Consider the following 57,464-nt stretch of genomic DNA (forward strand, 5'->3'; position numbering starts at 1 on the left):
GCACCTCCGTATTTCTATGCTACCACGCCTTGGAATAGGACATTTCTATTTTGCATATTTAGGACATTATCACTTTGCGGTTACAATTTATCCAATAAACTTTTATCCCATATCCCATAAATTAAAACCATTCAAACCAACTACCGCGGGCTAAAGACCCGCGTCTACCAAACCTGCCAAACCTGCCAAACCTGCCAAACCTGCCGAGCTGCCGAGCTGCCGAGCTGCCGAGCTGCCATCAGTACCCAGTGCTTATAGAAAAATAAAATTTCCATATATCATCTGTTTTGTCTATCCTCTTTGCCACTTCAAACTTCATCGGCATAAACTGGCGCTGCAGCACAAAAGTATCAATGGTAACCCCTACGCCTGCACCGCTTAAAATTTCTTTTTCATTTATGGCTTCCAGAACCCCTGTTTTCACCAATCCGGAATCAATAAATGCCTGTGTTTTAATATTTTTAACCATCCACCACTCTAACGGCCAAAGCTTAAAATTAAGGTTTTTAGCTACAGTCTGGCGGAGTTCCGCGGACACAAACCCTATCTTATCACCTGTAAATTCGCCATAGCCGGCGCCGCGCAGGGTGTTTATGCCTCCAAAGACAAAATACGGTTTATCATCGCCGTCTGTCATCCCGGCTACGGCACGCGCCGCAAACACGGTGTTCATACCGCTTATGAAATTAAGGTCAAAATACTTCCTGAATTCCGCCTGATACACACCGTAACTTCTTGTCCCGCCAAACATTTTTTCAGCGGCCTGTACATATAAAGAGAAATAATTGCCCGAAACCGGCCACATATCGCGCCACGATACCGTATCGTGTTCATAATACAGCGCCGCCACATTTATAATATCAAACCTGTCGCCGTCAAATTCATAGCCGCTGCTGTAATTTATTTCGGTATATCTGTCAGAGACCCGCTGTGATGAAAAATTTATTCCCACGCTGTCATATAAGGTAAGCGGGTATTTCATGTCAACAGTCGCGCCCGCCTGCGTACTGTCAAGGCGCGAGAAAAAATCACCTGTTTCAAAATCGTATAATTTATACGTGTTCTGATTGTAAAAGAAATAAAACGACAAATCAAACGGCAGCGCCATGTAAAGGTACTGCGTTTCAAACTGCGTGTAATACCCGGGCACTGCGTTTAACAGGACAGCAATATTGTGGTCGCCCAGCATATCCGATAACTGCAGATATCCGGCGCCTATTATGCCCGTATCCGTGCCGGCGCCAAGTATGGCAAATATCATATCCGGCGAGAATGCGGTGGTGTATTTTTTATTTTCAGAAATAAGCTCCGCTGCCCTGTTTTCAATTTCTTCCCTGAATTCAAGGTCGTCCTGCCCTGTTGTCTTGGGTTCCTGTACCGCCGCTGTTATTCCCGCAGTATCAGAAGAGTTTTCTTTTTTTAAGCCCGCTTCCCCGTAATAGGACAAAGGCAGGCCGGAAAAATCACTTTTAGCATTCCTTAGATATTTATAGACGTTATAACAGCCGTCTTCGTAATATGAATAAGCTATAAAATCACCGGAAACAGAAGGCGAGAAAACACCCCCCGAAACATTGCTCAACTGGCGGATTTCTTTGGTATCAATAATCATACTGTACAGGTTAAATATTCCGTTTTTATCAGAGACAAATATTATTTCTTTTTCCGCCGAAAATACCGGCGTTTCACAGTTACCCGCTTCTGCCGTGGTTAATAGCTGTTTTACCCCGCTTTTCAATTCATAATGACAAAGCATGTTTATTCCTTCGTGCTCTTCGGAAAAAACAAGCGCCGTTGCGTCCTGCGACCATGACACGCCGCTGTTTTCATAGACATTATCAGTTATTCTTAACAGCTTTCCTGTTTCAGGCTCATACAGATAAACATCCGAGAAACCGGACACCGTACCGCACAGCGCTATGTATCGCCCGTCAGGAGATATTGCAGGCGAACTTATTATATCAATCCCCTCTATTTCATACTCTTTAAGCGCGCCGTTTTCAACATTGCCTTCAAACAAAATCATTTTTCCGCGTTTTTTTCCGGCAAAATATAACAGCTTTCCGTCTTTTGCCCATGATATCGCATTGCCGTTGGTATCAAGACCTTCAAACTCCGCCATAAAAGGGCGCACTTTGCCCGTACCATCGTTTTTCATTATAAAGATTGTTTTAATTCCTTCTTTAGTGGAAACATACGCAATCCTGTTTCCGTCCGGTGAAAACGAAGGCGCAAGGTTATAAACAAGGTTCCTGTGGTCATTCTCTGTCAGCGCGGGGCCGTATTTTACCGCTTCATCACGGCCCTGTATCTGCGCCCAATATTTTTTCTTAAGATAAAAAGCCCACTCTTTTTCAAACTGACTGAAATCTTTTTTTAATATCTGCCTAAACACAGCCTCTGTGCTTAATTCGTCGGTATAAAATTTAAGAATTTTCTGTATGTTTTCCGCGCCGTATTTTGAAGCTATGTAATCAATGGCGCTCTGCGCCTCTTTATAAGCAAGATACACCTCTTCAAGGTGGGAAAACCCTTCCGCCTTATTCAGCGGCACCAGCCTGTCATTTATAACCGCGTCCCTTAAAACCATCTCTCCGCGCGTGTCAAAATCATCCGCGCAGTGTTCGGCCAACCCCTCCATTACCCACAGCGGCATAAACAAATCCTTATAAAGAGTCGCGTAAGAACGCATGCCTTCGCCGTATAATATATCAAATGATATTGCGTGCGTAATCTCGTGGGTTAATACCTCTTTGAAAGCTTTAAGCGAACCGTTTGCCGGCAGTACCACCCTGTTCTTATAAGCTTCCGTAAAACCGCCCGTTCCTTCGCCAAGGTATGAAAGCGTTATATTTGTTGTGCCAAAATCAATCGGGTTTTCATAGATAAACAGCGGGATTTTTTCTTTTGGGGTGTACCCAAGAATCTTGGTAATCTTTTCAAAAGCCTCTTCAGCGTAAATAACGCCAAACTTGGCAAGAAGTTCTTCGGATTTATAATAATAAATTTTAAAATGCGGGGTTTCAAAAATATGCCAATCCATATCCTTTGTGCGTATTTTATTGTACGCGGAAACGGACGACACGGCAAAAAACAATATCAAAAACACAGCGGCAATTTTCTTCATTCCTGCCCCTTAAACATAATTTTCTTTTAAATAACTATATTAATATAATTTTAGCATAAAATTATGTGTCAGGAGAAGAATTATGAAGAACCGGAGGGACAGAGGGACGGATGCACGGAGGCACGGAAGTAAAAACAAAAATAAACAAACATTGAAAATTCAAAATTCGAAAATTAGTTTAACACATACAGGGGTTGGGTGTGTTTTTTCAGTATGCGCCGCCTTAACATACTGCGTATGCGTCAGGGGCGATTTAATGCATCGCCGGCAAATCCGTATGTGCCGCGGGCTTACGGCTGCCAACGAATAAACATACCTTTGATTTCAAGTTTGTTTGGATGCAAACACACCGGTTTGCGGCGCGTACTGAAAAGATATACCCAAGCCCTGTAAAACTGGATGCTTGGATGCTTAGAGGCTTGGACGGTTGGTAAAAATAATTATAAAAAGCAAATACAACTGCCACGAGCGCCGCAGGCCAAAGACGCGCGGCTGCCAGATCTAACCCGGACCACCGAACCTCCGATTTGCCAAGCATCAAAGCATCTAAGCATTCCAAGCATCTGCCTTAAATCTCTTTCGTTTTCCAATGCCCTTTTTTATAAAATATCCAGCCCACTATTCCCTGAAATATAAATACGGAAGCGATACTTATGAATATCGCTTTATGGCCAATGGCGGGGTTACGCGAGAGGAAAAACGCCAGCGGAATCTGCAGCGCGAAGAATGCCACAATATTTATTGACATCGGCGTCTTAGTGGAACCCGCGCCGTTAAACGCCGCGCCCGCAAGCAGGCCTACACCCATTAAAAGATAAAACGGAGAGACAATTCTTAGATACTGCACGCCATATTGTATGACCATATAATCGGGATTGAAAAACTTAATTATCATCGGCGCAAAATTATAAGCAATAAGCCAGCAGGTAAACGTAAATAAGCTGTACATTTTCAGCCCCGTTATAACGCTGTCTTCCGCCCGTTTAATCTGCCCGGCGCCCATATTATGCCCCACCATAACCGCCACAGACGAACCAATAGCCCATCCAAGCATCATTACAAAAACATCTATCCTGCTGCCTATTCCCATTGTGGCCAAAAGCGCGTCGCCGTGAGGCGCGGCAATTTTAAGCATTACCAGCGCCGCAATATTGGAAGCAACTCCCTGAAGCATGGCCGGAAGTGATATCCCCACATAATTAAAAAGAAACTTTCTTTCCAGCCTTATATCCTTAATCTGAATCTTTAAGATGCCTTCCTTCTGCGTAAGAATGTAAATCATAATAAAAGTGGTTACAAAATAGGAAATAAGCCTTGCCATGGGCACGCCTATTATCCCAAGCTGCGGAAAACCCGCCCACCCATAAATAAAGACCGGCTCCAGTATTGTATTAAGCGCGATAGATACAAACAGCAGGTAAAAATGTTTTCTAATACCCCCCGCCGCCCTTAAGACGCCAAAAAAAACAAACAAACCGCTGTCATTTATCAGGGAAATAAGCGACATAAGGTATATAGACTTGGCAAGTTCGTACGTTTCCCCTTTGGCTCCAAAATACACCAGTATATTATCCATAAAGATAATATTTATCAGCGCAAAAAGTATGCCCATGGCATATCCCGCGAAGATAACATTAACAACCGCTTTTTTTAACCCCGCATAATCTTTTTTTCCCGCATAGCGGGAAATTACAGCGGAAGCGCCGGTCATAAGCCCGCCTTCCATTGACCAGAAAACCCCGAAGATAAATCCGGTAATGGAAATGGCTGCCTGCGCCGACACGCCTATCTTTCCAAGCAGAAACATGTCAAATATGGAGAAGAAATTCTGCATAAGGTTAGTAATAAGCAGCGGCACGCTTAAGTATAATAAGTTATGTAAAATACTTCCTTTTTCAAGTTCTCTCATTTATGCTCCAAATATTTAAATAACGAGGGACGGAGGGACGGATGCACGGATGTTCGGTAAAACCAACCTTGCGTCCTTCTGACCTTCCGTCCTTTTAACCTTCCGTCCCTCTGTCCCTCTGTGCATCCGTCCCTCTATTCTGCCGTCCTTCAAAACTCCCTATTCATCCAATTTTCCCTTTTATAATAGAACAAGTAAATAAAAGCAAAAAATATAAGAGACAGGCTCATCGCCCAGAATACTCCGTATTCTTTAAGGGCTGTCATCGGAAGAATTAAAGCCATAACTATGCGCACCGGCCAGTAAACTATGAAACTTAAAACAAGTGAGAATCCAATCGCCCCCGCAGCGTTAAACGCGCTCTGCGCCATAAGCCCGGCGCCCATAAGAGGAAGAGCAAAAGCAATTGTTTTCATAAAATACCGCCCGTAATTTAAAGTCGCCGGGTCAGATGTAAACAGGCCAAGCACAAATTCAGGGAAGAAAAAATACACTAAAGCAGCCGGTATTGTAAAAACGGAAAAAACAGCCGCCGCGTCTTTCACAGCCCGCATTGCCCTGTCCTTATACCCGGCACCCAGGTTGTGCCCCACCACCACGCCGCCGGAATTGCCTATTGGCCACCCTATCATCATTACAAAATACCCTATCCTTAATACTATTCCGTACGCTGCTATAAACGCGTTACCGTATCCGGAGATAAGCTTAAGCATTAACATTGAACTGGCGTCAAAAACAAATCCCTGCAGTATCGCCTTGACTGAAAACTGCGCGTAAGTTTTAAACAGAATCCTGTCCGGCTTAAAATATTCCGCCTTAAGCTTAAAAAAGTGCCTGCCTTTTAAAAATATAAAGCCGTAAACAAGCGCCATTAAAGTATTTGTGCACAAAGCTGTAAGAGCCACGCCTTTTAAACCAAGGTTAAGTTTAAATATAAAAATAGGATTCAATATCACCCAAAACACGGACATAAGGGCCACTACTTTTAAGGGTGTTATGGAATCACCCGCACCCCTTAAAACACCAAGAAAAACAGAGAACACAGCAAAGGGCAGAAAACTTAATAACATTATGGATGTGTATTCTTTTGCCATCGTGAAAACTTCGCCTTTAGCGCCAAAAAACACAAGCATTGGATCCATAAAAATATACGCGGCCAGGCTGAATAAACCAAAAGCCAGAACAGCAAAAATAAGCATCTGCGCCACAGCACGGTTAAGTTCCGCGTGGTTTCCCCTTCCGGTATAACGCGACGTCATAGTAATGGCCGCGTTAATAAGCCCGCCGTGCAGGGAAAGATACAACCCGTAAAAACTTGACATAACGATGGCAAAAGCCGCCAGCGCTTCCAGATTTATTATTCCTATAAGATACATTTCAAATCCCGCGGCAAGATTCTGCAGCACATTTGCCGTAATCATAGGCCAGGACAGATGTATTATATGTGATTTTAAATTGCCGGTATGAAGTTCTCTCATTTTTTCCTTACTGCCCGCGCAGGCTTTTCATCAGTTTAATATTTTTTATATCCATGTCATCTTCATCCGGCGTTTCCATGATAACCGGTGTATCTTTAAACCTTTTGTCATTTATAAGTTTTCTAAAAAACTCAATTCCAATCTCGCCCTGCCCCAGATGCTGATGCCTGTCTTTTTTGGAACCAAGCTCCACCATTGAATCGTTGGCGTGAAAACACAGAAGTTTTTCAAACCCTATTATTGAATCAAATTTTTTAAGTGTTTTTTCATATTCATTTTTAAGGTCATATCCCGCGCCAAACGCGTGCGCGGTGTCAAAACACACACCGGTTTTCTCTTTATCTTTAACTTTATCAAGTATATAGGCAACTTCTTCAAAACTGCCGCCGATGGTATTTCCCGTGCCTGCCGTTATTTCCAGTAATAATTTAGAGTTAAACTTTTTCATGCGCGACAGCGCCAGATTCATGCTTTGCGCCACCGTATCAAGCCCCTGCTCTAATGTGCCGCCGCGGTAACTGCCCGGATGAAAGACAAGGCCGTCAAGTTTTAATGCCTGCACCCTTTCCATCTCTTCATAAAAAGCATTTCTGGACTGTGACAGTTTTGCGCCGTCTGTGCTTGCAAGATTAATCAGGTACGAATCGTGGGCAACTGCTTTTTTCATTCCGCTGTTCTTAAAGTCTTCAATAAATCTTTTAACATCAGCCGCGGGCGGCGTCTTAACATCCCACGTCCTTTGATTGGCGGTAAATATCTGAATGGCTTCACAGCCCGTCCTTATGCCTTCTGACACGGCATTATATATTCCGCCTGCTATGGATACATGTACCCCTATTAATCCCATTTGTTCTGCACGCTGCCCGGTTTTTACTTTTTTATTTTGGCTATAGTAATCTTTTTCTGCGCCTGATACTTGCCTTTTTTGTCAGCGTAAGAAACCTCACACGGTTCTTCCGCTTTTAAAAACAGAACCTGCGCTATGCCTTCGTTAGCGTAAAGTTTCGCCGGTAACGGAGTAAGGTTTGAAATTGAAATGGTGACAAACCCTTCCCATTCAGGTTCAAAAGGAGTGATATTCATAAAGATGCCGCTTCTGGCGTATGTGGACTTGCCGAAAGTAATGGTCACAATATCACGCGGAATACGGAAATATTCCACGCTTTTTGCAAGCACATAAGAGTTAGGCGGAATGATACATTCTTTTCCCTTATAATCAATGAAGTGCGATATATCAAAGTTCTTGGGGTCAACTATCGTTTTGGAAGCGGGATTAAAAATTTTAAACTCATCAGATATTCTCATATCATAACCGTACGAAGACACGCCGGAAGATATTACTCCCTTTGCCACCTGCTTTGCCTGAAATGGTTCTATCATCCCCTTTTTTGCCATCATCTTTATCCATTTATCATTCATTACGCCCATTGATGTCTCCTTTTAAAACTTTTTTAATTTTCGGCATTATATCATAATGCAAAACAAAATCAATAAATCCTTTTAAACTCTTATTTTGAACGTTAAAATGAGTATTGACATTAACTGTCAATGTATTAAAATGGTCAGGTAAAATATCAAATTACCGGAGGTACTATAAATGGACGTTAAAGGAAAAACAGCAATAATAACAGGCGCTAACCGCGGGCTTGGTTTTGCAATGTCAGAAAAACTTGCGTCAATGGGAGCGACAGTTATTATGGCGTGCAGGGATGCTAAAAAAGGAAAAGAAGCCGCGACAAAGCTGACGGCAAAAGGTTATAAAGCAATAGCTATGCAGGTAAAGGTGGATGACACCAATTCAATTAATAAATTCGCAAAAGAAGTCGCCAAAAAGTTCCCTGTGGTGGATATACTGATAAATAACGCGGGGGTAAATTCAGAACCCGGCGAAACAGGAATTGAAAACCTTAACCTTAAGATGTTCCAGAAGATAATGCAGATTAACCTGGTAGGGCCTGTATGGATATGCAAAAACATAGTGCCGTTAATGAAGAAATCTGATGACGCAAGGATTGTGAATTTTTCATCGGGCTTGGGCCAGCTTTCAGTTCCAAGAATGGGGCCATACCCGTCATACAGCATTTCAAAAACAGCCATAAACCAGCTGACAAAATTTTTAGCCGAGGAATTGAAGAACACCAAAGTTAAAGTGTTTTCCGTTGACCCGGGCTGGGTTAAGACAGATTTAGGCGGCCCGCAGGCCCCCCTTTCAATTGAAGAAGGAATTGTAACCCCCATATGGTTAGCCACCGCAGACACGAAAGACCTTGTAAGCGGAGAATTCTATAAAGAAAAACAGATACTGGGCTGGTAATAATAATATAAATCAAAAGGCGGCGATTACTCGCCGCCTTTTTTTATTTATCCACTCTTTCAGCTACCGTAATTACCCACCAAGGAGAAATAGTCTTTTTCATTAAAACCGCCCAATACCACGCAGAAACATCACTATAGCTTGTATTAATCCCATAAATTCTTTCCCTGACTAAAAAAACACTATCTTTTTTAGAAGCCTTAAAAACACCCCATATATTTCCATCTTTATCCTTATATAAAGGCATTGGTTTAACTTTATAACCCGAGCCAACAAAACATTCTGAAGAAGGGTGAAGTTTTCTAGTTTGATTATATACCCACCTTATTATAATTTTTCGTCTACCATCAGTAAAACGATTGCTCTTCCCCGGGAAATCAGTATAGTACTTAACTTCTCTATCATCCATATGTTCAGTTATGAGTTTTACACCTTCAAATTCAAATGGCCAACCCGGAAAATCGGGTATATTACTATTTGTTTTTACACTGTAAAAATTCACAAATGGAATTATCGCAGCCATAAAACATAAAATAAAATAAATAATAATTCTCATAATTTTTTATCCATATAATAAGCTGTAAGAGTAATGACTGCAGTTAAGGAAATAAAAATAGCCGCGCCAACAGCCGCATGAAACCATTCCGGCATAACAAATATGCCTGACTCAGTGAAAAAAAGCAATGTCGACCTAATTATATTTCCTGCAATCACAAAAATAAATGCATAAATGGATAAAATCAAAGTCTTTTTATTTGTAAAACGGAAAAAACCAGTTAGGATAAATGAGAGGAGAATACCCGTCCATAACATTTTTATGCCACTGCACGGAGCATCAACACATACAAATCTATTTCCATATTCAATCATAGTCCCTTCCAGTTCCACTCTATATCCAGACATTCTTATAAGCAAAAACGAGATATTTGTCGCTAATAATCTCAAAGGATAACCAAAATAAAAATCAATAGTAGGAATAACAGGCAGCGACAAAAAAAACAAACCCAATAATGTAAAATTAATTTTAATTTTAAAATATACTTCACTTAAAAGAAAAGCAATGATAGAAAATGCCAGAAACGCCCTTACAAGTTCAGGTATATAATGAAAAAGAATTATATAAACGGACATTAATAAAATAAATAGATTATATTTCTTCAGTTCAATAATACAGGCAATTTTCTTATCACGAACAATAAAAAAAATTATAGCAATTAAAGGTATTACAGATACATATTCAAAAGTTGAATACAATATTCTTCTCACATACCATATCCACACAGGCCAAAAAACCACAATCGTGGCAATTACGGTCAATTTCCCTTTAATTAATGATAGTTTTTGCATTCTGTTTTCTTGCCCAACAATACCAGTATCAACACTGCAACCATAGCGATTATTATCATTATCCATTCTTCAGGTTCGGGAACAGAAGGAACTTTCCCAACAGATTCGCCGGAATTCTTATCCAACCCAAATTGCTCATATTGATTTTGATTTTCAAGAACAACAGCTCCACTTATGTGAGTTATTAATTTATATTTACCCGCAAATTCCAGGGCATCACTTCCGCCAAAGAGCACTTTATCATAAGCCCATAATCTTGCAAGATGATCCGAAGTCTGTTTACCTTCACTTGGTCGAGTATTTACCCATTCTCTTACATATTTTTTAACGCCAAGCTTTCCCTCCCAAATTAAAAAAAGCGATCTCAAATCCTCATACACATCACCTTTTGTATATACATTTTCCACCATGTTATTTGATTCAAAACTTTCGCTTATCCTGTTCCTTTTTCCATTTACAGCCAAATCATATAGTTTTACTTTTCCCGGGCGCCTTTTCCATTTTTGCTCCAAAAAAATTGTCGGGCTCATAATCATCGGTTGCCCTCCGTGTATCCATAATATGGCCGAATTACTTTTTGACCCGGCAAGATCCCATGCCTTTTCAAGCGCGGGTATATTATCAACACCACCTTTAAACGATTTAGAGGAAATCTTTTCCAAATCAACAATAGAAATATTCTTGTCCGCAATAACATAGACAATATCTTTAACTTGCAGGGTAGAAAAAGCTTTTTTAGTTAAATCGATATATGCTTTCATATCTTTTGATCCATCTATGACCACTATCAATTTTTCAGGAATTATATTCTTCTCTTCTACAATTTCCTGAGTAACATAAAATTTAGATCCATAAACATCTTTTGACCACACTCTGTTAACGTCCATGTTTCTGCTGACACGCAATAAACTTTTCCCTTCAAAGAGTTCTGTATCTTTTATTATCCCTCTCAGGGCATATAGCTTATCATCAGGATTTTCGGGCTTCAAATTTAGATTCTCTGAATTTATACTGTTTTTAGACTCATACCAAACCGAATGCCTTACATTATTATGTATATAAAAATTCGAATCTGAAATATAAGGCAATTCAAGCAATGCCTCAGTTCCCTTTCCTTCTATCCTCATCGGACTTGTAAAACCTATACGCACTTTCATTTTTCCGCCGTTCTCAGCAATAGGATAGCATTGAAGCATAACTCTGTCTCTGCCTTTCGATGTTAAAAGAGATGGATCTCTTCTTTTCCTGACAGTACTCTGATACGCCTCAACAACTTTACTTTTTTTGGCAAAAACAGCTTCCTGCTCCTCGCCATTCACCCAAAGCGTCATTCTTGTGGCAACACTTCCGTGCGGTAAAGCTATTAGAGCGCGGGCTTCCTGCTGTATTTTGGTCTTATTCTCAAATTCAAAAAACCACTCAGAATATGCAATTCCTGAATCCGAATCAATAGTTCCATCAATCGTAGAACTTATAAGATTAATGCCGTTTATTTTCCCCCCCACATCAACATTACCCGCCTCATCATCAAAATCACCAAAAGGAGGCAGCATAACACCTGGAAAAACACCTTCATTTAATACATCTTTGCGTGAGTATACATTAAAACTTTCTCCGTATACTCTATAATATACTGTCCGTGCATCCTCCGGATTTACAAATTCCGCTTCTCTATCCGGGGACATAAACGAACTAAACCAAGATAGAGGGTTTACAAATGATAATCGTCTTTGATCATAACAATTCATAAGTATATACTTTTTATTTCCAAAACTTCTTAACATTTCAACCGCTTTATTGCTTGCCACGCTATCAGTAGATAGGGCTTTTCTAATACCAAGATCAGTAACAAAATACTGTAAATTGATAAGTATCATAAAAATAGCAACTGCAATTATACCCGTCCAGGCAATACTTTTTTCTTTATTATTGTAGTCAAATGTACTTCTAAGTTTCACAGAAAGAATTATCGAAACAACAATAGCAGCAACTGGGAAAAATGGGTAGATTCCAAGTCCGTAGAAAAATATTCCAAATAAAGCTATTACAGAAAAGCCTGAAATAATTATCACGGGAAAGAGCGTAATTATGAACATGAGCGATGCCCCTATAGCACATCCAATAATAACACTTGCGATCTTATAATTGTTTTTATTACAGCTTTTTATTGTATTTAAAACAAAAAGATTGCCTAAAGGTATTATACAAACCACAAAAATATGCCATATAGTCGGTATGGGATCAAAAAAAACTACTGTACAAGGCCTAAAAAGCAGCTCAACAAGAATAGCGATAACAGGAAATATTACTCCCAGAATAATTATCGCAGTAGTTGAAAACATTCCAATTCTTTTAGCTTTTCCCCTTATTTTCTCTTTATGTGCTTTTTTCTTTATATTGAAACCAATTTCTTTAATAACTTCCTGCACTTCCGTATCACCAATTACTCTTAACTTCTTTCTTAAAAGCGTTTCAACAATATGCCCATGAAGGTCTTCAGAGACGTCTTTTGGATTTGCCTCTGCTGGGTCTACTGACTTTTTAACATCTGATAAGTAATTTTTCAGTATTGTTTTTGCATCCCTCGTCCATTTCATAATTTACCCCTTTTCTCTTCTTAGTTTTTTCATTTTCATTACTAGTGATTCCAAATAGCCATTCATGACTTTTGTAGCTTCTATACCTTCCTTAGTTAATGAATAATACTTTCTAACAGGACCTTCATTCGATTCAACAAGGCGAGTCTTGACAAGCCCTTGTTTTTTCAGCCTTGAAAGCAATGGATAAATAGTGCCGCTTTTAATATCAAAATCAGGAATCGTTTCCAGTGTTTTCGCAATATCATAACCATACATCTCTTTTACTTCTAAAATATTAAGCACAGAAAGTTCAGCTATGCCTTTTTTTACCTGTATTAGCCACTTATCAATCGAATCCATTTCTCCTCCATCTATATCGCTTTACACGGTATAGTACATTACAATATAGCGATTTGTCAATAATTATTTACATAAGAAATATTATTTCGAATTTTAATCAATACATGAACTACTACTGATCCCAAATAAATAAAAAAAGACGGCGAGTAATCGCCGCCTTTTTTTATTCCTCTACAATACTGAATTTCCCGTCATGCTCTTTAATAGAAAGTTCGGCTAAATATATGTATCCATCGGATGCTGATTCAAAGCTGAAACTGTAATCAAATTTATCTCTTTTATACCGGAAAAAGTTCTTTTTATCCCCTACTTTTAACTGAACAATAGTAATTCCATGCCTTTTGTAATCAGGATAAGGCCTCGACATTCTACATAGATAGTTATGTACCTCGGATAATATATTATCCGGACCATGAATATCGAATTTTCTGACAGTCTCCATCTGATTTAAAAACATCTGCCTGAATTTCATAGGATGCAAAGGGGTCATTAAATACCTTTATACCTTGCCCTTCCGTTGTTTACCATTTGCAAAAAATTTATCCTTCAGACCGTACTTTTCGGCAGCTTCCATAAAACTCAGGGCGGTTTCTTTCTCTTTCTGATGCCTGTAATAGTCAAGTACCGCATCTTCTTCCCTGACTCTTTTTACCGCGCTTTCAATAGCATCCGCTATAAAACGGTTCATTTTTAACCCTTTTTCTTCGCAAATACTACGGACATTTATATTAATACTATGCGGTATTTTTATTGATACAACATCCTGCTTTTCCGTACCTGAAAGACGCTCCTTCACAGCCATATCACACACCTCCTGTTTTATTCTTCAATTAGAATATACACATGAAAACTATAAAAAGCAAGTAAAAGTAGTAAATAGTAATATTTATTATGGATATTACAGCGTTTCTGCATTTCAAGGAAATTTACTCAAGGGATTAATCTTAATAACAGGGAACGGTTGAGGTATATTAGAAAAAATGGTTAACACATATAATTTTAATGCGTCCCTGACAATTCGTCACGCAGTGCGTGACGTTTCGCAATACGCTGTTTCTTCTATAAAAAATATTATCTGCTAAATTTTATATATAACCGGTTCTATCCGGTTTAAAACCACTTAGTATCCGTCTTTTCCGGTTTGTAGTTATCAAAGAAATAAAAAATATCATCCACAGTCTCCGCCATATAGAACAGTTTGAAGAAATCGGGTTTAATGAATTTTTCGTCCTGCATTTTACGGAAGAGGAAAACCAGGCTGTTATAAAACCCGTTTGTATTTAAAAATACCAGCGGACGGTCGTGATAATGCAGCTGTTTTAATGTTATAAGTTCCATGGCTTCTTCCAGAGTGCCGGAGCCGCCGGGTAAAAATACAAAAGCGTCTGACCGTTCATCCATCAGCGCTTTTCTTTCCCTTAACCCTTCCGCTATTATCACTTCATCAAGGTCTTCTTTTCCAACGCCCATATCCTTTATAGCCCTTGGAATTATCCCGATAACCTTACCGCCGTTTTTCTGTACGGTATTGGCAATCGCACCCATTAACCCTTTATTACTACCTCCATATACAAGCGTACTTCCCCTTTTTGCCATCTTTTCGCCCAATAATACCGCGTCATCAAAATATACTTTATCAAGAGCGTCAGAAGAAGCGCAGAATACGCAAATGTTCATCTTTGCCTCCTTTTTATTTTTTAAATAAAAACAAAACCGCCGAAAGAACAACCCCCACAAGGACAATCATTGTTGTATCTTTTACCAGCATCGGATATGCCATAAGCAGTATCCCGTCAACAATATAAACCGCGTTTGCTTTTCTTTTTCCGTAAAGAAACGCAAATACGCCTACACCGCTGAAAATTACCGTCCATAAAAGCCCTGCCGCTGAAAATCCCATAATCATATCCGCGGTGGGCGGGCCTGCTTTCTGCTGTGCGTCTGACAGCTGCGCCAGTTTTTCAACCGCATCTTCTGAAAGCATATCTTCCACCCTAAACCCGTGCAGAAATTTGTTAATTAACCTGATCATATTTCCTCCATTTTTAAAAACTGCACCAGCCTGTCATTTCCTGCAGTTTGTATTTTAACTTTAATAACGTCCTTGTGTCTCTGTATTTTTCAAAATCAACAGTATATGTGTTGCCGTCATCATTGAACCATATCCGGTTAAAGTACCCTTCGGCCTTATCAAAAAATACCGTCTTCCCTCCGCATTCCACCATTATATCAGCTTCCAGATTAAGATTATCCATGTTCCTTCTGGTCATATTGCAGGAACCCTGTATCATGCTGTAATTCCCGCCGTTTTCAAATATAAACATCTTGCCGTGGCACTGTTCCCCGTTTGTGTTATACCACCTTATCTTTGCCAGTTTATCCGACAATTCGTAAAGTTCATTTGCCGCAGGCCTGTTTGGCGTGCCGTCACGCTGCCTGCCAAAAGAGTCTTTATTAGGGTCAAGAATAATTTTTACATCCACCCCTCTTTTGGCGGCCCTTGCAAGTTGCTTTATAATATCCCTCTCGCTTAAGTAAAACATCACAACCTTAATTGAAGAGCCTTTTTCTGACGCCTTTATCTTTTTAATAAGCGTTCTCTTTATCGCTTTTTCGGTGATAAAAGAAGCTTGTGTTGCCCCTGTATTATCTTTTACATCCCCCGGCTTATATTCAAACTTTGACCCGGAAAATTCCGCTATGCCTGCCTCGCTTTTTATCGCATCTTTCCAGACAAAATCATCAATACGCACAGCCGTATTGCCATGGGCGCTTGACGCATCGCTTGCGTTATTTGATGTAATAAGAACAGACATCTTATTGCCCGGCGCATCGGCAATTACAATTTTTCTGTGGTTGGCTTTTAAATTTAAAAGTTTTAAAATAGACCGAACGGTTATTTTCTTGTCATCAGCAGCAAGCAAATTCGGCAATAATCCTCCCTTATCCGAATTTCCCATCCACTGAAAGAAAAGCCTCCAGAACGCCGAATACAAAAACACGCTGTCACGCAGTTTTTCAAGGGCGGTAATCGTAACAACAATACCGGCTTTTTTCATTGCTTCAAAATTTTCTGACTTCACACCTCCATACTGGGTATTGATGGGGTCTGTGGTAACAGAGATAAAAACACCGGGATTATCTGTTTTCTTTTTAACAAGTGTATTACAGAATTCAGAACTTAACTTTCTGAAGTTTTCAGGTTTTGAACCCTGAAAACCGTTGATAAGAAATATGTCGGCTATTATGACTTCTTTAGCTTCTTTTATCATGCTGAATATTTCATCAAATATTTCCTGTTCCACGACACGCTTTCCGTCAGCGTTAACATATGTGACATCACACAGGAATTTAACAGAATCATCCGGTATGTTATATACAGTTCCGGTTATATCTGTACCTTCAGGCATAGGTTTAACTGTATTAATTATCATGGTTATTACAAGAATCCCGCATAATATTAACAGTGCCATCCCGATTTTATTTAACTTTATTTTCACCAAATCCCTCCTGTAATGCCGATGCTTTGACGCTTAGATGGTTGGATGTTTAGTAAAACCAACCAAACCGCCGTTCTCCGCTTCTGCTTAACTGCCTAAAGCTTAATTTGCTATTTTTTTGAATCAACAACCGCGGGCTAAAGACCCGCGTCTACTAAACCTTCCAAGCATCCAAGCGTCCAAGCCTCATTACTTAAAGCATTTCCTCCACCGCATATTCCGACACCGCAAGGCCTATCTGTGACCTGCCGGGTCCGTATTCCTTATCATGCGATTCCGGACCGCCGCCCCATCCTTCATACCACATATACGTTTTCCCTTTATGTTCATATAACTGGCCGTACCATATTCCTCCGCCATCAAAAGCCCCTTTAGCAGAACGTGAAAATACAGGGTTCTGTGTGCCGCGGTGCCAGTTTACAAGGTCATAGGAATATGCCAGCCCAAAAAATGGCGGGTAATCAATATATTTGTTATCCCCGCAATAAAGCATGTAATAAATACCGTTCTTTTCTGTTATTCTTGGCGTGGTCACACTTTTTCCATCCCACGTATTAACATCAGGCGCAGGTTCAAATACAGGTTTATCAGAGTATTTTGTGAAATTATAACCGTCATCAGACGTGGCAAGGTAAATGGAGTATCCTGTTTTGGCGTTTGGCAGTACATAATAAAGATAAATTACACCGTCCTTTAATACCGCTTCCGGCGCCCTGCCTTTAATAACCGGTTTCTTATATTTCTTAAAATCATAAAAATCTTTTGACACCGCAAGCCCTATGCTGTCATCCCCTTCGCCTAAGCCGCTATAATAAAGAAATACCTTTCCTTTGAAATGTATCGCGGCCGGGTCAAGCGCGGCATTGTCATCAAAAGCCCCTTTATTGCCAATCCCCACTACGGGATTTTTTAAATAATCAATAAAATGCACAGCGTCAAAAGTTTCCATTGAAGATGTGGCAAGGCATATTTTGTCATGCCCGTCTCCGCCCCTGTAATAAAAATACATTGTATTATTATCTATAAGAATATCCGGGTTTGCCGTGTGCCAGCTTTTATAAGAGTTTTGTACAATCGGAATCACAGGATTGCCTTCATATTTCTTCCAGTATGGATTTTTAGAAATCACCCTGCCTTTAAAATCGTATTTAATGACATTTTTTGAATTAATTAAATTCATTGCCCGCAATGCCGGACCTGATATATCCGGATTACTTTTAAACGCGGCCAAAAAAGGCAGCGCCTGCCTGTATTTTGCTTCACCTGCCAAAAGGCATATTTCATTTAAACTGACCACATCCAGTTTTTCAGCACCATCAAAGGTTAATATAGAAGCCTTGCCGTTTCTAAAAAGCACCGCATCGGCAAGCATTTTCTCCTGACCGTTTAAATCTTTATAGTTTACTTCTATGAACGTTAAAACATCTGCCGGTGCTTTTCTATTTTTGGAAGATAGAAGAAAATATAAAAGGTGTCCTTTTTTATTTTTAGCCCCTGCCATTCTCCCCACAACTATCATGTCTGCCATGGGTGAATCCATTAAAGCAAGCGTTTTTGCCGCATAAGGGTACAGGTTTTCATCTTCAAGGAATTTTAAGGAATCCACCATGTAACTGCTGTCATTCAACCGCCACATATCAATAAGGGCAGACTTTATAGATGTAATATCCCCTGAATCAAAGCGTTCTTTAATACCCGGCTTTTTTTCAGCACAGGAAATTAAAAAAAATGTCAGCAGTATGCCTGCTGTCAGCGCTTTCCAAACTCCATCGCGCATTTGGCGTCTATCCCCCCTCTTGTATTGTAAACCGTTTCTACAAGAAGATATTTTGGATTTAATATTTTTTTAATATCAGTAAAAATACGGTTAGTGGCTTTTTCCTGATAAATACCCACATTGCGGAAGCTTACAAAGTAATATTTAAGCGCTTTTAGTTCAAGTATTTTAGCGGCAGGGATATAGGTAATAACCACTTCTGCCACATCCGGAAGCCCGGAAAAAGGGCATACAGCGGAAAATTCTTTTGTTTTATATTCAATAAGCTGCTTTCCGCCTTCATATTTTATAGTTTCCAGCGCTTTTGTATCTATTTTAGATTCCGGTAAAAAATCATACGTCCTTCCTTCTGCTTTTGCCATTTAAACCTCCTGTGATAATTAAATTATTATAACATATAATAGAACCTGAGGGACAGAGGGACGGATGCACGGATGATCGGCAAAACCGATCTTCTGTGCTGTTGCCTTTGCTTATCTACTTCTAGCTTAATTCGCTGTTTTAAACTTTTCCGCTCACAAACTCGCTCCAACCGCAGGCTGAAGACCCTCATCTGCCAAATTAAAAAATTCACTCCCATAAACACAGACCAAACAACAACGATCAGATACACGGATGATTGTTTACAACAAGTATACCAGTGAACGTGCCAGGAACAATCTTCCGTCCCTCTGTCCCTCCGTACATCCGTCCCTCTATCTTTATAACGTGCTCGCCGGGTCTACAATGACCGTTACGTCCGCGCCTTTCACTTTTTTCCTTGCCTCGCGGGCTATAAAATTCAGTTCTTTGCGCGACTTTCCTTTAATAAGGATGCTTATCCTATATTTGTTTCTTATCCGCGAAAGCGGGGCGTCGCACGGCCCAAGAACTTCTATTCCGCTTATCTTATTTATTTCTATCTGTTCGTCAATTGCAGCGCGCAGTTTATCCCCTGCTTTTTCAGCTTTATCGTGGTCCTCGTCCTTACATACAAACTGAATTATCCCGGTGTAAGGGGGATAGTTCATCTCTTTTCTTATGCTTAACTGTTCCTGATAGAATTTTTCAATTTCATATTTTTTTACGTATTTAATGCCCACTGCGTCAGGATTGTATGTCTGTATTGCCACAGTCCCGTTTTTTCCGCCGCGGCCTGTCCTTCCAGCCACCTGCGTTAAAAGCTGAAAGACGCGCTCTTCAGCCCTGAAGTCCGGCAGGTTTAAAACAGAATCTATTCCCACAACGCCTACAAAAGTCACTTCGGGAAAATCAAAACCCTTTGCTATCATCTGGGTGCCTATTAATATATCTATCTCTTTTTCTTTTATTTGCCTGTACACTTCAAAGTATTCGTTTTTACCGCTCATGGTGTCCATATCCACGCGTTTTATCCTTTTATCGGGGAAAAATTTGGTTATCACTTCTTCTATCTTCTGCGTACCGGTGCCGGAAAAACTTAATTTACTTTTACATTTCGGGCAATAGACAGAAGGCTTTACGCTTAGGTCACAGTAATGGCACCGCATGTCATTGCCTTCTTTATGAAAAACAAGCGGTATGTCGCAGTTGTCGCACTTTTCTATATGGCCGCACTTTTTGCAGAAGATGAAACTTGAAAAACCCCTGCGGTTCATAAACAGTATTGCCTGTTCCCCCGCCTTTAACGTCTCTTTCATCGGATCCAAAAGCATATCTGACAGGAATAATTCCTGCCCGTGCTGCCAGTCAGCTTTCATATCCACCACTTTAATATCAGGCATCGGCCTTCCGTGCACTCTTTTTTCAAGTTTTATCATTTCATATTTACCGGTGACGGCGTTGTGATACGATTCCGCGGAAGGTGTGGCGCTTCCCAGTATAACCACCGCATTATTCATTTTGGCGCGATATACGGCAACATCACGTCCGTTATATCGCGGCTCGCTTTCCTGTTTATAAGAACTGTCAAACTCTTCGTCTACTATTATAAGGCCTATGTTATCAAAGGGCGCGAATACGGATGACCGTGTCCCTACAACCACATCAGCACCGTTGTTCTTTATTTTAAGCCATTCATGCAGCCTTTCGCCTTCTTCAAGGCCGCTGTGATATACCGCCACGCGCTCCCCAAACGCCCTTTTAAAACGCTCCATTATCTGCGGAGTTAAAAATATTTCCGGCACCAGTACAATTACCTTTTTTCCCTTTTTTACGGTATGCTCCGCAGCCTTAATATAAACTTCTGTCTTGCCGGAACCTGTCACCCCAAACACAAGAAATGCTGTAAACTTATTAATGTCTATCGCTGAATTTATTTTTAACAGCGCGTGTTTCTGTTCCGCTGTAAGTTCCTTATGGGTTTCAATTTCAGCAGCACCGCTGTCCGGCGCTTTGGACGGCTGGCGTTTTTCCTTTACCTTCGCGGAAAATTCGGAACGCAGCGCGCCTTTTTCTTCAAGCGATTCGGTAATTTTATAAATATTTTTTAAGTTAAGTATGCTCTGGGCATCCCTGATATCGGCCTTTTTTCCCCTTCTTTTATAAAGAAAATCATATAAAAGTTTTTCCTGCCCCTCAAGCTTTGCCGCGCCTGTAAAATCCGCCCTTAAACGTATAATCTTTTTTGAATTTACTTTTAACAAAGCGGCAAGCATCGAGGAAAAAACAATTCCCGGCGGAGAAATATAATACTGCGCAAGCCAAAGCCCCAGCTTCATCAGTTCATCACTTATCACAGGTTCAGCGTCAACAATACGTTCTATTGGTTTTATCCGGTTTGTGTCTATACCAGCGTTTTTAAGATTATTATCTATTACTATTCCGGTTGCCAGTTTTTGCCCTAAAGGCACCATTACCCTGCACCCTTTAATGACACTTAAATTTTCCGGGACAGCGTACGTTAAAAGGGCGTCAATTGCCGAAAAAACCGCCACATTTGCGTATTTCACTTTTTACCCGCCTTAAACTTAACCGTGCTTTCCGGTTTTATGTTTATACCCCGCTGTACAGCGCGTTTATTGTACTCTGCCGCTATATCATAAACCTTCATATCGGCAGGAATCTCAAATAAAGCCGGATTTAATTTTGTTTTTACAAGTTTTTTCATCCTGTATTTTTCTAAAAGCGGCCCCGCTGTAATTTTGCCGCCGGCAAAATCCAGTTCGTGTTTTGGAGCTTTAATCTGCATCTCTTTCACAAAACCGCTTTTTGCATAACGCCATTCTGTTAATTTCGCCTTTAAATACATTGAAGAAGACTGCCTTAAAACAGAGAAATTTGTTTTTTCGCACATTGTAATCCCTAAAAGCGCGCTTTTAGACTCGCCTTCCTTTTTTTTAGCGTTTACCACGAAAGGAAGCAGTTTTCCAAGATACCTTGTATACTCCGCCGCAGAATCCGCAAATACCGTGTTTGATGAATAGTTGGGAATAAAAATTTTATTGTCTTTTAAAATATAAACTTTATTAACGCCGCCGCTGTTTTCTTCTATCCTGTATTTCCCGCACGAATAATAAAAATCAGCATTTATTATCTGTTTTTGCCCGTCTTCTTCACGTTCTATTTTTGCTGTCCACCGGCATTGTTCGTAAGGCGGTGCCAGCCCTATAATATCAAGGCAATTCTCAGCCTTTATTCCCTCAGGAGATAATACATACAACACCGCTATCAAAAAAAGTGTAATTACGCTTTTTATTTTGGCCAATTTTCACCTTCAAACGCGTTCGGACTGTCAAATGCCCCGCCCGTTATTTTATTAATATAGTTCTGCGCGGAAATTATTATATTATCGCCGTACATTACCGCCATATAAAAATACAAAGGCATCATCAGCCCGCAGGCAAGGGAAAATACCCAGATAAATTCGGCATAAAAAACATCAAACCTTTTAAGAATAAGAAGCGCGGTTAATGCCATAAAAAAAAGCCATAAGGCCCTCGCTATTTTAAATATTTTATTACCCCACAACAGCCCCGGCGCCCTTGCCATAAAGAAAAAAGTAATAAACGGAAAGTAAAACATAAAACTGACCGGTTCCGCGAAAAACAGTTTTATTATGTCGTTAAAGGGCTGATATTTGGAAAACAGATACACCTTATCATCTATGTTTATAATGCCGTCCTTTTGTTTTCTTAAATCCTCTTTTGAAAGTGTGTTTTTTTCAAGCCTGTATATAAAAGCCCCCAGCACTTTTCCCAGTATTTTCGCGTCAGAAGTATACCAGCGCCACAACATGCGCGCTATCAGGTCATCTTCCATGTATTCCAAATATTGCGCCGGCATAATATAATTCAGGTTCTGTGAAACTGCTATGGCGCCGCGGCGCATGTATTTATTCAGATACACCGCTATCACCTTATCATTTTCTGTTTTTATGCCCAAAGCCAGATATTCCTGCGCTTTAGCCTTAAGGTCAGTTTCTTGCTTATTAAGTTCATTAAACACAATAACCTTAATCCCATGAAACTTTTCAAGGCGCCAGGCGTTCCACGAAAGGTAATTTTTTCCGCCTAAATCCCCGTATGGCTGATAATAATTGCCGGGAAGATTTACAAGCTGCATCCCATAGGCAAAAGCAGCTGTTAAAAGCATTAATACTAACATGATTGTTTTTTTCATGGATGCATTATACCATAAACGAAGGGACGGTCAAAACAGATGCTTGGAGGCTTTGACGCTTGGCAAATACAGTTACACAAACCAACGGCAACTACCGCGGGCTAAAGACCCGCGTCTACCAATGCAAAAAATTAAATCACCAAAGCAAGGCGCAATATATTGCGCCTCTACAATTAAAAACTGACAGCAAATCCGCGGGATGAAAGTTCATATATATTACTATTCAGGCGTTTTAATCATTTTCGTGTCCGGATAATAAAAACTTAGAATACCTTCGCATGTCCAGCCTTTTACCGCAAGCGCGTGAGCGCCTGCAAGGCAAAGCCCGCAGCCGTGTCCCGCGCCCCGGCCGGACAGGATAAAGTCACTTCCCCGTTTTTCAACTGCAAACTTTCTTGATGGAATATTAGCCCAGCCGTATTTTTTTCCATAAGCGGAGATAAATTTATCAGCGGGCATTTCAGTTACACCCTTTGTGTGCTTCACCTTTATTAATCTTACGTTCCCGCCCGGGCTTACATCCCCGGTTATAAAATCAATACTTCCTGAAATTCTTTCCCCCAAACTTTCTCTTATAACACTTCTAATCTCAGATGCTTTTATCTTTTTTTCCCACCTGTGAAATATATGTTTTTCGCAGAAATTACCGCTTGCAGCGCCGCATCTGACAACACTTTTAACATTATTTTCACCCCGCCATACATTACCCGCGGATTCCGATTCTCCCCCACAGCATCCCGAAAAATAAATATCCGCCGGTTTATTATCTTTGCCTGCTAAAATTAAACCGCGTGTCCCGTTGGCGGCTTTTATACTGCTTCCCCTATTTAGTTCCGGCCTGCCGTTTAACCGCTGGCAGTGGGTAAGGTCACATAAATCATAATACCCGTGCCTTTTCCTGTTTCTTTCCGCGTAAGTCCTTATCGCAACAGCCAGCGCTTTGTCAGATTCAGGGTGTGAATACGCCCCTTCAAGCTCACCGTCAAGGCTGGCCGCCACATAATCTTCCAGGCCCATCTCTACAATAATACCCGCCTCTTTCTCATCGGGCGGCAGAAAGAAAAATACGCTTCCCTTATATATAAATCTTCTTCCGTTAACACGTATTTCATACTCCCCATACTTTCCCCCGTTAAGGCGGTATTCCGCTGTCAGTTGCCTGCCTTTATTATTTATTACTTCGATATTATTTCCCTTTACATACCTCACTTTTACTTTTTCACCGCCGTTTAACTGCACCGCTTCCAGCGTTTTCGGATGATAAATATTTAATATCCTCACCTTAAGCGTCTGAGCGTATAAGGGAAAAGAAAATATAAGCAAAACCGCAGCTGCTGATAACACCCTCATTTTTTCACCATAATCTTGAAACTTACAGAATCCGACGCGCCCGTGTCATCCTGCACCGTAAGCAAGTATTTACCCGGCTTGGGGCTTATATATAACACTTCATCTGTCGCGCTTTTATTTACCGGGTTACCGTTTAAAAGCCATATTCCGCCCGTAACTCCTGACGCAAAAGACGCTTTAAGGGTTATTTTCTGAAAATCTTCCGGAAGGCTCTCTGTTATAAAATACGTACCGCCGTTTTCAGGGCTTGTTATTTTTGGTTTGAACATAATATTTTGCGACACTTCCGCAGGGTCATAAGCAGGCACCGCTTCCAGATGCTGCCCCCTTTCCTTTAAGTACGCGGCAATATCAGCGGGCCATATTTCTGCCACATATGAACGGTATGCCGAATCCGGATTCTTAAAAGAGCCGGGATCCGCCCTTAAGCCGGTTTTTTTATTAACATATATTTTTTTATGCACCCTGCATACCGGCTCTGTGTTAATACCTTTAATATAAATGTCTTCATCTGTTTTTTTGCAGTTAGGCCCTGCGGGCTGTCCGGAAACAGAACATATCTTTCTTGTACCGATATCTGAAGGAGGGGCAAACCACACATCCCTGCTGCGCGTAAGATAATTAAATATTTCTATTACTACCGGTGCCGCGGCCTTTATGCCCACAAGTTTAAACGAAGGCGAGGCATCGGCATTTCCAAGCCATACTCCCACGGTATAATCCGGATTGTAACCCACACACCACGCGTTGCCGTATCCAAAAGATGTCCCTGTTTTAAACGCCACTTTTCCCCTTGAATGGGTGAATTCCCACGCCTGCGGAAGGTCAGGCCTTACCGCTTCTGCCAGCATCTGCGTTATCATGTACGCGGTACCTGCGGAAAAAACCCTTACCGGCTCTTCTTTTTCTTTAATACCGTTATCCGTAAAATTCAGTTTCCTTAAAAGCCCGTAGTTCGCGATAGCGGCATACATTGTCACAAGTTCTTCCAGACTTACAGGATACGCGCCAAGCGCCGCGGCAAGGCCGGGATTTGTATCCCTTCTTTTAATGTCATAAAAACCATTTTTTCTTAAAAATCCCAGCAGGCCGTTGGCGCCAAGGCTGTATTCAAGATATACTGCCGTGCTGTTATAAGAACGTGACAGCGCGTCAAAAGCCGTTACCAGCCCGGAAAACTTGCGGTCGGAATTAACAGGCGAGTACCCGTCATAATCTCTTGGAATATCGTACAGGATTTTTTTTGGGGTTATCATTCCGTGCTCGGCTGCCATTGCGTAAACAAAAGGTTTTAAAGCCGAACCGGGCGAACGCACTATTGAAACACCATCTATTTCACCGCAGTGCTCTTTATCTTCAAAATCAGGCGAGCCCACATAAGCCGCAACATTCATCGTGCGGTTGTCCACCACAATGACAGCGCCGTTATAAACGCCGTATTCTTTAAGTTCGCGGGACGCGAATTTAAGCCTGTATTCGCACATTGACTGAAGCGCTTCATCAATAAAATACTTTCTTACATATCCGCTGTTTTGTATTCTTTTATTTACAAGGTGCTGCAGCCTGTATGGATTGTTATACCTTTTATCAGAAACAGGTTCAGACACCGCGCTTTCAATTCCTTCCCCGAAAATCCCGCCTATTCTCTGTATTACTTCATCCCTTGCCTTCTGCGCCCTCTGCGGGCTGCGGTCAGGCCTTAAAGAATTCGGGGATTTTGGAAGGGCTATTAATAGCGCGGCTTCAGGAAGCGTAAGATTTATGGGGGCTTTGTTAAAATAAAGATAAGAAGCGGCAGCCACGCCTTCTATGTTTCCACCCATGGGAATATTATTCAGATACATTTCAAGAATCTGTTTTTTTGAAAAATTCACTTCCAGCTGCGACGCCCTGAAAGCTTCTATTATTTTCGCTCCCATAGTCCTTTTTCTTGGCTCTATAAGTTTGGCAAGCTGCATTGTAATAGTGGAACCGCCGGATACCACGCGCATGCTGGTGACATTAAGAAAAACAGCGCGCGCCACGGCAAAAGGGTTTATGCCGCGGTGCAGATAAAACATTTTATCTTCATATTCCACGATTCCGCGCTTTATAAATTCGGGCATATCCGAAAGCGGTGTTTTTATACGGTACATACCGGACGGGGACAAGCCCAGCCTTAACAGCCGGTTTTCCTGCGTGATATGCAGTACAGAATAATCCTCCTGCAGCCTGTAAAGCGGCAGCGGAAAAAGAATGTTCAATAAAAACCATACGGCCGCGGGCAAAAGCACCGCGGCCGCTGTTATTAATGCCGGTTTATTTGCCGGCTTTAGAAGGTACTGCTTCAGGCGAAACAACAAGGTACTCTTTTTCATGAGTCTCCGCTTTAATATCCGGATCATACATAGCTTCCGCGAATATATTGGGTATAGTATACTTTCCCGGAGTAACCGCCCTTACCGCGTAAGAGAAAGTTGTCTTTCCTGAAAAAGCGCCGGTAAACAGAAGTATTCTGTCGTCGCGGATATCCTGATATTCAAGCGACATATCGGATGCCGGAGTAAACTTTAAGAACCCGCTTGTCCTTAACCTTGGGTTTTCAATTTCAAACCCTGCCGGCAGCATATCCACAACTATTACGTTATCAAGGGACCTGCCGTTTAAGGCTTCAAGTTCTACAGATACCACTATAAGTTTTCCCTGCACCACATTGGTAAGGTTGATCTCTTTCCCGTTTTCATCAAAATATTTTCTTGAAACTTTAAGCCCGTTAGCGTAAGTTTTGGGCCTCTTTTCAAGAGGGGTGCCTTCAGTGTAAAAATTGTAATATAAAGGCGTTTCCCCGCTGTTTTTCACCGTATACTCTTTCCACACATTTTTTGTATCAGAATAAAATCCTTTGCCTTCATCCTTAATGGTGCTGTGTTTCGCGCCGTTAACATAAAGGTCCGCGCTCATTTCGCCGTTACGCCCCGGAAGGTTGTTTAACTCCGCAAGCCCCATTAACGCCCACGCTGTTTCCTGCGTACTGCCGAAAGAACCGTCATCCCTGACCCTTTCTATAAGCAGGTTTTCTGTTATCTTTGTGCGCGCTGTTTCTTTTGCCTCTGCCTGCGCCGCCGCTTTTAAGTACATTCCAAGGTTTCGCGTGTAGGAATTAAATGATTCGCTTAATTCCCTTAACATATATTTGGACTTAAAATCCTCGTATAGTACCATCTTTGCGGCATCCCTGTTATCAGCATAGGAGTATGACATAGAAAGAAGCATTTTATCGGATTCATCGGTTCCTTCAATAAACCTTTTAGCATCCTTGTAAATAAGCCCGCCTTTTACCATTATGTCGCGCTGCTCGGTTCCTGGCAGATACTTTGTCTTTTCCAGCTGTTTCGCGAACTCTTTCATTGCCGCGCTTACCTTTTTATCTTTCTTCAGATACAGCATATACAGGCTTTCAATGTAATTCATTTTTTTTGCATCCGGCCTTCCCACAAGCGCCTGTATATACATTTTGTAAATATTGTTTGAAGTTTCGTATTCGCTGATTTCCTGATTATATGCCCGCCTGTCAAGCCTGCCCTGCTGCTGCACGGGTTCATCCGGATTTTCTTTTATACCAAGCCTGTCAAGCACGCGCCTGTAAAAATCTTCCGGCACATTGTAACCCTGCCTTTTTGCCTCCACAAGAAAATGCGCGGTGTAAAGCGAAAGATACCTTGATGCGCTGCTGCTTCCGCCCGGCCAGTACGTTAATGTGCCGTCGGACATTACAAACTTATTAAGTTTTTTAATCCCTTCCTCAATGTACGCGTCAACGTTGGCAGCATAATCTTTTACCATCCACTGTACCACTCCAAGATCCTTTAAATAAAGCATAGGAAACACAGAAGACACAGTCTGTTCAAGGCAGCCGTAAGGATAACGTACAAGGTATTCAAGCGCCGGCGCGTATTCAGCCAGCCTGCTTTTGGATATAAAGAGCCTTACTTTTTTTCCGAATTTTATGTACTCCTGCGGAATTTTGCCTGTTACTTCCTTGCCGGGTTCCAGTTTGCCCCTTACCGCTTTTGTTTCAAGATGCGCCGCGGGCCTTACGCTTAATTCACGCTTAACCGACATCTTCTGCCCGTTGCCTGTTACATTAATATCAAGCTTTGCGGCGCCGGCCTCTTTTAAGGCTTTTCCGGAGAAAGTTATTTTCTTTTCTTTCTTATTTTCAAGGTAAATCTCAGTCCCTTCCCCTTTTGCAACCGATAACGGGCCTTGCGTATTAACCCTTGCCGTAAACGTGCCCGAAAAACCTGTATTATTGTAAATTCTGACCGGCATTTCAAATTCATCAAGCAGCGCCAGAAACCTTGGAAGGTTCGGGGTTATAACAATGGGGTCAACTATATTTACAAACTTATCCGCGGAGCCAAACTGGCCGCCATCAACCGCAAGTACCATTATCCTTGCTTTGCCGTTAAACCTGGCGGATTCAAATTTGTAGCTTACTTCGCCGTTTTCATCCGTATAAAGGATGCCGGAGAATCTGGCAAAAGATTCAACCCTTTTCGCGATTACCGGGTTTAAATGTTTCTGAAGGGGTTCATAATAGTCGCCGCCTATCGCCCGTTTTGTTGCGTTTATATCCGTAAGTACTTTGTTCATTATTGAATAACTTCTGGTTTCCAGTGCTTTTTTCCTGTAATAATATTCAAGCGGATCCGGGGTTTCAAACCTTATTATCTGAAGGATGCCCTCGTCCACGGCAGCCAATACCACAGCCGCGTTTGCCTTGGCTTTGCCAAGCCTTACCTTTACGTTAATACCGTCGGTGGACATTACCTCTTCGCCGCAGATAATTTTCGGCGCAAGGTCTTTTGCCGACCGGTTTATTGAAACCGTTGCGATACCCGCGGACATAAACGGAAGCGAAGTGTATTTTTCTTCCGGTTTTCTTACTGCCATTACATTCAAATAAACATTGGGCAGATATTCATCTTTAATGTCAAAATAAACCACCGCACTGCCGTTTTCAAGTTCTATGTATTTTTCCGCGAATACTTTTTCACGCTCCAGCGTCACATAAGCGCGGCCTGAAAAAGGCGCGTTGATAACCGCCTTCATTTTATCGCCCGGCAGGTATTTGTCCTTATCCAGTACAATTTCCACCCTGTCTGCCTTTGTCATATCATAAGTCGTATATCCCGGGCCGCTTACGTTAACTTTTATACCCGTTCTCATACCCTGTTCGCTTCCGGCGTATATTGTATATTCGCCTTCTGTATCAGCGTCAATTTCCAGACTGGCTTTTCCGTTGATATCAAGGGCTTTATTGATTACCACTTCGCTGTAATTAGAAGACGCGTAATAATTTCTGTTCCAGCGGTTTCTGCGGAACATGGAATACCACACAGTGCGCTTTACCAGCACCTGAACGTCTTTTATATTCTCTTCAACACCTTCCGCGTTCACGGCGGCAAGGTCTATTATTATTTTATCGCCTTTCTTATAAACCTTCCTTTCATCATTCACTTTTACGCCAAGATAATACTTATACACGTGAACCGGAATCCTTTTCATGGCTCCGACAGCCCTGCCGCCGTCGTCATAAACTTCCGCGTAAACTTCCGCCATTAAAGCGGAAGGCGGAAGCACGGCACCCGGTATTTGAACTTCATAGTCAAAATTTCCTATCTCGTTTAATTTTTCAGTGCCAAGCCTTTCCATCCTTGCGTCATAAGACCTTTCGGGGTCTCCGAATACATATCCCTTATATGAAGGGTGGCTGAAAGCATGCTGTACAAACTGCACCTGCGCGTTTACTTTATTGCCCGCCGCGGGCGGCCCAAACATTTGATTTGCTTTTACCCGAAACCTTAACGGATCGCCCGGAACAAGAGTGTCCTTATCCGTTGTTATTGAAACATTTATCTTGTCAGGGATGAATTCTTCTATTTTAATTGAAGTGCTTCCTATGCTGCGCCTTTCTGAATCAGGCACTATAAGCTGCACGGAATACTCTCCCGTCTGCGCGCCACGAGCTATAGGCACTTCAAAAACCGCCATGCCTTTCGCGTTTGTCTGAACTTTTTTAATATAAAAATTTCCGCCCTGCGGATTGTAAATCACGCATTCCACAAACAAAGCCGGCGGAGTTGTGTTGTTATCCCCCCTGACAATTGCCGTGATAAATGCCTTTTCTCCCGGCCTGTACAGACCCCTTTCAGAGGTTAAGAAACCTTTTAACCCGTACTCCCCGTTTCTTTCGCCGCCGGTATCAAACAGGTAATTATTTGTCATATCCGAACCAAGAGTAAGGTATGAAAAATCTTCCCCATTTTCCGCAAGAATTAAGAACGGGTCAAATTCATAAAAATTTTTATTATAATTGTCAAACTGCGCCCTGCCTTCCGCGTCTGTTGCCAGCTGCTTAATTACCTGATTATCCCTGGACATAAGCTTTACCGTGACACCGGACATAGGGTTAAGTTTGGTGACAGATACAGCTTTTACAAGCAGGGTATTATCATAGACTTTTGCCATAAGCCCTATATCCGTACAGCGTACTGTCTTTCTTTTTGTTTCATAAGTGCGCTGGTCGCGCAATTCCACAAAAAAGACGCCCTTAAAAGGCTGGTCATTCAGGCTTTTCATATTAATAAATTCGGTCTGTTCCTGATTAATCTCCCCGCCGGAAATTTCATGCACAGTATCAAACACGCGCTTGCCGGTATTATAGTAACTTCCGCTGCTAAGGTAATACACCAGATTATTTTTAAAGACTTTATTTACATATACGTTAAACCTGTCAAGATTCATTGTTTTGACCGCGATATTCATGTTTCCGTCAGGAGATAATATTTCACCCTGTTCCGCAAAATCGCACATTGACGGCATATCTTTAAGCGTTACCCTGTTTGAATAATCGTTTGGCATGGGCTCACCGGTTTTTGCAACTATCCCCTTTGATACATTAACTTCATATGTTATATTGGGCTGAAAATCAGCTTCAAGCATGGCAAATCTGTATTCGGTGGAAACTTTAAACGGCAGGACTTCGGGTTCTTTTCCAAAAGAAGCGGGCTTTATAATCATTACGTGCTTTTTCACCTGTTCTTCGGAAATCGGCATATTAAAACCGATTGCCACAGAGCTGCTTCCTTCTGTATGCCAGGGGATTACTTCAGTCACACTCAAATACTCTTTTGACGGAATAGCAATCTCTTTTGCATATTCATTCCCCATTGAACCCCTGCATTCCACGCACATTAAATCCCTGTTAATTAACACTTTAATATACTGCCTGTCATAAATCCTCTTAAAATCCTTTATTTTTATGTAATATCTTGTGGGCTGATCGGATTTTTCAAGTTTGTATTCCAGCGGAGATTCGCTTGTACCCTTTGATGTCACCACTTTTCTGAACGCGCTTAAACTGTTTCTTAGCGCCTGTTCTTCCACGGGATAATTAAAATTTATCTCGCCTATCAGCTCTTTCTCGGTGCCTGTTATTACATCCCTGTCAAAGAAGTATCTGTGATCAACTATTTTTAAAAGCGGCGTATTAAAGGAAACTTTTTTTCCGCCCACTATTTTCTTTCCCAGCGCGGTAAAATGTTCTGTATTTACTTTTACCGTGTACGAAGAAGCAGGCGGAAGCGGCGCATCGGGTTTAAAGACTATCGTTTTTTCATTCCGGAATTCATAAACCCCCGTAATGTCAGGTGATATATCAAGCAGCTTGGCAGGGGTGGTTTCATTTTTAAGCTTCACCGGCGCTGTAAATTCCGCCCTTATGGTTACGCTTGTATCAACCTCTCCTTTTGGCGATATATCGGCAACGCTTACAAGGAATTTTCCGGAAACAGCGCTTAATACAACTTTTAAAAGTATAAGTACAAGTATAGCCGCGGCAGCAACCGAAAGTTTTTTTCTTTTGTTTTTTATGCTTTTGACCTTGCCAACAGCAGCGGGCGCAAACCTGTTCCTGATATACGCAATAAGGCTTTTAATTTTACCCCATACAAACTTTGAAACTTTTACAAAAAACGCCGATATTTTCGCCCATATAAACTTTAAAAACCAGCCAATTTCTTCCATATATCTGTATATATAATAGGAAAGAAGCGGAAGGATATAAAACATGTTGAAACTTGTAATATACGTGTTTAAACCCCTGAAATATATATTTCTTAACCACCCTGTCACAAAAAACGTACCGATAAAAACAAGGGCCCCTTTTGTCAGTTCCCTTTCTTTCCCCCATTTCTTTTTCCTGAAATAAGCCAATAACAACAAAAGCAGGCCAAGAAGCACAAATTTTGGCGCTCCGGTTAAGAAATTACGAATTGTACTGATAAGATTCTGAAATTCCCTTACCGCCTGATAATTTAATTTTGGTATTAACAGATATGCAAGAAACGGAAGAATAACAAAAAAAAGAATTAATTTTCCTGTAAACAAAGCGCCTTTCATAAAACCTTTTTTGGGTATTTTAACCATATTACCCTCCCCTGATTTTTTTTAAATTATAACACAAACCGTTATAAGGCGTAAATAAATATACCTATAGCCGCAGATAGTTGACAGGTAAATACGGTTAAAGGCTTGGAGGTTTTAAGTTATTTTAAGGAGAAACTTAATTGTGTTTTCAAGGGCATCCGTGTCAATTGCGGTATCTTTACAAGGGCCGAACGGACGCTTATTGGGAATTCCAACTACGGTAATTGCCCCCGGGGTATCTGACATTCCGGCTATCAGGTCGCGTTCGCACGCCACCCCTATTATGGCATCCGGTTTTACCTTTTTTATCATCTGCCTTGCGGAAGAACCGCCTGTGGCCGTGAAAGAAGTGACTTTATATTTTTCTGTCAGCTCCGCGGCTTTAACACGTGTATCCTTATCAAGGCAGCGCGGAAGCAGAACAAGAAGGTTTTGGCTTTTAAATTTTTTACGGGTGGCATATACAAGTGCATTGTTGACTTCAACCAGGGAATGCCCTATCCTGTCTTTTGATACTTTAAAAAAAGCGCCTATTTTATAAACTATAGGGTAGATCCATTCAATATGAAGCCCGTTTTTACGGGCAAACGGAAGCACTGCAATATTAAAACTGACTGAAATTAAAAGCAGAAAAGACCAGATAAAAAGTATTGCCATAACAGCCGATATCACCCACATAATAAAAGTATCCACCACAGGATTCCACTGATACAATCTTGGGGATATCATATAATAAACAAGCATCGCCCCTGCGGTTAAAAAAATCAGGGCCGCAAAGTAAACAGATAAAAACAGTTCTTTGCCTTCTTTTATCTCTTTTTCATAACCTGATAAATCACCCACCCACCCGGCCCATTCATCGCCAAGCCTGCGGTCTATTACCTTAGGGGTTGTTGTTATTTCCTGCGGGTTTTGTTTTTCTTCGTCTGCCATCATTACCTCTGTTTATTATTTTATTTGCCTGATTATACCAGGCACCGGAAAAATATGTTTTGCCTTTTATTTAATACCTATCAAATACATCATTCTGCCTGTTTCTTTGCCGTCGCGCCTGTAACTGTAAAACATTTTGCTGTGCGTAAAAGTGTCCATTTCGTTAATAAATATATTTTCCTCTTTTACCCCGCAGGATAAAAGCAGGTTTTTGTTCCCCTGCCACATGTTCATTGTAATGCCTATTTTTTTCTCTTTAAATATTCTGGCAAACAACGGATCTTTTTGCAGAGTTTCGTATACATCCGGCCCCACAGCAAAAGACTTGGGCGCAATTGCCGGCGACATTGAAACAAGCATGTGTTCCGGGGAACACTTGAATTCATTTATCATTATCATAGCCGTTTTAAGAATAAGTTTGTTTGCCACACCGCGCCAGCCTGTATGTACAGCCGCTATAACTTTTTTATCCGGACAGGCTATAACGCTTGTAACACAATCCGCGGCGCGCACCGCGATGGCATAGCCCTTTTCATCAGTTATCAGCGCGTCACATTCAGAATCCGTCACATAAGTCCTGTTTTCCGGTGTTATCACGCAGACATTGTCCCCGTGCACCTGAACAGGCGCGTAAATTTTATCAATATGAAGCGCGCGTTTTATCTTGTCAATATTTTTCACAACTCTTTTATGGCTGTCCAAAGTATTAAAACCGGTATTTAAACTTTCATACACTCCTTCACTTTCGCCCCCCGTTCTTGTCGTAAACGCTTCATAAAACAGCCCCGTCTTATTAATAACCTTATTTCTTATAAAATTCATCTGGTTCTTCGGATATAATTCAAAGTATTTATTCATAGCACCCTTTCCAAATAATCAAGCACGCCCGTGTAAATACCCGCCGCAATGGATGCCCTGAACTGCGCGTCCGCAAGTTTCTTCTCTTCTTCTTTATTTGATATAAAAGCGCATTCCACCAGCACGGACGGCATACCTGTTTTTGCCAGAACATAAAAAGGCGCGCGTTCGGTGGGCAGCCATTTTAATTTAAGTTTTTTAACAAGGCTGCTTTGAATATAACCCGCTGATTCTATGCTTAAATATTCAAAAGCGCCTTTTTTTAAATCACTTAACAGCATATCAAAGGAACCACCCCTGCTGTTTTCAAACTTGGCGGCCTCGGCGGCTTCGCGCGAAGACGCAGTCCTGCTGTATATATAGCTTCTTGTCCCCTGCACGCCGCGGTTACGGGCGGCATTACAATGAATACTGATAAACAAGTCGGCTTTATTTTTATTGGCAAATTCAGCCCTGTCTTTAAGGGGGATAAATACGTCTTTTTCGCGCGTCATAAGAATCTTTAAATCTTTATTTTTCTTAAGCTGCTCTCTTAATTTTAAACCCACATCAAGAACAACATCTTTTTCATATAATCCTGTAGGCCCTATCGCGCCGGGATCGTTTCCTCCGTGCCCCGGGTCAATAATTATAACAAAAGGCCCATCTTTCTTTTTCTTGCCGGTTTTTTTAGCCGTTTCTTCAACTATCCGTATGTCATCATCTGCTGCTGCAGCTGCTGCAGCAGGCACAGGTGTTGATTCCGTTTTTAAAACAGCCGGAACTGCCGCAGGCAATAACACGGTTTCAGGAACCTTTTGTTTAACTTCCCCCAGTATCTGCGTTATCTCATCAAAAGTTTTCTGGCTTAGAAAAACATTTGCCCCGTTAACAAAAGGCGGAATATCCACACGGATTAACTTATTGCCTGATTTTATATAAGGGTAATTAAGCACAATTTTTACTTCTTTACCGCCGCTAAGGTTTATAAAACCGCGGTCCCAGTCAGCGGTATATTCCGTATTTGTCTCTCTTAACAAATACTTTAAACTTACAAGTTCTTCCGCAAGGCAGACCCCTGCCGTTAAAAATAACAGTACCGGCAGGAGTATCTTTTTTAACATCTGCTACTGAAGCCTTTTTTCATACATGCGGGTTTCCATCATTCTCTGATAGGTGGGCCTGTCCACGTCTTCGTAAGAACCTTCATATGCCTTTCTTGACCACGCGGCCACATTGCGCGAACTGTTCCTTGATTCCTGTTCCTGCCTGATTTCGGGCTGTTCCCGGACTTTCGCCGTTTCAGCACACACTTTTACCTCTTCTGTTTCTTTGATTCCTGTTACAAGCACAATTACCTCTATTTCATCTCCCAGTTCCTCGTCATTTACCATACCATATTTCACAAACGCGTTTTCACCCGTCATTTTATTAAGGTTATCGATTTCCTGCAGTTCATTTAAATTAATACAGCCCGCAAAGTTGACAAGTATATTCTTGGCGCCGTTTAACATGGCGTTGCCGGTGAACGGGTCGTTCATTGCTTTTTCAAAAGCTTTTTTAATTTTATCCGTGCCGCCCGCTCTGCCGATTCCAAGAAAGACATCTCCGTCTGATTTAAGCGCCGTTTTTACATCTTCAAAATCTATGTTCTGGTAACCGGTTTTGGATATCATATAAACCATTCCGTTTATGATATTAACCAGGGCGCGGTTTACTTCCATATACGCCTCTGTAACCGGCATCTGTTTGTCGCATGCCTGAAAAATTCTGTCATTCGGAATGGCAATTATATTATTGACCTTTTCTTTAAGCCTTTTCATTGACGTTTCAACTATGTGCTGCTTGCCCGCGTTCTTCATTTCCATCTTAAACGGGGTAATTACAACAGCCACTGTCATTATATCCAGTTCGCGCGCTATTTCAGCTATTACCGGCGCGGCTCCGCTTCCGGTGCCGCCGCCCAGGCCTGCCGCAATAAAAAGCAGGTCTGTCCCTCTTAACATATTTGCAATGTATTCCCTGTCTTCTTCCGCGGCGCGTTCACCCTGTTCAGGATTGCTTCCTGCGCCCCTGCCGCCCGTTAACATCCTTCCAATCTGAACTTTGTCAGCCACATTAACACGCTTTAACGACTGAATATCGGTATTGACCGCAATTAAGTCCGCGTCACGCACGCCCATTTCTGACATTGCGTTGACAATGTTGCATCCGCAGCCTCCGACACCCACCACCTTTATTATTGCCCCTACCCTTTCCCCTGCTGTTTCGTCATCCCCTACAAGTTCAAATTTCAGTGCATCCATGGTACGCCTCCTTATATATATTCGCTTATCAGATTTTTAATTATTTGCCATATGCTGTCACCGCTTTTTTTCTTTAAAAAGTGGTTGTTTAAGCCGCTTTCATTTACATAGTAACCCACAAGCCCTACCGCGGTGGAATATTCCGGCTGGCTTACAATATCATACAGCCCGACTATCTTTTCCTTTATCGGTATTCCGACGCGCGCCCTTACATTCATCTGTTCCCTGAACATGCGCTCTATTCCGTTTAACTGCGCGGTTCCTCCGGTTATCACAACGCCGCCGCTGTACTCCCCTTTTTCAACACCTTCTTTTTCAAGTTCTATCTGTACAAATTCCACAAGTTCCTTTACGCGCGCCTGAATATAACTTGCAAGCTGCCTGCGGGAAACCTGCGTCACTTTATTGCTTCCCATATCCGGCACATCAACCATTTCATCTTCTGCCGCGTCTTCGGGATAAACCAGCCCGTGCTTTTTCTTAATTTCTTCAGCATTTGTTTTTGTGGTCTGAAGAAGCGTCACAAGGTCAGAAGTGATAAGATTTCCGCCCACCGGAATTACCTTTACAAATTTCAGCGCGTCTTTCTGATATATCGCCAGGTCGGTGGTTCCTCCGCCTATGTCCACAAGCAGCACGCCGATATCTTTTTCATCCGCGTATAAAACAGCTTCAGAAGAGGCAATTGACTGAAGCACCACGTCTTCCGTGCTGTACCCGGCCTTGCTTATCACTTTTCTTACGTTATCTATGGCGGTCACTGACCCTGTAATTATATACGCGTCCACTTCAAGTTTAAGCCCGGTCATTCCTATCGGGTTTTTAATTTCATCCTGCGAATCAACTATGTACTGAGTGGGAATAACATGCAGCACTTCCATATCATGCGACATGGGCACGCTTGTGGCGCCTTCAATCGCCCTGTCTTTGTCTGCTTCGGTAATCTCTTTCTGTTTGCTGTGCGAAAGCGATGTCATGCCGTGGCCTTTAATACCGGCAATATTTTTACCGGAAACAGACGCCACAACGGAATTGACTTTCACGCTTGCCATCTGCTCGGCTTTCATCAGGGACTTTCTGATAGCTTCGGAAGTGTCGGCGATATTTACAACGTTGCCTTTGGAAACGCCTTTATTTTCCTCCCAGCCTGTGCCTATTACATTTATCTCGTTCTCCCTGATTTCCGCGACAACCGTACACACCTTTGTGGTGCCGATGTCAACCGCGGCTACAATATGCCCGTCATTTGATGATCCCATTTATTCACGCCCCTTCATCTGATTATCACCCTGTCTTTGTAACGCATATCAATGACAGAGTATTTTTTATTCATCTCGCCCGCTTTTTTTATCACAAGGGCAAGGTTGCTTAACTTTTCATTATCCAGATCTTTGCCTGCAATAACCTTTTTTCCGTCCATAGTAATCATAATTATCATTTCAGGATTTTTAATATTGATTTCCGATATGCCTCCAAGCCCTGACGAAGACAGCCTTAAAACAGATTTTAATATCTTTTTATGGGCAGCGCTTTTCACGCCGTCAGAAATACCCGTCAGTACCGGAAGGTCATGCCTTTGCGTGGCATCTTCGGCAGAATCAAGGCTGCCGGTTGAATTCATAACAGACAGCCCCGCGGATGTCATTACAAGATACTTCGGCTGCGCAAACGGCGAAGTAATCTGCGGCATTTCCGGAATCTTTAAATTTTTAGCCGCGTAGCCTATTATCCTGGTGCCGGCAAATAGAAGCATGACAATAAGCGCTCCGCCCAAAACAGCATTTTTAAAGCTGTTTTTCAGCGCAACAGCGCCCGCCGCATTAACCTTTCTGGCCATGTAGTGTTTTCTTTTATACATTCTTCTTTTTTAACGCTCCTTCTATTAATATCAGCAGCAGATTGTAAAAACTTATTCCCGCAGCCCTGGCGGATTCCGGAAAAAGGCTTGTGGGCGTCATACCCGGAAGCGTATTAGCTTCAAGCACGTACGGCACACCTTTACTTACTATTATATCCACCCTTACGTATTCTTCGCACATCAGGGCGTACGCTGTTTTTAATGCTGTTTTTTTTGCGTTTTCCATATCTTTTTTTGAAAGCCTTGCCGGAATTATGTGCGTTGATTTGCCCGCGGTATATTTTGCGTCGTAATCATAGAATTCATTGGCCGGCACTATTTCTATTACAGGCAGCACTTTGCCGTTTAAAACAGGAAGAGAAATTTCCACTCCTTTTATGTATTTTTCCACAAGCACTGCCCTTCCTATTTTCAGGACCGCCTTTAACGCGGCCTGCGCCTGCTTTTTATTCTTCACCAGAAAAACACCGACCGAAGAACCGTTATCCACCGGTTTAAAATACAGCGGATATTTCAGCTTTAAGGCGCCCAAACCGTCTTTTTTGTTTATCACCTGAAATGCAGGTGTGGGAATATGATTGCTTAACATTATCTCTTTTGATTTCACCTTGTCCATCACAAGGGCGGAAGCAAGCACGCCGCACCCTGTATATGGTATTTTGTAGAATTCAAGCATGCCCTGCACTATTCCGTCTTCGCCGTAAGTACCGTGCAGCCCGTTAACAACCACATCCGGCTTTGCTTTTAAAACCGCGGAAAAATCCCTTGAATTAAGGTCAATTTCCGTCACTTTATGCCCGTTTGCCCTTAACGCAGCGGCAATTCCCGCGCCTGTCAGAAGTGAAACTTTGCGCTCTTTTGAAAGGCCGCCTTTTAAAACCACAATCTTAAGCTTTTTTAAATCTGCCTTTTTCATAGTGTCTCCGCGAATATTTTAGCTTAACGCTATCTTATGTACCGTACTTCCTCTTCAAGGCGGATTCCTTTTTTCTTAAACACCGTCTTTTTCACATAATCCGCAAGTTTTATTACATCGTTAAACCGGGCATTGCCTTTATTTATTATAAAATTGGCGTGCTTTGCAGACACCGCCGCGCCGCCTATCTGTTTTCCTTTAAGCCCGCACTCTTCAATCACTCGCCCCGCCACATATTCCGGAAACTTATTCTTAAAATAACTGCCGGCGCTTGGCTCCTGCGGGTGTTTTGCTTTACGCAGTTCTATTATTCGGTTTACCTCTTTTTTCACCTTTGCGGGTGTGCTTCTTTTCAATTTAATATCAACACCTGTTATTACGCACTCTTTTTTCATGAATATGCTTTTTCTGTATGAAAACACCCTTTTACAGGATTTAACTTTTTTTGTTGAACCTGCCGCGCCGGCGGTATAAACCGCTCCTATCACTTCCGAAAAAGATTTTCCAAAAGCTCCCGCGTTCATATACGCGGCGCCGCCCACAGAACCGGGTATGCCTGACATAAATTCCATTCCCGACAGCCCGTTCTTCGCGGCAAATTCCATAAGCTCTTCAATTGTGGCGCCCGCGCCGGCAAAAATACCGGACGCGCCTTTTCTTTCAATATGCGAAAAACCGTTTTTCAGCGAAATAAAAACCTTATTAATTCTGCCGTCTTTTATCACCATATTTGACATGCAGCCTACGGCCATAAAAGGCATGCCGTGTTTCTTGCACGCCTTAATCACAGCGCTTACTTCTTTTTCAGAACGCGGAATAACAAACAAAGCGGCCTTTCCGCCTATTTTAAAGTATGAAAGTTCTTTTACGGAAAAATCCGCGAACAGTTCAATTCCCGCCTCTGACAACTGCCTGCGCAGAGAATTCATTAAGCCTCCCTTTCAAGGAGTTTCTGTAACTGATTCACGTTTCCGGCTCCCATTAACATTACATAGTCGCCTTTTTTTACGATGCCCATAACCCTGTTGACTATAGCTTCCCAGTTTTTCTCATAATACACATTTTTATAACCTGACTCTTTCATCGCGTCCAGTATAAGCTGGCTGGTTACACCGGGTACCGGCGCTTCCCTTGACGGATAGATTGAGTCCAGCACCACCACATCGGCAAGGGATAATGACTTTGCGAATTCAGGATAATGAAACTGCGTGCGCGAAAAAAGGTGCGGCTGAAAAACCGCTATTACCTTTTTCTTTCCCGCCACAACCCTGGCTGTTTCCAGCGTCTTTGCTATTTCCGCAGGATGATGCGCGTAATCATCCACCACAGTAAACAGTTTATTCGGGTAAACATTAAACCTTCTCTGAACATTCTGAAAACCGGCAAGGGCTTTTTTAATAACCGCCGGCTTTATCCCCTGCCCGTAAGCTATGGAAATGCACAAAGCCGCGTTCATAACATTATGGCTTCCCGGTATGTTCAGTTTAAACACGCCAAGTTTTTTATTTTCAAAAGTTATTTCAAATGTCTGCGAAAAACCCTTTACTTTTATATTGCTTATAACCACATCATTATCGCGTTTTGTGCCGAAAAACACTTTTTTCACGTAAATCTCGCTTTCGATATCCCTTACATTTTTATCATCGCCGTTAAGATAAGCCGCGCCAAAAAACGGCGTCTTATTAATAAACTGCACAAAAGCCTGTTTTAAATTGTCCATCCTTTTATAGTAATCCATGTGGTCATTATCTATGTTTGTAACGCCGCAAATCACGGGATTAAGGTGAAGGAAAGACCCAAACGCCTCACACGCTTCCGCGATTACATATTCCCCTTTTCCGGCTTTGGCGTGCGCGCCTTTTGATTTGACAAGCCCGCCCACTACAAAAGTGGGGTCAAGCCCGGCCTCTTCAAATATTCCGGCAAGCATGGAAGTGGTTGTGGTTTTACCGTGCGACCCGGCTATTGCCACGCCTTTTTTTAGCCTCATCACTTCGTTAAGCATAACAGCGCGGGGTATAACCGGTATTTTCATCTTTCTGGCTTCGGTTATCTCCGGGTTTGTTTCCGGTACCGCGTTGCTGTACACAAGCACCTGCGCGTTTTTAACATTCTTTTTATCATGGCCTAAAAATACTTTGCCGCCCATTAATTTAACGCGCATTGTGGTGTCAGACTCTTTGGCGTCGGAGCCGCTGACTGAATAGCCCATATTGATAAAAATTTCCGCCAGGCCGTTCATCCCTGACCCGCCGATGCCCACAAAATGAATCCTTTTTACCGTTTCAGCCATGTAACTCTCCTGTTATTTTGCGTATCCTGTTTTTTCAAATATAATCCGCGTTATGTTTTCCGCGCCGTTGCCGGCATATGAACTTAACAGTTTTTCACGCATTACTTTTCCTGTATTTACATCCAAAACTTTCTTCAAATTTTCCATAAGCGTTATAACGTTCAGTGCGCTGTCTTTTATCACAAGCGCCGCCTGCCTTTGCGCAAAAGATACGGCGTTCTTTTCCTGATGATTGCCTGCCGCGTGCGGGTAAGGCACAAGCACCGAAGGCAGGCCGCAAGCCGTTATCTCTGTCAGGGTTCCGGCTCCGGCCCTTAATACGCCCGCGTCAGCTGCCGCGTACGCAAGTTGGGCTTCATTTATAAATTTTAAGAGCTTTATTTTTATTTTGCTATTCCCGGCCGTTTCTTCAAGCCTTACATAATCATCATCGCCGCACATCCACAGAAGCTGTAAATCCGGCAGTTGTTTTTCAATTTCCGGCAGCGCTTCTTCAATCACCCTGTTAATTTTCTTTGCTGCCCTGCTTCCCGGCATTATAAGAAGCACTTTCTTTGCCAGATCAAGATCAAATTCCAGATATCCTTCTTTTTTATCCGCGTTTATTATCCCTTCCCTGACAGGGTTGCCTGTCACAGAAGTTTTTTTTGCCGGAAAATATTTTTTTGTTTCCATAAAACCAACCGTCACGGCAGACACCGCCGCGGCAAGCATTCTGTTTGCCAGCCCCGGATACACATTAGGCTCGTGTATAAGCGTCTTTCTGCCGGTCAAAGCGGCCGCCAGCACAAAAGGGAAAGAGGCAAAACCTCCTGTTCCCATCACTATATCCGGCCTGAATTCATTTACTATTTTTAACGCGTCAAAGAGCGACTTTATGACAAACGCTCCGTTTATAACATTCTTAAATGTAAACTTTCTTATCAAAGGCCTTGTTTCTATACCCTTAAAGTCATAATCTCTCCGCGGAATTATTGAAGCTTCCATTCCGCTCTTATTGCCCGCAAAAAGCACTTCGGCATTTTTTACTTTCTTCTTCATATCTTCGGCAACAGCCAGCGCCGGATATATGTGCCCGCCTGTACCGCCGCAGGCAAAAATTATCTTCATTTGCCCTCACCAAACACTTTGCGTGACACGCCAAGCAGAATTCCCGCGGCCATAAGCGAAATTAAAAGCGACGAACCGCCGGCGCTGAAAAACGGAAGCGTGGTGCCTTTTGGCGGCAGTATGCCTGTTGCCACACCCATATTGGTAAAAGCCTGCACGCCAATCATAAAAGTCACGGAACACGCAAGAAGCTTTAAAAACCTGTCTTTGGCGTTTATTGCTATCGCGCTTCCACGCCATAAAAACACAAAGAACATCACAGCCACAAGGGCCGCGCCGATAAATCCCGTTTCCTCACCCACTATTGAATATATATAATCCGTATGCGGCGTGGGCAGATATAAAAACTTCTGCTGCCCCTGCGAAAGTCCCATTCCAAATATGCCTCCGGTGCCTATAGCTATAAGCGACTGCGCTGTCTGCCAGCCGGCTCCAAAATAATCTTTCCACGGGTCAAGATACACAAACATTCTTTTTACCCTGTAAGGTTCCGCAATGATAAGCGCCGCGACCACAAGCGCCGCCGCCGGAATAGTGACCGCGAATATTTTTAAAGGCGCCCCTGATATAAGCGTCATAATTATAAAAAGCGCCATTATTATAAATGTGCCTCCAAGGTCGCGCTGCAGTATAAGGCCAAAACAAATAACTCCGGTAACCATAAGCGATTTAATAAATATTTTTTTAAACGGCAGTTTGACATCGCTGAACAGAAATGCCAGATACATGGCATAAAACAGTTTAACAAATTCAAAGGGCTGTATCTGCGGAAGGCCCGGCAGTTTAAGCCAGCGCACCGCACCGCCTGCTTTTTTTCCGAATCCCGGCACATGCACCATAAAAAGCATTATTACGGAAACAAGAAGGAAAAAAGGTATAAGTTTCTTCATTTTTTCCGGCTCATACAGCATAAAAAAACCGGCGGCTATTATTCCCAAAAACGCCCACATAAGCTGTTTTTTAAAAAAGTACGCCGAATCGCCGTAGTCTTCATAACTTACGACAGAACTTGCGCTGTAAACCATGATAAGGCCAAGAAGCGTAAGAACCAATACATCAATCAGAAGTATCGGATCCACGCTGTCAAGCGCTTTTGTTTTGGCGTTAGACTTTGCCATTTTCAGCCGCCTTTAAAACATATTTTTTAAATTCATCACCCCTGTGCCCGTAGCTTTTAAAAAGGTCAAAGCTTGCGCACGCCGGAGATAACAACACCACTTCCACATCAAGCGCGCACCCGGCATTAACCGCTTCTTCCATAGAGGCGCACTTTACAACAGGCACTGAATCTTTAAATATAACCTCTAATTTATCCCTGTTCTCGCCCAAAGCAATAACAGCCTTAACATTACCGGGCAGCACTTTTTTTAACTGTTCAAAATCCGTATTTTTCTCCCTGCCGCCCAGTATAAGCGCCAAAGGCCTGTCAAACGTTTCCAGAGCTCGTATTACCGCATCCACATTGGTTCCCTTAGAATCGTCATAAAACTTCTTTCCGCCGGCCTCTGCCACAAATTCAATCCTGTGCGGAAGGCCTTTAAAATTCTTAATGGTTTCCTCCGCTTTATGCATGTCAAGGCCGCATGCTTCCGACAAGGCCAGGCATGCCAGAATATTTTCAACATTGTGTTTTCCAAGCAGCTGCACACCCGCCGCATCAAACAACTTTTCCTTTTTCCCGTTTATCTTTCTGAAATAAGCTTCATCCCCAAAGAAATAACAGTCATCGGATTCCGCGTACGCGGAAAAATATACCTTGCGCGACTTTGACATGGACGCCATTATTTCCGTGAACCTGTCATGCCTGTTTAACACCAGAATATCCTGCGGCGTATGATTTAAAAATATTCTCGCCTTGGATTCCGCGTACGCCTGCATGGAGTCATACCTGTCCATATGGTCATCAGTAATATTAAGAATAACCGCGGCATCTGTCTTAAATTCCTTTATTGTATCCAGCTGAAAACTGCTTATTTCCATTATTACATGGGTGTATCCCTTCTTGGAGCAAACCACATCACAAAAAGGAATCCCGATATTTCCGGCCAGCACCGCTTTATCGCCAAGCTGCGCCTTAAAAATTTCATCAGTAAGCGTCGTAACTGTTGTTTTTCCGTTTGTCCCGGTTATGCCGATAATTTTCGCGCCCTTTTCCATAAAGCGGTAGGCAAACTCTATCTCGCCAAGAACCTCTTTATTATGCCTTTTGGCCATTTCAAACCATTCGCCAAAAAGAGAAACTCCGGGGCTTACCACTATTATGTCCGCGTTTAAAACAGTTTCATTGCCATGGCCGCCGGCTTCTATTTCAATTCCCGCCGTTTCCAGGTTTAACACATCCTGTTCCATCTTCGCCTTTGGTTTAACATCGCTTAAAACAACTTTACCGGCGCCTTTTTTCTTTGCAAGCACGGCAGCTAAAATACCGCTTTTACCTGCGCCAAGCACTACAATGTTTTTTCCGTTGATATCCATAAGGTCACCTTATCTTCAGTGTGGTTAACGTGAACAGCAGCACAATCACCGCCGCTATCCAGAAACGCACTATGATTTTCGGTTCAGATACGCCTTTAAGCTGAAAATGGTGGTGCAATGGCGCCATTTTAAATATTCTTTTCTTTGTAAGTTTAAAGGACGTCACCTGAAGTATCACTGACAGCACTTCCACCACAAAAACAAGGCCAAGTATAAGAAGCAGTATTTCCTGTTTTATAAGCATCGCTATGGTGCCTATTACACCGCCCAGCATAAGGGCTCCCACATCGCCCATAAAAACTTCAGCCGGATAAGAATTAAACCACAGGAATCCAAGCAGAGCGCCGGCAAAAGCCGCGCCGAATACCGCAAGTTCGCCCGCTTTTGGCACATGGGTAAGGATAAGGTAAGAAGAAAAATTCATGTTTCCTATTATATACGCAAGCACCACAAGCGCCGCGAATACAAATAAAGCCAGCCCGCTTGCCAGACCGTCAAGGCCGTCCGTAAGATTAACCGCGTTTGACCAGCCGGAGATTAAAATCCCTCCAAAAATGAAGTATGCCCAGAACGGCAGTACCAGCACATGCTTAATAAACGGAAGCGCCACCTGCGCGGCATAAGCTTTATCAGCTTCCAAATGAAGGTAAAAAGCGGTTATGGCAAACGCCCCGGCAAACTGCAGCACAAGTTTCCAGCGCCCGCTTAAACCTTTTGTGCCGATTTTAAGTTTTAAGATATCATCAAGAAGGCCTATTCCTCCGAACCACAGCGCGGCAAAAAGGACCATATAAACATATTCATTATCAAACCTGCCCCATAAAAGGATTGAAACAACCACCGAAAACAGTATCATTATACCGCCCATGGTCGGCGTTCCCTGTTTTTCAAGGTGTTTTTTAGGCCCGTCTTCCCTGACCACCTGCCCAATCTTCATTTTACGCAGCATTTTGATTACAAATTTACCGATAAACACCGTAATAAGAAAAGCTGTAATCGCGGCAAAAGCGGACCTTACCGTAATATACCTGAAAACATTAAGCGCCGAAAACTGCGCGCTAAGCGGGTATATCAAATGATAAAACATGTGCGGCACTTCCTTTTCTTAAAGTTATTTTATTTAATTATTTCTTCCAGTTTGTTTCCCCTTGAACCTTTAAGAAAAACCGTATTTCCCTTTTTAAGGTACGGCGCAAGGGCTTTTTTCAGTTCCTGCCTGTCGGTAAAACACACGGCTTTATTTTTTCCGTTTTCTTTAACATAACCTTTTTCCACATCACGGGCAAAACCGCCGTATATAAGAAGCGCCAGAGGTTTAATCCGCGCTATCTTTGCGCCTATTTCCCTGTGCATGGCAGGTGAATCTTTGCCAAGTTCCAGCATATCTCCGGACACTATCACAAGGTTCTTTCTTTTCATCTGTTTTAAAGACATAAGCGAAGCCGCGTAAGAATCCGGATTCGCGTTATAACTGTCATTAATCACGCTTGCGCCTTTTAACTTTATCTCTTCAAACCTCATTAACCCTTTCATGGAAAAAACTGCCAGCGCTTTTTTTACCTTCTTTAAATCCACGCCAAGTACTCCTGCTGCCGCAGCAGCTGCAGCTATATTATAAATATTATGAATGCCTTTAAATTTCGTACTCATCTGAACCTTATTAAGCGAAAATTTCGTTCCCGTCACTGACTCTTTTACCGCCGATATTCTGTAATTCGTTTTCGCGCCTGTTCCAAAACTTATCACCTTATTTCCTGCTTTTTTGCTTAAAAACTTATAATAGCGGTCATCGCCGTTTAATACAGCAGCTCCGCCTCTTCTTAAACCTTCAAATATTTCCGCCTTCGCCTCTGCTATCTTATCCTGACTTCCCATATTGCCGATGTGAGCGCGGCCGATGTTTGTTATTATCACCGCGTCTAAAGGCGTCAGCCGGGCAAGTTTACTAATCTCGCCTTTATGGTTCATTCCCATTTCAAGTACCAGCGCCCGGATTTCATTTTCCAGCCCAAATAGCGTAAGCGGCACTCCAAGGTAATTATTAAAACTTTTCTCGCTTTTCTTTACAGCATACATTTCCTGTAAAAAAGCCCCAAGCAGCTCTTTTGTAGTGGTCTTACCGTTGCTGCCTGTTACCGCGGCTATCTTTAAGTTATTAAACTTGGCCGCGTAATACCTGCCAAGGTTCATTATTGCCTCTTTTGTATCATCAACAATAATACACGGTACGCCTTTTATCTTTCTTTGTGTTATGCATACAATAGCGCCTTTTTTTACCGCTTCAGACGCATAATCATGGCCGTCATTTTTTTCGCCTTTTATCGCCACAAACACATAATTTTTTTTTATTGCCCTTGTATCCGCGGTAATTCCCGCCACTTGTACATCTTTACCTTTAAACGGGGCGCCAAAAAGCGAGTATATTTCACTTAGATTTATCCTCATCTTATTTATTACCCCTGTTTTTCAATGCCGCACGCGCCTCTTCCTGATCCGAAAAATGCGCCTTTTTTCCCATAACATCCTGATAAGTCTCATGCCCCTTGCCCGCCAGTATTACAATATCTTCTTTTTCAGCAATATTAACGGCAAGCTTTATGGCTTTTCTTCTGTCAGGTTCAAGATATATATTGTCTCTGCGCTTTATTCCTTTTGTAATATCTTTTATTATATCTTCAGGTTTTTCCATTCTGGGATTATCAGAGGTCACCACAACAACATCCGCCAGTTTTGCGGCGGCAGCTCCCATCATGGGCCTTTTACCGCGGTCTTTGTTCCCGCCTGCGCCAAAGAGCATAATTACGCGCCCGGTCTTTATCTCATTTACCACTTCCAGCACTTTTTCTATTGAATCAGCCGTATGCGCAAAATCCACTATTACAGTTATGTCTTTCGCGTAAACTATTTCCATCCTGCCTGCCACGCCTTTAAACTTTTTTATGGCTCTAATCACGGCTTTTATACCGGCAAACTTTATTACAGCGCTAATGGCGCACATAATATTACTTATGTTGTGTTCTCCGGTCATCGTGCAGCTTAAGCTTACGGGCCTATTTTTTAATAATAATTTTACATCCATGCCGCTGCGGGACAGTGAATATTCAACAGCACTGATATCCGCGTCTTTCTTTAACGAACATGTGGCTGTTTTTATTCCGGCTTTCTTTGCCGCGCTGATAAATTTCATGGCACCCGGGTCATCCTTATTCACGGTAAGCATCCCGCTTTTATCAACGTATTTAATTATCTTTAACTTTGCAGCCAGGTAATTTTCATAATTTCCGTGATAATCAAAGTGATCCCTGGTGACATTAGTAATTACCGCCGCAGCCAGTTTTATATTCTTTATTCTGTCCTGGTCAAGGCCATGGCTTGAAACTTCCATCACCAGGTATTTAATTTTTTTAATCGCCGACTGCTTTATTATCCTGTGAATTGCCAGGTTGGAAGGCGTGGTATTATTTGATGTTACCGCCTTTTTTCCCACCCTATATTCCACAGTACCTATCATGGACTGTTCTTTACCTTCCGCTTCTTTTAACATGGCGGCCGCAAGATAAGCCGTGGTGGTCTTGCCTTTCGTACCGGTAATACCTATTACCCGGACTTTTTTTCTGTATTCACCGTAAAAATAATCCACGGTTTTGTACAGCGCTTCTCTTACATCGTTCACCTTTATCACACACGTGGCTTTTAAGCCCGGTATTTCCCTGCTTACCACAACGCATGAAGCTCCGCGCGCCGCGGCATCGGACGCGTAATTATGCCCGTCTGTTGTTCTTCCAATAACGCAGAAGAAAGCCAAACCCTTTTTTACAAGGGCTGAATTTTCTTCAGCGTCGCTTATTTTCACAGAGCCGCGCCCGGATATAATTTTTCCGCCCAGCATCACCGCAAGTTTTTCGCAGGTTATCATTTTCATACGCCGTCCCTCATATCAAAACTTACCGTGCAGACAGCGCCTTTTTTCATCGCCACTCCCGGTTTTGGCTCCTGGCTTACCGCAAAACCGCTGCCCGTGCATTTCGCGTTCAAGCCGTAGAGCCTTAACACTTCCATCGCACGCCTTACAGTCATGCCCTTTACATTCGGCATGTATGTTTTTTCTTTATTATCATTATTTTCATCACCAAGAAAAATCTGCGCGTATTTACCGGATACCATTTTTTCACCGGGTTCCGGTTCCTGAGCTATTACCACTTTTCCAAAACCATGCCTCTGATATTTTATTTTTTCTTCCGCAAGCAGTAATTTTGCCTCGTTAAAAGTTTTATCTTTTATGCGCGGCATCTTTGCGGTTTGAAAATTATCGCCGCTTTCTTCCGCCTTCGCTATAACAGTCTCCTCAGGAAGCACCTTAAAATATGAAGCCATCATGGTATTTAAATTTCTGAATATCGGCCCTGCAAGATCGCCTCCAAAATATACAAACCCCTGCGGTTCATCTATTGTCACCAGCGTTACCGTCTTAGGATTATCCGCAGGCATAAACCCTATAAAAGAGGCTACATACTTATTTGCCGCATAACCTTTTCCGTCTGTCCTGTGCTTCTGCGCGGTACCTGTTTTTCCCGCCACGCGATAACCCGCCACAGCCGCTTTTTTTCCTGACCCGTCTTTTTCCGTGACAGTTTCAAGCATCGATACAAGTTTCTCTCTCCTGCTGCCGGTGGCAGGCCCGTCCTGTTTTTTAATTCTATGCCTGTATACCGTGCGCCCGTTCTTCTGTATCTTTTCAATAAGGTAAGGAGTCACAAGTTTGCCGCCGTTTGCAATAGCCGCATACGCGCGCACAAGCTGAAGCGAAGATACCGCAACTTCCTGGCCATAAGGCACGGAAGTAATTGATACCTTATCCCATTTATTCACGTTTCTTAAAAGCCCTGTAACTTCTCCCGGGAGGTCAATACCGGTCTTTGAACCAAAACCATAAGCCAGGTATTCCTGATACAAATCAGCCGGCTTTAGTTTCATTGCCAGTTTTACCGTACCGATGTTGGATGAAACCTTTATTATTTCAGCCGCCGTCAGGTCGCCGTGTTTCTCATGGTCGTGAATAGTCCTGTTATATTTGCCTATTTTAAAAACCTCTTTGCCCATTCCACAGTAGGTTTTTTCGTCATCGGAATTGGGAAACTTTTTCAGATAAGCGGCCATTGTAAATATTTTAAAAGTGGAACCGGGTTCGTACATATCGGTTATAATACGGTTCCTTTTTTTATCGGCATTGGCCGTGGCCGGGGTATTAGGGTCATAAGACGGATAATTTACAGCCGCGTAAATCGCCCCTGTCTCCGGATTCATGACAATTATGCTGCCGGATTTCGCCCTGCTTTTATTAACGGTCTCTTCCAGCTGGCGGTAAGCCGCGTACTGAATATTTCCGTCTATAGTGGTATAGACATCCGCGCCGCGTTCGGCTTTTTTTATTTTTTTATTACCTATCAGTATAGGCCTTCTTTTGGCATCAACGCGGATTTCTTCCCTGCCAAGTTTCCCTTTCATGTATTTCTCGTAAGCCATTTCAATGCCTTCAAGCCCTTTATTATCAGTACCGGCAAAGCCTGTAATGTGCGCGGTTATTTCGCCGTAAGGGTAATACCTTTTTTCTTCCGACCGCGAAAATACGCCGGGTATCTTTTTATCAAGTATTTCATCCGCGATTGAGGAAGGAACTTTTCTTTTGATATATTCAAACCCGCTGCGGCTTTTAAGTTTGGACAGCACAAACTGCCTGCTTAAACCCAGTTTTTTGCTCAAAAAGTCCGCTGTCCTGTCTTTATACTTTACGTTTCTTGGGGTGACGCAGATGCTCTCCGTTTTTATGCTCATGGCAAGCTGCCTGCCGGTGCTGTCATATATGGCGCCCCTGCCTATCTGCTTTTTCACTGTTGACATCTGCCCTTTATCCGCGCGGTCTTTTAACGACGAATGCATTATCACCTGAAGAAAAAGAAGGCGTACAAAAAGCACGGCAAGCACAAAAACAAACGCCGCCAGTACCAGCTCTATTCTCTTTTCTTCGGAAAAAACGCCGTGCTTCAACCTTATACCCCTTTGCCCGCTTTAAAAGAAACCAAGCGCGCTGAACTCTTTTTTTATGACATATACATCGCCGGGCCTGGCCGCTCTAAAACCGTACCGTTCCCTTGCAACCTTTTCAATTCCGCTTCCGGACATGGCCACCTGTACTTTCATTTCAAGCATTTTATTCTGGGATTTAAGGGTATCCCGCTCCCTGATAAGTTCATTTACGTCATAATTTAATTTGGCGCTCTGGGTGTAAAACCACACCACAAGAAGAAAAGGAAACGCCAATAAGACTATACGCCCTATAATTTTATTCGCTCCGCCTCTGGCAGGCCTTACGCTTCCCGCGTTTAAGCCCCTTAAAAACCTGTTTGAAAACTCCGCCACTGTCTTCTCCTGAATTTTTATTGCCGCTAAAGTTTTTCCGCGCACCTTAATTTCGCGCTTCTTGCGCGGGGATTCTGCCTTGTCTCCTCAAAAGATGCTGTTACGGGTTTCTTTGTCACCGCTTCAAGTTCTTTTATCTTATGGCATATGCACGGCCTGTATCCGCAGTCGCAGCCGCGCGATTTTTCCCTGATAAAGTTTTTAACTATCCTGTCTTCAAGCGAATGGAATGAAATCACGCACATTCTTCCGCCCGGTACTAAAAGCGAGGCCGCGCTCTTAATACTTTTTTCAAGCGCGCCCAGTTCGTTATTTACCTCTATCCTTATTGCCTGAAACACTTTTGTGGCCGGGTGTATCTTTTCTTTGCCAAACTTTGCTTTTTTGATTATCTCCGCAAGCTCCAACGTTCCCTTCACCGGCCTGCTTTTCATTATGAAATCGGCTATTTTCGCGTAATACCCTTCTTCTCCGTAATCTTTTATCACACGCTCCAGGTCCGCCCTGTTGTACCTGTTCACCACATCATCAGCGGACAAGGGCGACGTTTCATCCATTCTCATGTCAAGCGGCGCGTCTTTCATGAAAGAAAAGCCGCGTGTGCCGTCATCAAGCTGCATGCTTGATACTCCAAGGTCGTAAACTATCCCGCTTATTGACTGCGAACCCTGTTCATGCACTATCTTTTCAAGATCTTTAAAATTGCCTTTTATCGCCTTAAAATTAGAATATCCTTTAAGCCTGTCAGACGCGTATTCAAGAGCCCTGTCGTCCTGATCTATACCTATTAAAAAGGCCTCAGGTGACATATCTTTTAATATCCTTTCGCTATGTCCTCCGAAGCCCAGCGTTGCGTCCACCCACAGCCCTTTTTTCCCGGCCAACCGCAGAAATTCCGCGGTTTCTTCAAGAAGTACGGTCTTGTGGGAAAATGTCATATAAGGCAGCTAAAAGCCCTGACCGCTTCTTCTTCATTCGCAAAGAAATCAAATTCGCCCCAATACCCGGCGTAAACAAAGAGATTGCGGACGTAATCATTGGCGCCTATAATTTTAATATCGCCGCCAAGGCTGCGGACCCTTTCCTTTCTTTCATTTAAGTACTCTATTCCACTTACATTTATATGCGTCACTCCGGCAAAATCAATTATAAATAAGAACTGTTCCATCTCTATAAAACTGTTTATTATCTCTTTTAAGGCGATGATATCTTCAAGCGCTATCTCGCCCTTCATGATAAGCATTACGAATTTTTTTGATGTTGTCTGTACACTCATTTTATTTCCTCCCTATTTGTTGTTATCGTCAAAAGTATTTTTATCCCATATTTCAAACCTGTCCCCGATGCCCGCAAACACCACATTTTTTCCAATTTTAGCGTATTCCTTAAGGAATGGAGGAATAATTATCCTTCCCGCCTTGTCAATATTTACGGATTCCGTATTTGCAAGTTTTGCCCTCATATACTTTAAATCGCGTTCCTGTTCATCAAGTTTTGTCCCTTCCGCGTACTGTTCCATCATTTTTTCCCACTTCTCCGGCGCAAAGACCTCTATGCACTTGTCTTTGCTTTTTGAAAGAACAAGGGTTGCGCGTTTATCCGGGTCAGAAGTTATCTCTTCAATATATTTTTTATACCTGGACGGAATACTTACGCGGCCTTTTTCATCAAGGCTGTGCTCATGCTGCCCTATAAAACCAATTTTTATCACTATAGCGCTCCTTTAAATAAATCCATCCCACTTTTTCCCACTATTTGCCTAAATTATACCCCAAAACACTGTTTTGTCAATACATATATCCCACCCGCGGTATGATTTACACTTGTATTTTTGCCTTATTTTTAAGATGTTTTTTGACTTATCCCCAAAAAAATGAAAATAGTTGTAGTTTAAATGCATTATTTTTTGTTTTTTTATATTATTTTAAAACAGATTTAAATGATATTAATACCTTTTGCCCATCAATATACTGATTTGAGTATTTGATTTACCTGAAAAACGCCGAATTCTTTTTTTAAAATTCTATCCGGCTTAAAGGGTTGTTTTTAAAACGGCGTTCTTCTCTTATTCTGCGTTTTGAACGGCGCGCGGTTTCAAAAGTTTTCCCCATATAACCGCCCTTCATACGCCTTTCTTCCTGCCTGCGTTCGCTGCCTGACCTTCTGTTATTGAAAGCGGACATATATATCACCGCCTTTTTACTTTTCTGTCTTCCCAATGCAATTATAGCCCCGAATAAGCGTAAGGTCAAATAGAGGCTTGGACGCTTGGAAGTTTGGAGGCTTGGTAAAGATAATTACACAATCCAACTGCAACCGCCCCGGGCTGAAGCCCGCGCCTACCACTGCCACCACAAAAACCACAAAATAAAAATGTTAAAATTATTTATAAAATAAGGGTTATGCGTGTTTTTTCAGAAATAAAAAACAAAATTATTTTGATGAAAATTCAAAAAAGATAATTGCCGCAGCCGCTGCCACGTTCAGCGATTCCACATCACCGGGATAGTGTATTTTTATTTTATTTTTTGATATTTGTTTTATCTCTTCACTGACGCCCATTCCTTCACTGCCAAATACCAAAACCGTTTTGCCTTCTGTTTTTACTTTTTTGATATCAATGCCGTCATTTACGTCTGTTACAAAAAACCTGTATTCACGGGCAAAATCAGCAATTTCTTCAGCACTTATTATTTTTGCATTCACTTTAAAAACCGCGCCGGCTGACGCGCGTATGGTTTTTTCCGAATAAATTCCTGCGCAGCCGTCAGTTAAAATATACGTATTAAACCCAAAAGCCGCGCCGCTTCTTATTATAGCGCCAAGGTTGGAAGGATCCTGAATTCCGTCCAGCAAAATGATATTTTGCTCGGATTTGAAGTCGTTAAGTGTTTTTTGCGGCACCCTGCACAGCGCCAGAAATCCCGCGGGAGTTTTAACAGACGCAAAACGGCTTATGTCATTTGATTTTACTTTTTCTGCTGCGGATATTAGAGTGCTGAATTTTTCAAGCAGCTGTTTATTATCATAAAAAAACCCTTCCACCTTTATCCCGGCATCCAGCGCCTCTTCAAGTATTTTCTCCGTATCAACAAGAAAGAAACCTTCATCTTTCATTGCTTTTTTATCTTTTAAAAGAGACTGTATTTTTTTATCCATAATTACCCGCTTTTTTATTTATATTCCCTTATTCTAATCGCCGCGTCTTTATCAAACGTCGGCAGGTCCAGCCTTAAATCTTCTTCATGTTTTATTACCTGTTTTTTATCAGTCACGCCGCCTGTATAAGTGTCAAAATACTCAATCACATAACGGCCGGGCCTTAAATCCGAAACATCTATATAACTGCCTTCAACTTTATCCGTCTGCGTGTTTTCCCATGTATAGTCCCTGTGTTTGTACCAGATATACGCGGAAGCTTCACTCTGCACTCCCGCAATAAAAACAGGCGCGATTGAAGGGTCGGTAAAATCAGTTATTTCCACGTAATCAAGTTTAATCCAGTCCGCGCCGGTATTTTTTATTGTTACCTCATTATCCCCAGCGTGCAGGTCAACGGTATATGTAAGTTTGCAGTCCGCCTGATAAACATTTAATTCTTTCTGAAAAACCGCCCCGGGCTGATCTTTAGCGTTTATTTCAGTTTTAAAAACACGCTCGCCGTTTATTTCCACCAGAAGCGTATTATTATCAGATACTTTATTAATGCCTATAATCAGCTTCGCCGGAAATCTGTTGGTCATTACAAGTACAGGGTCATTTTTCATTTCCGGTTTTAATTCCCCGTAAAGAAACGCCATAAACTGGTCTGTGTTTAAAGCGTCCCCGGCAGGGGTGATTATAAACCTGTTCTTTTTTGCTTTTGCCTGCCTGTCTTCAGGGTATATTTTTACGCTTCCCGGTTTTTTATTTTCGTAATCATAGTAATACGCTTTTTCCGCGCGCAGCTGAAAATAATCCCCCCTTGCCCAGTTTATCCCGCGCAGAAAATCAGACAGGGGTTTATAAATATCCCACAACCCGAATTTATCAACATATACGTCCCACCGCCATATCATGGGCCAGCCGGCGGAAAGCGAAAGCGCTCCACCCCAGATACCCGTATGCAGCTGAATGCCTTTTTCATCTTTTACACTGTCTGTCATGCCTTCCAAAACCGCCGCCGGTCCAAACCCGCCTACAATATGCGGCTTGTTATACTTTTCCGTTTTTATCCTTGAAGCGTCAAATATTTCCACCGCCGCGTCTTTAAGGCTGTAAATATGCGTCTGAACAAAATCAATACTTTCAAGTTTCCAGACATCCTCACCCCCGGCAGGGTCAAAAAATGACGCCGTTGTTAAATGTTTATTTACATCATATTTTTTAATAAAAGAAAAAATATCACTGTGCCATTCGGCAACGGCGGCAGCATCAAATTTATCAGTCAAATCCGCTTCATTAAACGGCTCCCACGCAAAAAGATTTCGGGAATAACCCCACCTTGCAATAATATAGCGCAGGCGGTTTTTAAACATCTGCCGCGCCACTTTAGATGTAAAAAATTCCTGTGGTTCATCAATCACTCCGTCATTTTTGGAATTGTAAGGATTATCATCCCACGCGGAGTTTGTGTTTATGGAGTATTCCCCGTGAGACACAAGGCACATCTGAATATAAACATCATGCTCCCTGCAAAGTTCAAAAACCTGATCCAGCATTGCCGCCTGTTTCTGGCGCGAAGAATAGCCGCCAAGCTTGTCTGTTTCAATGCCAAAACTCCACGGAGCCATCCAAATCTTTATAAGATTACCGCCGTTTGCGGAAAACTTTTCTATCCAGTATTTATAATCTTCGTACATGCGTTCCTGGTTTGCCCACGCCATATTAATACCCTTTGCAAAAAAAGGCTCTTTGTTTTCAAATTCAAAAAACAGGGTGTCTGCAGGGCTTATCCTTACAAAACCACGGGAATCAGAACTTCTTTTGCACGTGAATGTTTCCCACGCGGTTATTGTCACAGGCTTGCCGCCTATGTTTAATTCCATTCTATATGTCCATTCACCGGCTTCTTTTGGGATAATACGCGCCTTAAACGAACCGCCTGCAGATAAGTATTCCGCTTTGCCGTCAAATTCAAAATCATCGGAATAAAAACCTTCTATTTCATTACGTTTGGACGAAGGCGATTTAAAAGTGGTTTTAAACTGAACCTTTGAATAATCATACGGGTTAATACCGGTAATATCATATTCCAGGGAAGCTTCAAACATTTCCATCTGTTTAACCACGCTCTTAGCCGGCTTAATGGCCTGTTCCTGCGCAAAAACTGCTACCTGTGATAATATCCCTGAAATTACCGCAATCAGCAGTACCTTTACGGTCCTCATAATGCCTCCAAAACACGAATTTGGGACATTATATACCTAATAAAGTATTTTTAAAACCAATAAAAAAAGGGGTGTCAACGCAAAATAGAAGTGTCCTATTTTCTGCAAAATAGAAATGTCCGCTTTTCAAAGTACAGCCTGCCAAGAATCCCCGGTTAC

At 42.2% G+C, this 57,464-nt stretch carries 46 protein-coding genes; 1 reads left to right on the forward strand and 45 read right to left on the reverse strand.

Annotated elements, in window-relative coordinates:
- Positions 1-238: 238 nt before the first annotated feature.
- From JXR81_01310 to JXR81_01330, 5 genes are all read right to left on the reverse strand, one after another.
- Complete coding sequence (locus JXR81_01310; protein ID MBN2753481.1) at positions 239-3,127, reverse strand: PD40 domain-containing protein; 2,889 nt, start codon at positions 3,125-3,127, stop codon at positions 239-241.
- A 568-nt stretch (positions 3,128-3,695) separates the two neighbouring features.
- On the reverse strand, positions 3,696-5,036 hold the full coding sequence (locus JXR81_01315; protein MBN2753482.1) for an MATE family efflux transporter: 1,341 nt from the start codon (positions 5,034-5,036) through the stop codon (positions 3,696-3,698).
- Positions 5,037-5,185: 149 nt separating this feature from the next.
- Complete coding sequence (locus JXR81_01320; GenBank protein ID MBN2753483.1) at positions 5,186-6,514, reverse strand: MATE family efflux transporter; 1,329 nt, start codon at positions 6,512-6,514, stop codon at positions 5,186-5,188.
- A gap of 7 nt (positions 6,515-6,521) precedes the next feature.
- Positions 6,522-7,361: a deoxyribonuclease IV gene (locus JXR81_01325; protein ID MBN2753484.1), complete on the reverse strand. Its 840-nt coding sequence runs from the start codon at positions 7,359-7,361 to the stop codon at positions 6,522-6,524.
- A gap of 23 nt (positions 7,362-7,384) precedes the next feature.
- Positions 7,385-7,942: a dCTP deaminase gene (locus JXR81_01330; GenBank protein ID MBN2753485.1), complete on the reverse strand. Its 558-nt coding sequence runs from the start codon at positions 7,940-7,942 to the stop codon at positions 7,385-7,387.
- Between the two features lie 169 nt (positions 7,943-8,111).
- Between JXR81_01330 and JXR81_01335 the strand changes: the two genes are divergently transcribed.
- A complete protein-coding gene (locus tag JXR81_01335) occupies positions 8,112-8,828 on the forward strand; it encodes an SDR family NAD(P)-dependent oxidoreductase (protein ID MBN2753486.1) in 717 nt (238 codons plus the stop codon).
- A gap of 43 nt (positions 8,829-8,871) precedes the next feature.
- Here JXR81_01335 and JXR81_01340 read toward each other — a convergent pair whose 3' ends face one another.
- From JXR81_01340 to JXR81_01535, 40 genes are all read right to left on the reverse strand, one after another.
- Positions 8,872-9,384 carry a hypothetical protein gene (locus JXR81_01340; GenBank protein ID MBN2753487.1) on the reverse strand — a complete coding sequence of 171 codons (513 nt, stop codon included), beginning with the start codon at positions 9,382-9,384 and terminating at the stop codon, positions 8,872-8,874.
- Positions 9,381-10,241 carry an archaeosortase/exosortase family protein gene (locus JXR81_01345; protein ID MBN2753488.1) on the reverse strand — a complete coding sequence of 287 codons (861 nt, stop codon included), beginning with the start codon at positions 10,239-10,241 and terminating at the stop codon, positions 9,381-9,383. Before JXR81_01345 ends, JXR81_01340 begins: the two co-directional genes overlap by 4 nt.
- The gene (locus tag JXR81_01350; protein ID MBN2753489.1) at positions 10,157-12,772 is read right to left on the reverse strand and encodes a hypothetical protein; all 2,616 of its coding nucleotides are present in this window, start codon (positions 12,770-12,772) and stop codon (positions 10,157-10,159) included. Before JXR81_01350 ends, JXR81_01345 begins: the two co-directional genes overlap by 85 nt.
- 3 nt (positions 12,773-12,775) lie before the next feature.
- Positions 12,776-13,114 (reverse strand): PadR family transcriptional regulator, encoded by a 339-nt coding sequence (locus JXR81_01355; protein MBN2753490.1) that lies wholly within the window; start codon positions 13,112-13,114, stop codon positions 12,776-12,778.
- 163 nt (positions 13,115-13,277) lie between these two features.
- The gene (locus tag JXR81_01360) at positions 13,278-13,586 is read right to left on the reverse strand and encodes a hypothetical protein (protein MBN2753491.1); all 309 of its coding nucleotides are present in this window, start codon (positions 13,584-13,586) and stop codon (positions 13,278-13,280) included.
- Between the two features lie 27 nt (positions 13,587-13,613).
- Positions 13,614-13,916 (reverse strand): hypothetical protein, encoded by a 303-nt coding sequence (locus JXR81_01365; GenBank protein ID MBN2753492.1) that lies wholly within the window; start codon positions 13,914-13,916, stop codon positions 13,614-13,616.
- A 308-nt stretch (positions 13,917-14,224) separates the two neighbouring features.
- A complete protein-coding gene (locus tag JXR81_01370; protein ID MBN2753493.1) occupies positions 14,225-14,791 on the reverse strand; it encodes a TIGR00730 family Rossman fold protein in 567 nt (188 codons plus the stop codon).
- Between the two features lie 13 nt (positions 14,792-14,804).
- Positions 14,805-15,146 (reverse strand): hypothetical protein, encoded by a 342-nt coding sequence (locus JXR81_01375; GenBank protein ID MBN2753494.1) that lies wholly within the window; start codon positions 15,144-15,146, stop codon positions 14,805-14,807.
- Positions 15,147-15,159: 13 nt separating this feature from the next.
- A complete protein-coding gene (locus tag JXR81_01380) occupies positions 15,160-16,614 on the reverse strand; it encodes a phospholipase (GenBank protein ID MBN2753495.1) in 1,455 nt (484 codons plus the stop codon).
- A 193-nt stretch (positions 16,615-16,807) separates the two neighbouring features.
- On the reverse strand, positions 16,808-18,391 hold the full coding sequence (locus JXR81_01385; GenBank protein ID MBN2753496.1) for a hypothetical protein: 1,584 nt from the start codon (positions 18,389-18,391) through the stop codon (positions 16,808-16,810).
- Positions 18,364-18,753, reverse strand: coding sequence for an NADPH-dependent 7-cyano-7-deazaguanine reductase QueF (gene queF, locus JXR81_01390; GenBank protein MBN2753497.1), 390 nt, complete (start codon positions 18,751-18,753; stop codon positions 18,364-18,366). Before queF ends, JXR81_01385 begins: the two co-directional genes overlap by 28 nt.
- Positions 18,754-19,092: 339 nt before the next feature.
- On the reverse strand, positions 19,093-21,300 hold the full coding sequence (priA, locus tag JXR81_01395) for a primosomal protein N' (GenBank protein MBN2753498.1): 2,208 nt from the start codon (positions 21,298-21,300) through the stop codon (positions 19,093-19,095).
- Positions 21,297-22,055, reverse strand: coding sequence for a hypothetical protein (locus JXR81_01400; GenBank protein MBN2753499.1), 759 nt, complete (start codon positions 22,053-22,055; stop codon positions 21,297-21,299). The genes priA and JXR81_01400 overlap by 4 nt, the downstream gene beginning before the upstream one ends.
- Complete coding sequence (locus JXR81_01405; protein MBN2753500.1) at positions 22,043-22,969, reverse strand: hypothetical protein; 927 nt, start codon at positions 22,967-22,969, stop codon at positions 22,043-22,045. Before JXR81_01405 ends, JXR81_01400 begins: the two co-directional genes overlap by 13 nt.
- A gap of 219 nt (positions 22,970-23,188) precedes the next feature.
- Positions 23,189-24,319, reverse strand: coding sequence for a SpoIID/LytB domain-containing protein (locus tag JXR81_01410; GenBank protein MBN2753501.1), 1,131 nt, complete (start codon positions 24,317-24,319; stop codon positions 23,189-23,191).
- Positions 24,316-26,676 carry a penicillin-binding protein 1C gene (pbpC, locus tag JXR81_01415; protein MBN2753502.1) on the reverse strand — a complete coding sequence of 787 codons (2,361 nt, stop codon included), beginning with the start codon at positions 26,674-26,676 and terminating at the stop codon, positions 24,316-24,318. The genes JXR81_01410 and pbpC overlap by 4 nt, the downstream gene beginning before the upstream one ends.
- The gene (locus JXR81_01420; protein MBN2753503.1) at positions 26,618-32,791 is read right to left on the reverse strand and encodes a hypothetical protein; all 6,174 of its coding nucleotides are present in this window, start codon (positions 32,789-32,791) and stop codon (positions 26,618-26,620) included. The genes pbpC and JXR81_01420 overlap by 59 nt, the downstream gene beginning before the upstream one ends.
- A gap of 114 nt (positions 32,792-32,905) precedes the next feature.
- The gene (locus JXR81_01425) at positions 32,906-33,724 is read right to left on the reverse strand and encodes a DUF116 domain-containing protein (GenBank protein MBN2753504.1); all 819 of its coding nucleotides are present in this window, start codon (positions 33,722-33,724) and stop codon (positions 32,906-32,908) included.
- A 66-nt stretch (positions 33,725-33,790) separates the two neighbouring features.
- On the reverse strand, positions 33,791-34,582 hold the full coding sequence (gene pgeF, locus JXR81_01430; GenBank protein MBN2753505.1) for a peptidoglycan editing factor PgeF: 792 nt from the start codon (positions 34,580-34,582) through the stop codon (positions 33,791-33,793).
- Entirely contained in the window at positions 34,579-35,685 is a 1,107-nt protein-coding gene (locus JXR81_01435) for an N-acetylmuramoyl-L-alanine amidase (protein MBN2753506.1), read from the reverse strand. Before JXR81_01435 ends, pgeF begins: the two co-directional genes overlap by 4 nt.
- A gap of 3 nt (positions 35,686-35,688) precedes the next feature.
- Positions 35,689-36,867 carry a cell division protein FtsZ gene (gene ftsZ, locus JXR81_01440; GenBank protein ID MBN2753507.1) on the reverse strand — a complete coding sequence of 393 codons (1,179 nt, stop codon included), beginning with the start codon at positions 36,865-36,867 and terminating at the stop codon, positions 35,689-35,691.
- 11 nt (positions 36,868-36,878) lie between these two features.
- Positions 36,879-38,126: a cell division protein FtsA gene (ftsA, locus tag JXR81_01445; protein MBN2753508.1), complete on the reverse strand. Its 1,248-nt coding sequence runs from the start codon at positions 38,124-38,126 to the stop codon at positions 36,879-36,881.
- A gap of 14 nt (positions 38,127-38,140) precedes the next feature.
- A complete protein-coding gene (locus JXR81_01450; protein ID MBN2753509.1) occupies positions 38,141-38,725 on the reverse strand; it encodes a cell division protein FtsQ in 585 nt (194 codons plus the stop codon).
- Positions 38,718-39,641 carry a D-alanine--D-alanine ligase gene (locus JXR81_01455; protein ID MBN2753510.1) on the reverse strand — a complete coding sequence of 308 codons (924 nt, stop codon included), beginning with the start codon at positions 39,639-39,641 and terminating at the stop codon, positions 38,718-38,720. Before JXR81_01455 ends, JXR81_01450 begins: the two co-directional genes overlap by 8 nt.
- Before the next feature lie 29 nt (positions 39,642-39,670).
- Positions 39,671-40,570 carry a UDP-N-acetylmuramate dehydrogenase gene (gene murB / locus JXR81_01460; GenBank protein ID MBN2753511.1) on the reverse strand — a complete coding sequence of 300 codons (900 nt, stop codon included), beginning with the start codon at positions 40,568-40,570 and terminating at the stop codon, positions 39,671-39,673.
- Entirely contained in the window at positions 40,570-41,934 is a 1,365-nt protein-coding gene (locus JXR81_01465) for a UDP-N-acetylmuramate--L-alanine ligase (protein ID MBN2753512.1), read from the reverse strand. Before JXR81_01465 ends, murB begins: the two co-directional genes overlap by 1 nt.
- A gap of 12 nt (positions 41,935-41,946) precedes the next feature.
- Positions 41,947-43,044, reverse strand: a complete 1,098-nt coding sequence (gene murG / locus JXR81_01470) for an undecaprenyldiphospho-muramoylpentapeptide beta-N-acetylglucosaminyltransferase (protein ID MBN2753513.1) — start codon at positions 43,042-43,044, stop codon at positions 41,947-41,949.
- The gene (ftsW, locus tag JXR81_01475; GenBank protein MBN2753514.1) at positions 43,041-44,162 is read right to left on the reverse strand and encodes a putative lipid II flippase FtsW; all 1,122 of its coding nucleotides are present in this window, start codon (positions 44,160-44,162) and stop codon (positions 43,041-43,043) included. The genes murG and ftsW overlap by 4 nt, the downstream gene beginning before the upstream one ends.
- Positions 44,149-45,519: a UDP-N-acetylmuramoyl-L-alanine--D-glutamate ligase gene (gene murD / locus JXR81_01480; protein MBN2753515.1), complete on the reverse strand. Its 1,371-nt coding sequence runs from the start codon at positions 45,517-45,519 to the stop codon at positions 44,149-44,151. The genes ftsW and murD overlap by 14 nt, the downstream gene beginning before the upstream one ends.
- Before the next feature lie 4 nt (positions 45,520-45,523).
- Positions 45,524-46,606, reverse strand: coding sequence for a phospho-N-acetylmuramoyl-pentapeptide-transferase (locus tag JXR81_01485; GenBank protein ID MBN2753516.1), 1,083 nt, complete (start codon positions 46,604-46,606; stop codon positions 45,524-45,526).
- A 29-nt stretch (positions 46,607-46,635) separates the two neighbouring features.
- Complete coding sequence (locus tag JXR81_01490; protein ID MBN2753517.1) at positions 46,636-47,964, reverse strand: UDP-N-acetylmuramoyl-tripeptide--D-alanyl-D-alanine ligase; 1,329 nt, start codon at positions 47,962-47,964, stop codon at positions 46,636-46,638.
- 1 nt (position 47,965) lies between these two features.
- Entirely contained in the window at positions 47,966-49,441 is a 1,476-nt protein-coding gene (locus JXR81_01495; GenBank protein MBN2753518.1) for a UDP-N-acetylmuramoyl-L-alanyl-D-glutamate--2,6-diaminopimelate ligase, read from the reverse strand.
- On the reverse strand, positions 49,438-51,564 hold the full coding sequence (locus JXR81_01500) for a PASTA domain-containing protein (protein MBN2753519.1): 2,127 nt from the start codon (positions 51,562-51,564) through the stop codon (positions 49,438-49,440). Before JXR81_01500 ends, JXR81_01495 begins: the two co-directional genes overlap by 4 nt.
- A 21-nt stretch (positions 51,565-51,585) precedes the next feature.
- On the reverse strand, positions 51,586-51,936 hold the full coding sequence (locus tag JXR81_01505) for a hypothetical protein (protein MBN2753520.1): 351 nt from the start codon (positions 51,934-51,936) through the stop codon (positions 51,586-51,588).
- Between the two features lie 26 nt (positions 51,937-51,962).
- Positions 51,963-52,874, reverse strand: a complete 912-nt coding sequence (rsmH, locus tag JXR81_01510; protein ID MBN2753521.1) for a 16S rRNA (cytosine(1402)-N(4))-methyltransferase RsmH — start codon at positions 52,872-52,874, stop codon at positions 51,963-51,965.
- On the reverse strand, positions 52,871-53,212 hold the full coding sequence (locus tag JXR81_01515) for an STAS domain-containing protein (protein MBN2753522.1): 342 nt from the start codon (positions 53,210-53,212) through the stop codon (positions 52,871-52,873). The genes rsmH and JXR81_01515 overlap by 4 nt, the downstream gene beginning before the upstream one ends.
- A 12-nt stretch (positions 53,213-53,224) precedes the next feature.
- Positions 53,225-53,647, reverse strand: a complete 423-nt coding sequence (gene mraZ, locus JXR81_01520; GenBank protein ID MBN2753523.1) for a division/cell wall cluster transcriptional repressor MraZ — start codon at positions 53,645-53,647, stop codon at positions 53,225-53,227.
- 304 nt (positions 53,648-53,951) lie between these two features.
- On the reverse strand, positions 53,952-54,119 hold the full coding sequence (locus tag JXR81_01525) for a hypothetical protein (GenBank protein MBN2753524.1): 168 nt from the start codon (positions 54,117-54,119) through the stop codon (positions 53,952-53,954).
- A 250-nt stretch (positions 54,120-54,369) separates the two neighbouring features.
- On the reverse strand, positions 54,370-55,095 hold the full coding sequence (locus tag JXR81_01530; protein ID MBN2753525.1) for an RNA methyltransferase: 726 nt from the start codon (positions 55,093-55,095) through the stop codon (positions 54,370-54,372).
- A gap of 14 nt (positions 55,096-55,109) precedes the next feature.
- Positions 55,110-57,305, reverse strand: a complete 2,196-nt coding sequence (locus JXR81_01535; GenBank protein MBN2753526.1) for a DUF5060 domain-containing protein — start codon at positions 57,303-57,305, stop codon at positions 55,110-55,112.
- Positions 57,306-57,464: the final 159 nt, after the last annotated feature.

This window comes from Candidatus Goldiibacteriota bacterium (assembly GCA_016937715.1).
In the GTDB taxonomy this organism is placed as follows: domain Bacteria; phylum Oederibacteriota; class PGYV01; order PGYV01; family PGYV01; genus PGYV01.

Bases quoted from the DNA above. Each gene is read 5' to 3' on its own strand.
- JXR81_01315 (MBN2753482.1), bottom strand. From the start codon at position 5,036: ATGAGAGAACTTGAAAAAGGAAGTATTTTACATAACTTATTATACTTA.
- ftsA (MBN2753508.1), bottom strand. From the start codon at position 38,126: ATGGGATCATCAAATGACGGGCATATTGTAGCCGCGGTTGACATCGGC.
- JXR81_01525 (MBN2753524.1), bottom strand. From the start codon at position 54,119: ATGTCCGCTTTCAATAACAGAAGGTCAGGCAGCGAACGCAGGCAGGAA.
- JXR81_01330 (MBN2753485.1), bottom strand. From the start codon at position 7,942: ATGGGCGTAATGAATGATAAATGGATAAAGATGATGGCAAAAAAGGGG.
- JXR81_01455 (MBN2753510.1), bottom strand. From the start codon at position 39,641: ATGAAAAAGGCAGATTTAAAAAAGCTTAAGATTGTGGTTTTAAAAGGC.
- JXR81_01320 (MBN2753483.1), bottom strand. From the start codon at position 6,514: ATGAGAGAACTTCATACCGGCAATTTAAAATCACATATAATACATCTG.
- murD (MBN2753515.1), bottom strand. From the start codon at position 45,519: ATGGATATCAACGGAAAAAACATTGTAGTGCTTGGCGCAGGTAAAAGC.
- JXR81_01350 (MBN2753489.1), bottom strand. From the start codon at position 12,772: ATGAAATGGACGAGGGATGCAAAAACAATACTGAAAAATTACTTATCA.
- JXR81_01335 (MBN2753486.1), top strand. From the start codon at position 8,112: ATGGACGTTAAAGGAAAAACAGCAATAATAACAGGCGCTAACCGCGGG.
- JXR81_01325 (MBN2753484.1), bottom strand. From the start codon at position 7,361: ATGGGATTAATAGGGGTACATGTATCCATAGCAGGCGGAATATATAAT.
- pbpC (MBN2753502.1), bottom strand. From the start codon at position 26,676: ATGAAAAAGAGTACCTTGTTGTTTCGCCTGAAGCAGTACCTTCTAAAG.
- JXR81_01310 (MBN2753481.1), bottom strand. From the start codon at position 3,127: ATGAAGAAAATTGCCGCTGTGTTTTTGATATTGTTTTTTGCCGTGTCG.
- JXR81_01530 (MBN2753525.1), bottom strand. From the start codon at position 55,095: ATGGATAAAAAAATACAGTCTCTTTTAAAAGATAAAAAAGCAATGAAA.
- ftsW (MBN2753514.1), bottom strand. From the start codon at position 44,162: ATGGCAAAGTCTAACGCCAAAACAAAAGCGCTTGACAGCGTGGATCCG.
- JXR81_01365 (MBN2753492.1), bottom strand. From the start codon at position 13,916: ATGGCTGTGAAGGAGCGTCTTTCAGGTACGGAAAAGCAGGATGTTGTA.
- JXR81_01345 (MBN2753488.1), bottom strand. From the start codon at position 10,241: ATGGATAATGATAATAATCGCTATGGTTGCAGTGTTGATACTGGTATT.
- JXR81_01515 (MBN2753522.1), bottom strand. From the start codon at position 53,212: ATGAGTGTACAGACAACATCAAAAAAATTCGTAATGCTTATCATGAAG.
- JXR81_01340 (MBN2753487.1), bottom strand. From the start codon at position 9,384: ATGAGAATTATTATTTATTTTATTTTATGTTTTATGGCTGCGATAATT.
- JXR81_01495 (MBN2753518.1), bottom strand. From the start codon at position 49,441: ATGAAAATGATAACCTGCGAAAAACTTGCGGTGATGCTGGGCGGAAAA.
- murG (MBN2753513.1), bottom strand. From the start codon at position 43,044: ATGAAGATAATTTTTGCCTGCGGCGGTACAGGCGGGCACATATATCCG.
- JXR81_01490 (MBN2753517.1), bottom strand. From the start codon at position 47,964: ATGAGGATAAATCTAAGTGAAATATACTCGCTTTTTGGCGCCCCGTTT.
- JXR81_01465 (MBN2753512.1), bottom strand. From the start codon at position 41,934: ATGGCTGAAACGGTAAAAAGGATTCATTTTGTGGGCATCGGCGGGTCA.
- JXR81_01425 (MBN2753504.1), bottom strand. From the start codon at position 33,724: ATGGCAGACGAAGAAAAACAAAACCCGCAGGAAATAACAACAACCCCT.
- JXR81_01385 (MBN2753496.1), bottom strand. From the start codon at position 18,391: ATGCGCGATGGAGTTTGGAAAGCGCTGACAGCAGGCATACTGCTGACA.
- rsmH (MBN2753521.1), bottom strand. From the start codon at position 52,874: ATGACATTTTCCCACAAGACCGTACTTCTTGAAGAAACCGCGGAATTT.
- queF (MBN2753497.1), bottom strand. From the start codon at position 18,753: ATGGCAAAAGCAGAAGGAAGGACGTATGATTTTTTACCGGAATCTAAA.
- JXR81_01405 (MBN2753500.1), bottom strand. From the start codon at position 22,969: ATGAAAAAAACAATCATGTTAGTATTAATGCTTTTAACAGCTGCTTTT.
- JXR81_01535 (MBN2753526.1), bottom strand. From the start codon at position 57,305: ATGAGGACCGTAAAGGTACTGCTGATTGCGGTAATTTCAGGGATATTA.
- JXR81_01450 (MBN2753509.1), bottom strand. From the start codon at position 38,725: ATGTATAAAAGAAAACACTACATGGCCAGAAAGGTTAATGCGGCGGGC.
- JXR81_01420 (MBN2753503.1), bottom strand. From the start codon at position 32,791: ATGGTTAAAATACCCAAAAAAGGTTTTATGAAAGGCGCTTTGTTTACA.
- pgeF (MBN2753505.1), bottom strand. From the start codon at position 34,582: ATGAATAAATACTTTGAATTATATCCGAAGAACCAGATGAATTTTATA.
- JXR81_01410 (MBN2753501.1), bottom strand. From the start codon at position 24,319: ATGAGGGTGTTATCAGCAGCTGCGGTTTTGCTTATATTTTCTTTTCCC.
- JXR81_01485 (MBN2753516.1), bottom strand. From the start codon at position 46,606: ATGTTTTATCATTTGATATACCCGCTTAGCGCGCAGTTTTCGGCGCTT.
- JXR81_01370 (MBN2753493.1), bottom strand. From the start codon at position 14,791: ATGAACATTTGCGTATTCTGCGCTTCTTCTGACGCTCTTGATAAAGTA.
- JXR81_01360 (MBN2753491.1), bottom strand. From the start codon at position 13,586: ATGAAATTCAGGCAGATGTTTTTAAATCAGATGGAGACTGTCAGAAAA.
- murB (MBN2753511.1), bottom strand. From the start codon at position 40,570: ATGAATTCTCTGCGCAGGCAGTTGTCAGAGGCGGGAATTGAACTGTTC.
- ftsZ (MBN2753507.1), bottom strand. From the start codon at position 36,867: ATGGATGCACTGAAATTTGAACTTGTAGGGGATGACGAAACAGCAGGG.
- JXR81_01355 (MBN2753490.1), bottom strand. From the start codon at position 13,114: ATGGATTCGATTGATAAGTGGCTAATACAGGTAAAAAAAGGCATAGCT.
- JXR81_01435 (MBN2753506.1), bottom strand. From the start codon at position 35,685: ATGTTAAAAAAGATACTCCTGCCGGTACTGTTATTTTTAACGGCAGGG.
- JXR81_01375 (MBN2753494.1), bottom strand. From the start codon at position 15,146: ATGATCAGGTTAATTAACAAATTTCTGCACGGGTTTAGGGTGGAAGAT.